This is a genomic window from Arthrobacter sp. 05L417, from assembly GCF_056397865.1.
This window is the reverse complement of record NZ_JBFTOG010000019.1, coordinates 1-57,671: the sequence shown is the minus strand read 5'-3', so window position 1 is coordinate 57,671 and position 57,671 is coordinate 1. Positions and strand designations below refer to the sequence as shown.

Below are 57,671 nucleotides of genomic sequence, written 5' to 3'. Positions count from 1 at the left end.
CAGCCGTTCTTCTTGGCCTGCTTCATGGCCTTCTTGGCGTAGCGGTCAACCAGGCGGTTCACGTAGAGCTTGCCGTCAAGGTGGTCGAATTCGTGCTGCATGACCCTCGCGAACCAGCCTGTCGCAACGAAATCCACTGGCTTGCCGTAGCCGTCGAAGCCCTGGACGCGAGCCCATTCGGCCCGCTGCAGCGGGTAGTGTTCCCCAGGGAATGACAGGCAGCCTTCGACGTCTTCTTCGGGATCCGGAAGTGCTCCGGGGATCTTGGAGAGGGTGAGAACCGGGTTGACCAGGACGCCTTCGTCGGGTGCGTCGTCGTCGTTCGCGTATTTGAAGATGAAGATCCGTTTACCGACGCCCACCTGGGGTGCCGCCAGCCCGACGCCGTTGGCGGCTTCGTTGGTCTCGAACATGTCCGCAATCAAGGTGCGCAGTTCGTCGTCGAACTCATCCACCTCGCTCGCCCGGCGGTGAAGCACGGGCTCGCCCCAGATGGTGACTGGCAGGACGGTCATGTCAGGTGTTCCTCTGGTTCTCGGGTCTGGAATGGCCAAAATCGGCCGGGACAAAGCAAAGGCCGCACTGGATAACCAGTACGGCCTTTGGCTGCGATCGATAATTGCTACCGACCTCATGAGGGTGAGCGACGGGGGTTGAACCCGCGACCTCCTGGACCACAACCAGGCGCTCTGCCAACTGAGCTACGCCCACCATGCGCCTTTTACGCTTTCGGAATGACCCGTTCGCTGCGAAGGCAACGACAAAAACTATACCCCGTCTTGAGGGGTGGTTTTGCCACTTTTGACCGTTTGGCTGAAATTTCCCGAAAAGGTGCCTCAGATCACGTGCTTGCCGGGGCCTCCGGGCCAGGTGCAATCTGCTTGGAAATCTTCTGGGCCGTTGCTGTATCGGGTCCAGGAGCCGGGACGAACACGGCCTCGCGATAGTAGCGCAGCTCGTCGATGGAGTCCCTGATGTCTCCGAGCGCGCGGTGGCCGCCATGTTTGGCGGGCGACTGGAAATAGGCGCGGGGGAACCATCGGCGGGAGAGCTCCTTGATAGTGCTGACATCGATGACCCGGTAGTGGAGGTGTTCGACGATGTTGGGCATGTCCCGCGCGAGGAACATCCGGTCTGTGCCGACTGAGTTGCCACCCAGCGGTGCCTTCTTCGGATCGGGTACCCATTTCTCGATGTACTCCAGGACGATCGCTTCGGCCTCGGCCATGGTCTTGCCGTGCGGGAGCTCGTCCAGGAGTTTCGAACGGGTGTGCATGTCGCGGACGAAGTCGTTCATCTGTTCAAGCGCAGCGTCTTCAGGCTTGATGACGACGTCTACGCCATCACCCAGGATGTTCAGCTCCGAATCGGTGATCAAGGCCGCGACCTCGATCAGGGCGTCGTTTTCCAGGTCGAGACCGGTCATCTCACAGTCGATCCAGACGATGCGTTCATTAGTAATAGGCACCCGTCAAGCCTACCTTTCGGGCGCACGGGAAGGGTGTCGGGGCGCTCCATTCCGCGCCCGCGGCATACTGCGGCTGGTAAACTGGGCCGTTGTCGAGCGGTTGTTGCCTGCATCGATGAGCTGGACCAATGTAGGTAGGGACTGGAATATCATGACGGCAGGCGGAACGGGCGTGGGCACCTCAAATAGCCGGGACGAGGCAAAGGAACCCTCGGCGCCGTCGGAGAAGGCCGTCGCCCGTCTCGATTCCCCGGATGCCCCGCTCCTCGGGGCCGCCACTCCCGGCCAGATCAAGGCCTTTGTGGCCATCTGGCAAGGATTTTTTGGATCCCTGATGATCTTCGCCGGTTCGATCGGCGCCGGCTGGATCGCCAACGGCTCGCCCATGTTCAGGCACCCCCTTGTCATCGCCCTGCGCACTGAGGGCTGGGGCGTCACGACCTCCACCATCCTGCTGACGGCGGGGGCCATGCTTTTGGTCAGGTCATGGTTGAGGCTCGGGCAAAGGCTCAAGGACTGGGGGCCAGGCTCGCTCAGATCCGTGGTTGTCGCCGTAGCGGCGTGGGCAGCGCCCCTGATGTTTGCCGTGCCCATCTATTCACGCGACGTGTACGCCTATACCGGCCAAGGCAGGCTGGTACTGGAAGGCCAGAACCCATACACCGCAGGGATTTCTTCGCTCAGCAACTGGTTTTCCCTGGGCGCCGACCCTGCCTGGGCTGAAGCCAAGACGCCGTACGGACCCTACTTCCTGTGGCTTGCCAGGTGGGTTGTGGGCATCACCGACGCCCAGCCCGATTTTTCCGTTTTGCTCTTTCGCGTTCTGGCGACTGTCGGAGTGCTGCTCTGCGTGATGTATGTTCCCAGGCTCGCTGAACTGCACGGGATCAATCCCGGCCGTGCGCTGTGGATCGCGGTGGCCAACCCGCTCTTTCTCATCAGCTTCGTCGCAAGCGCCCACAACGATGCCCTCATGGTGGGCCTGGCGGTGGCTGGGATGTATTTTGCAGCCACCGGGCGCCATATCACCGGGCTTCTGCTGGTCACGGCGTCCATAGGCATCAAGCCGATCACGGTACTTCTCTTGCCTTTCATAGGCCTCATGTGGGCAGGTCCTGCTGCCAGTTGGGCGCGCAAGTTCCTGTTCTGGGGCGCGACGGCAGGCATCAGCTTTGCAGTCCTGGCAGTGAGCGGGATTCCTTACAACCTTGGCTTTGGGTGGGTCTGGGCCATCCTCGATCCGACACCGGGCTACACGGGATACTCGCCTTCGGGCTTCCTGGGCCAGCAGGTCGAGGTGATCGCCAATCTCCTGGGACTGCCTGGGTCCACTGTGGCCACGGGGCTGCGCACCCTCATGAAGTGGGCCGGAATCGGGTTGGTGGTTGTCCTGATGTTCCGCGGCGACTATTCACGGCTGGTGAGACGCGCGGCCCTGGCGTTTGCCGCCGTCGTCATGCTTTCTCCGATTATCCAGCCGTGGTACATCCTGTGGTTCATCCCGCTGCTCGCGGTCACAGGCATCAGGGACGACTGGCAGATCAAGTCCCTCTATGTCGCCGTGACGTTCTTCGTGGCCTTCGGCGCACAGGATCAGATTTCGGTGCTGTCCTTCGTGGAACTGAACGTCAAAGTGTCCTCCCTGTCCTTCCTGGTGGCCGCGGGATTCACTGTCTACCTGATGGTGTTGGACGTTCACACGCGAAGGCTGCTGATCCGTTCGACCCCTGCGCAACTGCTCCGCAGGCTTGAGCAGCGGCTCAGGCGCTCCGAATAGCAGTTCTTGCGCTGGACTTGCGTCCCAGTTCCACGGTCCGCTGCACGGACCACCAGAGCAGGACAACCAAAAGCACGTTTCGTGCAGTGAGCACCGCTGCCATCACGGGGTTGGCGTGGATCAGCGGCGTGTAGAACAGCGGGTAGATCACAAAAGTCGTCATGGCGATCCCCATCAGGAGGGCGGCAGGAACCCGCCAACGGTTCCAGTCGTGGGTCAGCCCGGCGATAACCACCGGCGCAAGCCAGATGATGAATTGCGGCGACCCCACCTTGTTGAACACGATGAACGCGGTGGTCATCATGAGGGCGCCCTCGAGAAACAGCTCTTCCGGTTCGGCGCCCCGACGAAGCGCCCAAAGCAAGAGGGCAGAGCCCGCGACGGCGGCAAGCACCAAGAGCGGCTGCATCATGAACGCCGCCACATTGGCTCCCGGCCCGTACACCTCGGTGGAATTGATGGCGACGTTGTCGGCGATTTTGGAGCCGCCGATGTTGAACACGCTCAACCAGACCCAGGGCGTTGAGAACGTGGCTTCCAGTTGCATGCCGCGTTCACCCTGGTTGGTCAAAAAGTCCAGGATGTGCGGGAGGCCGCCTGAAAGGTAGGTGCCCAGTGCGACGGCTGCGGTGACGGCCGCGCCGCACGCGATGATCCTCAGCCTGCGGTGGCTCGCGATGACGATGGGTACCAGGACGGCGGCTGGCCAGACTTTGATCCACGTGGCGATGCTGAGGAGCATGCCCGCCGCCACGGGCCGCGTGGCGGCGTACAGCAGGGCGACCAGCACGATGGGTGCCGTGATGCCCTCCACCCGGGCGAAGCTGAGGTAGCCCATGAACGCGGTAAAGAACAGCCACCACCAAGCGGGTGCAATACCGCTTGCCTTGCGCGGGCCGCGGGTCAAGATGAACAAACCGGCCGCATTGAGCGCGGTGATGATCAACGTCCACACCAGCAGGTATGGACCAGGGCCCGCGATGTTGGCCAGGAAGATCGGAATCTGGGCGAGCACCGGGTAAACCCAAGGGCTGATGGCTCCGTGGAGATCCGCGGGGTTGTAGCCGGCCATCGCCCACTGACGGTACTGCTCGGTGTCGCTGAACGTGTTTCCGGACAGGAAGAAACTTGCCATCCAGCCGAGGAAATACACATGGATGGCGGCGAAACCCCACCAAACGCTGGAGGGACGGCTGAACCAGTCGACGGCGGCAGGCGGCAGGGCGGCGTCGCGCACGCGGGCCAGCCCGTCGAAGAATCGAACGGAAATCTCAGGACTCCTTGGCAGCGGCGGCAGGTTCGTTGGCCGGGATCTTCTTGCCCAAAAGGTACAGGCGGCGTACGGACCAGCAGAACAGGACCACCAGCAGGACGTTGCGCACCGTCAGGACCAAGGCCATCAAAGGGTTGTTGTGGCTGAGTGCGTCATAGAAGAGGGGGTAGATGAAGTATGTGGCCACCCCAATGGCGATGAGCATCGCCGCGGGCACCCGCCATTCCTTCCAGCTGTGGGCAAGCCCGACGGCGACGGCAGGCGCCAGCCACACCATGAACTGGGGTGACCCGACCTTGTTGAACACGACGAAGGCCGTGGCCATGGTCAGGGATCCAGCCAGTAATAGTTCGGTGCGGTCCGCTCCGCCACTTCGCTTGCCGTTGTGGAGTGCCCAGAAGGTCAGGGCAGCCACCAGGATCGCGGCGAGGGCAAGGAGGGGCTGCATGAGGAAGGACATGAAGGCCGTGCCCGGCCCATCCACCTGCATCGAGTTGATGTCCGTGTTCATGTACATCCTGGAGTCACCCACATGGAGGACCGAGAGCCACAGCCAAGGAGTGGTGAAGGTCGCTTCCAACTGCATGCCACGATCGCCTTGCTGGGTCAGGAAGTTAAGGAGCTTCGGCAGTTGACCTACGGCAGCCGTCAGGGCGATCACTAAGACGCTGGTCAGAATACCGGCAGCCACCACTTTGGTTCTCTGCTTGACCACGGTGAACAACGAAAGCATGACGGCGGCCGGCCAAACCTTCATCCAGGTGGCAACGCTCAGGAGGGTGGAGGCAATGAACGGGTGCGACACCCCGTACGCCAAGGCGATCAGGACGATGGGGGCAGTCAATCCGTCCACCCGGGCGAATCCCAGCCAACCCATGATAAAGACGAAGACCAGCCACCACCATCCCGCCGGGATGGCCTCGCGACGGCGGCCCCGTCCCGTGAGCTTGGCGAGGGCGACGCCGTTGAGCAGGGTGATCATGAGCACCCAGAGAAAGAAGAACGGACCGGGTCCGGCCAAGCCTGCGATGGCCATCGGTACCAAGGCGAGGACGGGGTAGACCCACGGGCTGGGCCCGCCGCTGAGGTTCTCATCCCGGAAACCGGCAGAGGTCCAGTCCCGGTAGATAAAGGTGTCGCTGAAGGCTTCGCCGCGCAGGGAAAGGATCAGCGCGAACACGAGGAAGACCAAGTGCACGACGCAGAAGCCTGCAAGCAGGCCCTTGGGAGAATTGAGCCTTGCCTCCACCGAAGAGGGAAGAACGCGATGACGGAACCGTGTGAGCGCGCTGAAGAATGAGTCCGTGGAAATGGGAGGATCCTTGTCAGGTAGTTATCGTCACAGGGTGCCGTAAGGCGCAGCGGCCGGAGCCGCTCCAGACAACATCGGTTCCATTGAATTTCGAGCGGAACCAGCGTGGCTGTGGGTCTGCGGCATCAAACCAGAGCCCCATCCATCCTATCTCAGGCCACTTTCGCGGGCCGACCGATGGTCCGGCTGGCCCCGGGAAGCCAGGGGTGGCGATGCTACAGTTGCAATAATCCATGGCAACCGGCAGTGCCACTTTGGCCCGGATGCGGCAGGAAACCGGACAGGATTTTGTTTGATGGTGACGTCGAAGTTTCGTGAGCGTGAGGTGGGGAGTTCGTTGGCTCATCCAGAGGCGCTTGGCGATTCCACCGTCCCGCCACACGGCACTGTCATAGCCAAAGCGGCAAGGACAGCGGTCCTCCAAGGGTTCGTCGGGTCGTTGCTCATGGTGGCAGGATCGGTCGGCGTCGGCTGGCTGGCCAGCAGCAGTGCCTTGATCCGGACGCCCCTCTTCATCATGGCCAGGACATCGCCGGTTGGTGTGATCCTGTGCACCGTGATGCTCTGCCTTGGTGCACTCCTGCTCCTGCGCTCGTGGCTGCGCATTGCCCAGCGGATCGGCGGATGGAACCCTTCCTCGCGGCCTGTCCTTCGGCGGGCATTGTGGATGTGGGCAGTCCCGATGATGTTCAGCTTGCCGTTGTTCAGCAGGGATGCTTACGCCTACATCGGCCAGGGCCGGCTCATGGAGCAGGGCCTGAACCCATATACCAACGGCATCTCGGCCCTGAGCAACTACTTTTCGCTCGGACCCGACAAATTGTGGACGGAAGCACCGACGCCTTACGGTCCGCTGTGGCTTTGGATTGAACAGGGTGCCGTATGGGTGAGCGCAAGCGTCCCCGAGCTTGCGCTGATTCCCTTCCGTCTGGCTGCCCTCGCCGGGGTCGTACTGCTCGCTGTCTACGTTCCCCGCCTCGCTGCGCTCCACGGCGTCAATCCGGAGCGGGCGCTGTGGCTTGGGGTCCTCAACCCGGTTCTCCTGATCAACTTCATCGCCAGCGCGCACAACGACTCCTTGATGTTGGGACTGGTTGTTGCCGGGCTGTACTTCGCCTCGGTCAAACGACCCGTGCTGGGAATCGTGCTGATCACGGCCTCGATCGCCATCAAGCCGATTACTTTGATTGCCTTGCCTTTTGCCGGACTGCTGTGGGCTGGTGCCCGTGCCGGCTGGGGCCGCAGGATGATCTGTTGGGCGGCCACGTTGGGCTTGTCCCTGGGGCTCCTGGCGGCCGCCGGATTGGTGAACGGCCTGGGATTCGGTTGGCTTGGCGCCCTGCAGACTCCCGGCGCCGTCTGGATCTGGTACGCGCCGGTGGGCTTGCTGGCCCACACGGTGGGGCTCGCCGTCGGACTTTTCGGTGGCCCCGGCGTTCCCGTAACGGACGTCATCCAGACCGCCGGAACGGCGGTTTCGGCGCTTGCCATCGTCTGGCTAGCCGTACGGACGCCTGGCCGCGGATTCGGACTGCCCGCGCCCCTCGAGGACGAATCGGAGTTCAACAAGACCGTGCTTCGCCGGATGGCCTGGGCCTTCGCAGCCGTCGTCGTCTTGGCGCCGGTGATCCAGCCTTGGTACATGGTGTGGCTACTGGTGTTCTTTACGGTGACAGGCATCGCAGACGGCCCCCAGCTCCGGACGGTCTTCTATCTGACAGCGTTCTTCACCCTCATTGCGCTCACAGACCAATTGAGTGTCTTCCAGTGGATCCCCATTGAGGTGGTGCGCGGAGTGGCCATCGCCATCGCGGTCTCCTTCATCGCCTACCTCGTGTTCTTTGACAAGAAGACGCATGTGCTGTTCCGCCCGCGTCGCGGGATTTTGAAGCTCAAGCTCAAACCGAAGTCCTGAACCCGGATTCAGCCGAGGTGTTTCGTCGCTTCACGTAGGGACAAAGGGCTCAGCCTGGCCCGTCGGGTTTCCACGTAGCTCCGTACCCATTGAGGATCGGTCTTGGCATACTCCCGCAGCGTCCAGCCGATTGCTTTCCTGATGAAGAACTCCGTGTCGGCCAGGTTGGCGTCGAGTGCCGCGGCCAGGAGTTCCTGGTCGGTGGCCGACTTTGCCTTGAGCTGGGAGGTGATGGCGGCGCGACGGATCCAGGGGTCCTCGTCGCGTGCCCATGTCCGCAAGAGCGGGGTCAGTGTGCTCCGATGGTGTTGCAGAAGGACGCAAATACGGTCGGAGACACCGTCAACGAAGTCCCACCATGCGCCTGTCCGGATGATTTCTTCGTACAGAGGCAACATCTCCAGATCCTTGGCCACGGACTTGGTGGAGGTCAGGTCGATGGCCGCATAGCGCTCTTCCCGCCATGCAGCTTCCCGCCACAGCAGCCGGACATCGTCCCGAAGTTCGGCGGCGGACCCGAAGGGGAGTTCCTTCGCGGTCGCGAGGACTACGCGACGGACTGCAGGGACCCTGACGCCGAGCGAAGGCATGGATGACTTCATGTACGCCTGCGCCGCCTTCGCACGGTCCGGGTCCGCCTCTGCCTGCAGGCGTTCCCGGATGACGGCGATTCTTCGGTGTTCCATACCGCGACTCTAGGACACCCGAAGGCGGCTCGGACGCGCCACCCGGTTGACTGGGATGATGACGCCCATAGAGTGGATGGAAGAGTTAGTCCGGTGGCCGATCCGGCCCCTTGTTCCTCATGCTTGGAGGCCCTCATGTCCACGGTGAAGACGCCGGAAGAGATTGCGCTCATGCGCGAAGCCGGAAGAGTGGTTGCCAACACGCTTTCGGCGGTTCGTTCGCACGCCGGAGTCGGGGTGTCGCTCAAGGAGCTGGACGAGGTTGCTGCCGCTTTCATGGAGGCCGCCGGAGCCAAGCCGGCGTTCCTGAATTACCGTCCGCGGTGGGCGTCCACGCCCTTTTCAGGCGTCATTTGCACGAGCGTCAACGACGCCGTGGTGCACGGCATCCCGGACTGATATGTTTTGCAGGACGGTGATCTGTTGAGCGTCGATTGCGGGGCATTCGTGGAGGGATGGTGCGGGGACGCAGCAGTCAGCTTCATTGTGGGCACTGCGGATCCGGTGGACCAGGAATTGATCGACGCCACGGACGCCGCCCTCGCCCGCGGAATCGAGGCTGCCCGGATCGGAAACAAGATGGGCGATCTTGCGTACGCCATCGGCGGGGAAGCCAAGCGCAGCGGCTACGGGATACTTGCCGATCACGGCGGGCACGGGATTGGCCGGACCATGCATGCAGAGCCGAACGTGCCGAACATCGGGCGGCCAGGCCGTGGCGTGAAGCTTGTGGAGGGCCTGGTGATCGCTATCGAGCCGATGTTGATCCTGGGTGGCAGCGACGACTACTACCACGACGACGACCAGTGGACCCTGCGCTCGGCCAACGGCCGCCGTGCGGCGCACAGCGAACACACCGTGGCGATCACCGCAGACGGCCCGGTTGTGCTGACACTGCCTTAGCTGGGTTGTTTCGGCCTGCGGGGCCCGGAAAATCAGCGCCGCAGGCGCATGACCGCCCTTCCGGGCACTGCTGTGGAAACCGTGAAGAAGCCAGCCGCCCCGAACAACTTCACCGTTCCCTGGTAGAGATCGGCCGAACCGGCTTTGGGCCGCAGCGAGGGATCGACGGGGTAGCCTTCCACGATCTCGGCGCCATGCGCGAAGGCATGCCCGACGGCGGCGTCCAGCAATGCCGCAGCCACCCCGCTCCTGCGGTGGCCGGGAGAAACCACGAAACAACTCACCGACCAGACTCCCGTTCCTTGCGGGGCGCCCCCTCCTGCGGCCTTGAGGACTTGGGATTGTTCGATGCGCGGATAGCACTGGCGCGGTTCGACCGCGCACCAGCCCACTGCTTCGCCGCCTCGGAACGCGAGGACTCCAGGTTCGGGGCCGTCGTCGAATTTGGCCTTGAGCTGTTCCTTCCGCGTCTTTGGGGGAGTGGCCTTCCAATCCTGACCGGTGAGGGCGAACCATCGGCACCAACAGCGGGAAGGTTCGCCACGGACGCCGAAGAGCTTTTCGACATCGGGCCAGGTTGCGGGGCCCGTGGTGGTGGCTGCGGAAACGAAGTTCAGGACCATGGGAACAGCCTAGAACCAGCGAGTGCCAAGGCCTGGGTTGCGGCGCCGCCGGCTATCCCTGACGTCACCTAGTGCTGCGTGGGGTCGGTGACAAAGTTAACCCCGTCCGGATCGACTGGTCCGGGCTCATTTGGCCGGCTGCGCGATCCCGCCGTCGGTCTAGCCGCCCGCCTGATTCCGGCGTGGTGTTCGCGGTGTTTGGCAAGTGGCTTCTGATTTTTGGGCGCCGCGGATCGCCCAAAGACCGGAATTAGAGCGACCAACGCCGCGCCCGCCAGCACCGCAATGACCCAGATCCATTGTTCTCCGTCCATGTTCTTCACCAGTCTCAGGTCGTCGGTTGTCTGCGTTCGGTCGTTGAAGTCCGGTCTATGCGGCTCGGCATGGATCCTCAGCGAAACACTAGATTGGCTCGTAAACACCGTCGCGAGTGGTCCTTACTCGACTTTCGGGGCTCTTGCGCAGCTGACGTTAACCAAGCAGCCGATGCTGGACGAGCTCAAGAGGCGGCACATCTTGGCGAACGAACATGGGCGCCGTCGGATTCTGCTGGATCATTCTCTTCGCCCAAGTTGCCGGCCCTGTGATTCCGTGGGCCCGGAACTGTCCATTCGAGTGATTGAGCAGAATCCGACATCCCAGCGAAAGAGGATTCCCGGACGGACATGACGCGCCCGGGATTTACACACGTTTTGTCCTATAACCCGAGAAGAGCGGCCCTGAACTACGTCTCCGCAGGTCAGAGCCGCTCTCTGTGTGCCCCGGGAGGGAATCGAACCCCCGACCAAGAGATTAGAAGGCTCCTGCTCTATCCTCTGAGCTACCGAGGCATGCGACGCACGCACAGCCGTGGCTGAGGCGCCACAAAGAGTTTACATTGCGGCGGCTGCCTGTGCAGTCAGCCCACCCTCAACCCGTGACTCTTCCCCCACAGGCGGCCATTCGGGCTGGCTATCCACATACGCGAAGTCCATACTGCCGCGGATCTGCGCGGCCCGTGAAGCTGAAAGAGCCAGACAGGCAACTCAACTCACGTTAGGACTACACCATGAACGACATCATCACTGTCCGGGGATTCGTCGCCACGGAACCCAAAAGTTCGACGACCCCGGGCGGAACGGGAACGGCCTCGTTCCGGTTGGGTTCCACGGAGCGCAGGTTCGACCGCGCCAACGATGTCTGGGTGGATGGCAACACCAATTGGTTCAGCGTCCAGGCGTTCAGGCATCTCGCGGGAAACATAGGATGCAGCGTCAAGAAGGGCCAGCGGGTCATCGTCGTCGGGAAACTGAAGTTGAGGCAATGGGAACACGACGGCAAGATCTACCACGTCGCCGAAATCGTCGCCGAGTCGGTGGGTCACGACCTCATGTGGGGCTCGGCGAACTTCATCCGGACCACCGGTAACACCAGCCCGCAGGGCATGCCTGCGGCCCCTGAGGTGGAGCCGGAGAACCCGTGGCCTTCTGCGGAGGACGATGGGGAGGACGGACCCGATGACGACGAGGATGGCAGTACCGCAGCCGAGCGGGGAGTCATTGTTTCGGCCGGAGAAGGTGATGAGTCGGTCCTCGTTGATACTGAGACGGGAGAACTTGTGGACGCCAAGGTTTGAAATGACGCCAAGGTTTGAAATGACGCCACGGCCTGAAAGGACGCGAGGCCTGAAATGACGCCGGCGCCCCAAACAGGGAACGTCGCGGGCATCCGCGGACGCCGTGCGGCGCAGCAGGGGGCGCGCCGCATGGCAGAATGGCCGGGTGATGAGCAGGGGAACGCCGCGAAAACCATCAGGACGCCGCCACGCGGCCGGAAGCCCAGGTTTGCTGCTTGCAGTGCCGTTACTCCTGGCCGGAATGATGGCCGGCTGCACGGCGCCTGCTCCTGTGGTGTCAGGAAGCGCGCCGGTTTCATCGCCTGCCCCATCGGGTACAGCCAGCGCCACTGCCGCTGTTCCACCCAGTGCCGGGAACCCATCGGCATCGGCTTCGCTCAGCCCGGGCACTGCCGCCCTGAAGCAGACCATGGAGACCGTACTCAAAACCATTGCGGCGGCAACCCCCAAACCGGCACAAGATGCACTGCGATCGCAGCTCGTTTCGGCCGGCATCCCAGCCTCCGCTGTGGAAGTATCCGCGAGCAAGACGCCGACCGGACTGGATGTCGACGCCATCGAGGCCGCGGCCAAACTGGACAAGGACTGTGTCATGGGCGAGATCAGGGACGGTCAGGTTTCAGTGTCCGTCCTGCCCGTGTTGGCCAGCGGCAAATGCTTCGTCGGGGATTCCCGCTAGCAGGGCCGAATGTGAGTTATGCCTTGCCACCCATTAGATTTAACGGCATGGCGGAATTCATTTACACGATGACCAAGGCTCGCAAGGCCGTTGGCGAAAAACTAATCCTGGACGATGTCAGCATGTCGTTCTTCCCTGGCGCGAAGATCGGCGTCGTTGGCCCGAACGGAGCCGGCAAATCCACGATCCTGAAGATCATGGCTGGCATCGACACACCGTCGAACGGCGAAGCCCGCCTCAGCCCCGGCTACTCCGTGGGCATCCTCCTGCAGGAGCCGCCCCTGAACGAGGAAAAGACAGTCCTGGGCAACGTCCAGGAAGGCGTGGGCGAGATCTACTCGAAGATCCAGCGCTTTAACGAGATCTCCGAGGAAATGGCCAACCCGGACGCCGACTACGACACGCTGCTGGAGGAAATGGGCCACCTCCAGGAAGCGATCGACGCCGCAGATGCGTGGGACATCGATTCCCAGCTCGAGCAGGCCATGGACGCACTCCGCTGCCCGCCGGGCGACTCCGACGTGACGGTCCTGTCAGGTGGTGAGCGCCGCCGCGTGGCGCTCTGCAAGCTCCTGCTGCAGAAGCCTGACCTCCTGCTCCTTGACGAGCCCACCAACCACTTGGACGCCGAAAGTGTACTGTGGCTCGAGCAGCACCTCTCTTCCTACCCCGGTGCCGTCCTCGCCATCACCCACGACCGCTACTTCCTCGACCACGTCGCCGAGTGGATCTGTGAAGTGGACCGCGGCCGTCTTTACCCCTATGAAGGCAACTACTCCACGTACTTGGAGAAGAAGCGCGCCCGACTCGAAATCCAGGGCAAGAAAGACGCCAAGCAGGCCAAGCGCCTCACCGAGGAACTCGAATGGGTCCGCTCCAACGCCAAGGGCCGCCAGACCAAGTCGAAGGCCCGTCTGGCCCGGTACGAGGAAATGGCAGCCGAGGCTGACCGCACCAGGAAGCTCGACTTCGAGGAAATCCAGATTCCGCCGGGACCGCGCCTGGGTGGCCTGGTCCTGGAAGCCAAGAACCTGCAGAAGGGCTTCGAAGACCGGACCCTGATCGACGGGCTTTCGTTCACGCTGCCCCGCAACGGCATCGTCGGCGTCATCGGTCCTAACGGTGTCGGCAAGACCACGCTGTTCAAGACCATCGTCGGGCTGGAACCGCTCGACGGTGGCGACCTCAAGATCGGTGACTCGGTCAAGATCTCCTACGCCGACCAGAGCCGTGGCGGCATCGACCCCAACAAGACCCTGTGGGAGGTCGTTTCAGACGGCCTGGACTTCATCCAGGTCGGCCATGTTGAAATGCCGTCCCGCGCCTATGTCGCGGCCTTCGGCTTCAAGGGACCGGACCAGCAGAAGAAGGCCGGGGTGCTCTCCGGTGGTGAGCGTAACCGCCTGAACCTGGCCCTGACCCTCAAGCAGGGCGGAAACCTCCTGCTTCTTGACGAGCCCACCAACGACCTGGACGTCGAAACCCTCAGCAGTCTTGAGAACGCCTTGCTTGAGTTCCCCGGCTGCGCCGTCGTGGTCTCGCACGACCGGTGGTTCCTCGACCGGGTTGCCACCCACATCCTGGCCTACGAAGGCGACGAGGAGAACCCGTCGAAGTGGTACTGGTTCGAGGGTAACTTCGAGTCTTACGAGGAGAACAAGGTGGAGCGCCTCGGTCCAGACGCTGCCAAGCCGCACCGTGTCACGCACCGCAAGCTGACCCGCGACTAAGCGGATTGCTCCAAAGAGGGCCGGCGCCCTGGATATTCTCCCGTGGCGCCGGCCTTCTTTGCTGCGCAGAATCTCGGCCGAGTTGTGGTAGCTACTCGAGTAGCGACTACGGGATCCGGAGCATGCCCTCTTGCGCCACCGTGGCGACATGTTGGCCATCACGGCTGAAGATCCTGCCGGTGGCCAGTCCGCGGGCGCCTTGGGCGCTGGGGGACTCCTGCACGTAGAGCAACCACTCGTCCACGCGGACGGGACGATGCCACCACATGGCATGGTCAAGGCTCGCCACGCTCATGCCGGGCGTCATCCAGCTCAATCCGTTCTTGCGCAGCACCGATTCCAGGATGGTGTAGTCGCTCGCGTAGGCCAGGGCGGCCAGATGGAGGTTGGGATCGTCCGGCATCGGGCCAAAGGTCTTCATCCACACGGCATTGCTGGCTACCCGGTCCTTGGGCGCTTCGACGTAGAGCGCGGGGTCTACGTGGCGGACATCGAAGGGCCGCTCGAACGACATGTGGCGGGCGAGTGGATGGTCGTACTTCTGGAGGAGTTCGGCGGTGCTCGGCAGTGTTTCGGGGTCCGGGATTCCGGCCGGCATGGAGGATTGGTGTTCCACGCCTTCCGCTTCGGTCTGGAAGGAAGCGATCATCGACAGGATCGGTTGGCCTTCTTGATAAGCGTGCACCCGACGCGCGGAGAATGAGCGTCCATCACGAAGCCGTTCAACACTGAAAGTGATCGGCTGGTTGGCGTCCCCCGGACGAAGGAAATAGCCGTGCATTGAATGGACGGTCCGGTCTTCCTCTACGGTGCGCATACCGGCTACGAGCGACTGGGCGAGCACCTGCCCGCCGAATACCCGGTGGCGCGGCTGTTTCTGGGACGGCCCAAGGAAGATGTCCTCGGCTGTCCTCGCGCCGTCGAAGTCGGCCAGGGACAGCAACTCGATGAGGGTGGATGTGGGGTCCTCCAGGGCAACCTGATGTTCCAGGCCGGCGTGCGCGTCAGTCATGGTTCGACTCTAGACGCCACCCTGACCCCTCTCAACCGCGGACATGCCGGTAGAGTCGATGATGTGTCCGATGTATTGACCCAGTCCTTCCATTTCGTCGATCCCCGTGATCTGGCGGATCTCCGCACTTATGTCACGCGTGCCAAGAGCATCGACGATGGCGCCATCCGGCTGCAAGCCTCCGGCCGCGTCCTGGCTGCATATGTGTGCGTCCTGAGGCCCCGCCTCCTGGGCGAAGCGACGCCGACCATTCTCGGGCTACGGACCATCGCCCTCGCCGATGACGCGCATGCGGACGTCACCGTGACCCTGTCCTCGGTCCTGGACCGCTTGGCGCGTTCCGGTGCCGACGACGTCGAACTTCCGATCCCGCCGTCGACCGTTTCCGAATCCTGGGCTGGAGTCGGGGCTCCCCGCAGCGGCTGGGAGCCGCTGGGTTCAGTGCCCGACGCCGAACTCAAGGCCGTCGCGAATGCCGGCATTGCCGAGGTGGCCGGGATTGTTCCGGAACAGCCTGGCGCCTTGATCGTCAACAATGCCAGGGCCGCGGTGTGGGGCCGGGAGATTCCGGGACTCGACGGCGTGCCCGCAGGGGCGGCGTTCGCGGCCTTGGCGCTCGGCTTCCTTGGTGACGGCGAACACCGGCTCTTCCGCAACGGACGTTGGTTCCGGCTCAGCGGGAGCCGGGGCCACATCCTGGCACGATCCGGATCAGGCCTGGCCTTCCAAGCCCGCTGAACCTGAGCCAGGACTGGCCCAATCCCGGGCCAGTCCCATGGCTACGCAGCCGCTCGCCAACAAGCCTCAGGGCTGCTGGACCGACGGGCTGTTGACCATCGTGAGCGCAGCCCGTTCCATGTAGTCCCACAGCGTGCCTTCATGAAGCGGCGACAATTCGAGGGAATCCACTGCCGCGCGCATGTGGAAGAGCCAGCGGTCCTTGGCTTCGGGTGTCACCTGGAACGGCATGTGCCGCATTCTCAAGCGGGGGTGCCCGCGTTCCTCGCTGTACGTGCCCGGGCCGCCCCAATACTGCTCAAGGAACATGAGGAACCGCCGCTTTGCCGGGGCGAGGTCTTGTTCCGGGTACATGGGCCGGAGCAACGGATCTCCGGCGACGCCGTCGTAGAAGACATCGATGAGTTTCACGAAAGTCTCGTGGCCGCCGATGGCGTCATAGAAGCTGTCGGTGTAGGCAGGCTGGCTGAACGGATCGTTTTGCATCAACTGCCGCCGTTCGGCCGGTTGCGGTGGTGCGGATTCCGGCTGGCTGCTCATGTCACTCACCTGCTTTCTGCTCTCGAATCTTGAGGGATTCTTTTGAAGTCTGGGGCGCACCGGATGCAGCGGTTTCGGCAGGGGCGGTACCCGGCGGTGCAGGCGGAACGTCGTCCGGGACGGCTGAGTCCTCCGGCACGTAATCGCCTTGCGAGCGGTTGCCCACCCTCAGGATTTCTCCATTGCGCAGATACCAGATGGCGCCGTCTTCGGCCCGGAGCCGTGTGATCCGGAGGCCCACGGATTCAACCGTGCCAATCACTTCAGTGGTCACGATCACATCGCCGATCCCGAACTGGTCCTCGATGGTGATGAAGATGCCGGACAGGAAATCGCGGATGAGCTGTTGGGCGCCGAAGCCAATGGCCACACCCAAAATACCGACGCTCGTGAGCAGCGGGGCAATATCCACATTCAGGTATTTGAGGACGTAGATGATGACGATGACCACCACCACGACGCTCAGCACGCTTGTTAGCAGTGATCCGATGGTGTGGGCGCGCTGGGCGCGCCGTTCATGGTCGAGCGCCCGGAAGGCCGGCTGGACCCACCTGAAATGCGGTTTCTTGAAGAAGCTGGTGCCCTCTGCCACTCGGCGGGTAATACGCAGAATGATGAACCGGGCCACAACCCAGACCACCAACCCAATGCCCAGCGTCACGAAGATGGACGCGAAATCGATCTTGGCTGCATCGGCCACGATGTTGTCGGTCGACGAGGCGACGTTCATGTGCGGGAATGCTCCTCACGGATCCAATTGTTCGCCGGGCCCTTTATTGCCGGGCGCTGAACACTCTGTCCACGCTCAACCCTATCGCCGTAACGTGGCCGCATGCGCATCGTGGTTCCTCACGGAACAGCCTTCCTGTCATCTGGCTAGCTGGCGGCGACCGTCGTGCTTGGCTCATGCAGAACGGGAAAATTGACGCTCCGGGCGATAAAGCACACCTGGTTGGCCTCATGGTGCAATTCGTCCATGAGGGAAATATGCGCCGGGTCGGCAACCGTGACCTGGGGCTTCAGGGTGACGTTTTCGAACTGGCCGCTGCCATCGCGATTGAGCCTCATCATGCCCTCGGCGTGGTCCACGTAGTCGGTCACCACCACCCCGTGTTTGACCGCGACATGCAGGAAGGACAGCATGTGGCACTGGGAAAGGGCGGTGAGGAGCAGTTGTTCCGGGTTGTACCGGCTACGGTCGCCGTGGAAGGTGGGGTCCGAGGATCCCCTCAGGACGGGCAGTCCGGGGATTTCGACGTCGTGATCCCTGGCGTAGCCGCGGTAGGTGGACGTCCCGGTGCCCAGATTTCCGGTCCAGCGCACGGTCAGGGAGTAGTGGTGTTCGTCCAGGCTCATGCGGAAAGTCTATCGGCGGTGCTTTCGCGGGCGGCACACGAACAGGCCCCGGCTCCATTGAATCGGAACCGGGGCCTGACCGTGATTTACCTGAAGGTTTTTAGACGTCTGCCGCCCGGGCCTTGAGGGCACGGGCAACGCCGTCGCGGTTTTCGAGCATCATGCGCCGCAGGGCGCTGCTGTCCGCCGGCAGTTCGGCGAGGAACTTGTCCGTGCGGTCAACCGTGGCCTGCGTGGTCAGCTGCGCCGGGTAGAGCCCGACGACGATTTGCTGGGCCAGCGCATGGGTGCGGTTGGCAACAATCTCCGGGACCGCCTCGAAGTACCCTTCGGCGTATGGCTCCAACAGGGAGGTGTCCAGCACCCGCGTGAAGCCGGTGACGGCGGAGCTTTGAATGGCGTTGGAAAGCTCGCCCGTGACGACGATCTTCTTCCATGCGGCGGCCTTGGCCTCGGGAGTGGGAAGGGCCGCCGTGGCCAAGGCGGCTGCGTTCTGGCCATTGGCCGTGTGGTCGCGCTCGAGTTCGGCGTCGATCCGGTCCTGGCCCTCGCGCCCGCCAACCACCAGCGACGTGAGGAGTTCCCAGCGCAAGTCCTGGTCAACCGTCAGGCCATCCAGGACGGTGCTGCCGTCCAGGACCGCCTGGATTGTGTCCAGTTGGGAGCTGCTCGCGGCGAGCAAGGCAAACGACTTCACGAATTGGAGCTGGGCGTCCGATCCGGCAGCTGCGGTCCTCGAGAGTTCCCACAGTGTGTCCGCCGCGGCCACCGTGGCGGCATCCTTGTGCTCCGCTGCGACGTAGTAGCTCAGGGTGGTGGCCAGTTGGCGGAGCTGGGTCTGGATCACCGAGGAGTCGGTCTCGGATGCGATGTTCGCCAGGATCAGCTCGGCGTAGCCCCGGGCGGGGGTTTCGCCGTCGCGGGCCGCGTCCCAGGCCGAGCCCCACACCAGGGTGCGGGGCAGGCTGCCGGCGAAGTCCTTCAGGTGGGCCTTCGCGGTGGCCAAGGATGCGGGGTCGAGGCGCACCTTCGCGTAGGCGAGGTCGTCGTCGTTGAGCAGGACAAGGTCCGGGCGCGCCATTCCGGCAAGGGCCGGGACGTCGGTCCGGGGCCCGTCGACGTCGAGCTCCTCCCGGTGGGTCCTCTCAAGTTTGCCTTCGCCCGAGAGATCGTAGAATCCGACGGCGAGGCGGTGCGGTCGCAGCGTGGGCTGCTCGTCGATAGCCGTCTGCACGATCGCAAAAGACCTGATGGTTCCGTCCGCGTCGACCTCGAGCTCGGGGGAGAGGGTGTTGACGCCGGCGGTCTCGAGCCAGAGCTTTCCCCACTGGTCCAGGTCGCGGCCGCTGGCAGCTTCGAGTTCCTTCATCAGGTCCACGAGCTCGGTGTTCTGCCACGCATGCTTCTGGAAATATTCGCGGACGCCGGCCATGAACTGTTCCGGCCCAACCCAGGCAACCAACTGCCGCAGGACGGAAGCTCCCTTGGCATAGGTGATGCCGTCGAAGTTGACCTCGACGTCCTGGAGATCGTTGATCTCGGCGAAAATCGGGTGCGTCGTGGGCAATTGGTCCTGCCGGTACGCCCAGGACTTCTCCACCGAGGCAAAGGTGGTCCAGGCCCGGTCGAATTCGGTGTTTTCGACGGCGGCCAGGTGGGACATGTACTCGGCAAACGACTCGTTGAGCCAGAGGTCGTTCCACCAGCGCATCGTGACGAGGTCTCCGAACCACATGTGGGCCAACTCGTGCAGCACGGTGATGGCGCGGCGTTCAACCTGGGCGTCAGTGACCTTGCCGCGGAAGACGTAGCCCTCGAGGATGGTCACCGCGCCGGCGTTTTCCATCGCGCCGGCATTGAACTCGGGAACGAACAGTTGGTCGTACTTCTCGAAGGGATACGGGAATCCGAACTGGGCCTCGAAGAACTCAAAACCCTGGCGGGTCAGTTCGAAGATGTTGTCGGCGTCCAAGTACTGCATGAGGGACTTGCGGGCGAACACCCCGAGCGGGATGACGCGGCCATCGGAGCTGGTGACCTTGCTGCGGACCGATTGGTACGGCCCTGCGACCAAGGCAGTGACGTAGGAAGAGATGCGGGGAGTGGGGGCGAAATGCCAGACGGAGCGCGCGCTGCCGTCGTCCCCGGGAGTGGTTTCCACCGGTACCGGAGTAGGCGAGTTGGAGATCAGGTCCCAGTGCGAGGGCGCCGTGACCGTGAACGTGAATGCGGCCTTGAGGTCCGGCTGTTCGAACACGGCGAACATGCGGCGGGAATCGGGCACCTCGAACTGTGTGTACAGGTAGACCTCGTTGTCAACGGGGTCCACGAAACGGTGCAGGCCCTCACCGGTATTCATGTAGGGGGCATCGGCGACTACCCTGAGTTCGTTCTCGGCGGCGAGCCCGGCCAGTTGGATGCGGACGCCGTCGGACACCGCTGCCGGATCGAGTTCGGTGCCGTTGAGCGTCACGCTGTGCACGGTCTCCGTGATGGCGTCGATAAAGCTCGAGGAGCCCTCGACGGCGGAAAACTTCACCACCGTGGTGGAGCCGAAGACCGTGGCGCCCTTCGTCAAGTCGAGGGTGACGTCGTACGAGGTCACGGTGAGCAATTCTGCGCGCTGTCCGGCTTCGGCGCGCGTCAGGTTCAGGCCTGGCAAGGTTTGCCTCCAAGAGGGTTTCGAGAAGCCGGTTGGTTTCAGCCAGCGCCGGCGCTGTGAAGTCATTCTTTCACTTGATCCCGGCTTGGCAAGGAAGCTCGATCACAGTGTCGTCGGCGCGGGGTAGCGTTGGAATATGGGAAAGATGCGCGACTCGTTGGACCTCCGGGCACTCCGCTTTGCGGTGGCTTTTCCGCTGCTGCTGGCTGGCGCATTTGGCGTATGCGCACTCATGTTGCGCAACAACCTTCCGGATCCTGTCGCCATCGCTTGGAACGCCGACGGCGGAGTCAGCTTTGCGCCGTTCCTCGCCTACGTTCTCGGCGGAGGAGGGTTTCTTGTCGTGGCTGGCTGGCTGGTGTTCATCCAGGCGGTTCCCCTTGCCCGGCCCGTGATTATGCGCAGGGTCATGATGGGCATGGGCCTCATGGTGACCCTCTTCATCACCGCTGTACTTGCCGCCGGGCTCGTGGGGCAAACGGGCCTCGCCGACGCCCGCAGCTCGCACGTTGATGCCACGGTCCTCGCGTTGGGAGCGGGTGCGGCGTTGCCCCTGGGCGTCGTCATGATGATGGCTTTCAAGCCTGACCCGCATTGGACACCTGAGGACGACGCCGCCCTCGAGGCCGAACGAATCCGGACGGAAGATCCCGGCCTGGCGGAGGATTCCATGTTGCTGTGGGTCCATGCGCGGAGTTCGGTGTTCGTGATGATTTGCGTCGCCACTTTGTTCCCCGCCATGTTGATCGCGATTGCGCTCCCGTGGTTGGGCGCATTGTTGGCAATGGTCGCCGTCATCGGAGCGTGTTTCCTGTTCGTCCGCGTCCGGGCGGACAGGGGAGGAGTGCAGGTCTTTGTCGCGGGCGTTCTGCGGGTCCTCAGGGTGCCGGCCGTTGATATCGCAGGCGCGGCCGCGCAGGAAGTCAGGGCGGCCGACTTTGGCGGCTGGGGACTCCGGCACCACGGAGGAGCCACGGCCATGCTCGTGAGCAGCGGTCCCGCCGTCGTCGTCCGTCAGGTCAGCGGCCGCAGGGTGGCGTTCAGCGCCGGGACCTCGGCCACGGCGGACCGGCTCGCGGGAATCCTGAACCGCGTCGCGGCGCGTGCCCAGCGAGGTGAACAGCCTCCGGCCAGTTGAGCGCCGGAAGGCATCCGGCGCGGGGGCTTCGTCTTAAGAGGTGAGCCAGGGGCCGGTCCTAGTAACCTAGGAACCGCATCCCTCACCGCCGCGCCCGGCTTTGCCGCGTTCGCGCGCCAGACTGAATGGACTTCCTGTGACCACACCCCGCGTCCACATTGCCACGGACCACGCCGGCATGGAGCTCAGCGCCCACCTCGTAAGCCACCTCACGGCCAAGGGCTACGACGTCGTTGACCACGGCCCCAAGGAGTACGACGCCCTTGATGACTACCCGTCGTTCTGCATCAATGCTGCCGCTGCCGTGGTCGCCGACCAAGAGGCCGGCGTTCACGCATTGGGCATCGTCCTGGGCGGATCGGGCAACGGCGAACAAATTGCCGCGAACAAGGTCAAGGGTGTCCGGGCCGCGCTCGCCTGGAACCTCTCCACTGCGAAACTGGCCCGAGAGCACAACGACGCCAACGTGGTCGCCGTCGGCGGCCGCCAGCACACCGTTGAGGAAGCCACAGAACTGATCGAGGCTTTCCTGGAAGAACCGTTCAGCAACGACGAACGCCACGTGCGCCGCATCGGAAAAATCGCCACTTACGAGAACACCGGCGAAATCGTTGCCTAATGCCTGAAGGGCATTCCATCCATCGCCTGGCACGCCAGTTCCAGGATGTTTTTGCCGGCCGAATGCTGGAGGTCTCCAGCCCCCAAGGCCGTTTCACTGCGGGTGCGGCGCTATTGGACCGCCACGAGCTGCTTGAAGCCACGGCGCACGGCAAGCAGCTCTTCCTCCGTTTTGACCACGGGATTCTCCTGCATGTCCATCTGGGTCTCTACGGTGCGTGGAATTTCGGTGGCGATGAATCCTTCCGCGGGGCCTCGAGCATCGGGGCGCCGCGGCGGATCGGCGAACGCGAGACCTTCTCACATGATGCGGGCGCAGGGAGCCCCGGAAGCAGCTATGCGGGTCCGCCCGAGCCGGTGGGCGCCGTCCGAGTGCGACTCGTTTCTGAGAACGGCTGGGCGGACCTGAGGGGCGCCACGACGTGCGCGGCAATCACCGAGGCAGAGGCCGCGGCTGTCCTGGCACGCTTAGGTCCCGATCCGCTGCACAATCGCCCTGGCGACCGCGAGGAGTTCATCCGCCGCTTGCTGCGCCGCAAGACCGCCGTCGGGCTCCTCCTCATGGACCAGTCGATCGTGGCCGGTATCGGCAACATTTACCGTGCGGAGGTGCTCTTCCGCCAAGGCGTTGATCCTTGGACTCCCGGCAGCTCGCTGAACGCCGAAACCGGCGGACGGCTGTGGGATGACACCGTGGCGGCTATGTCCGACGGCGTCCGTGACGGGCGGATTGTTACGACACCATCGGCTTTGTGGAGCGGCGGGAACGCGGAAGCGCTCGACGGCGACGCGCACTTTGTCTACAAGCGGCAGGGACAGCCGTGCCGGCGATGCGGAGAGGCAGTGGGGATGGCAGAGATCGGTGCGCGCAAACTCTATTGGTGCCCCGGCTGCCAGGACTGACGCCAGGCGCGGGCGGGCGCAAACACCAGGAAAGCACGAAGGGCCCCTCGCCGAGGGGCCCTTCGTTCCTGGAGGGGACGACGGGAATCGAACCCGCGTAATCAGTTTGGAAGACTGAGGCTTTACCATTAAGCTACGTCCCCGGGCAAGACTGCATGGATCTCTATGAACATCACAGAGTGTTCCGCACATCTTTCCGGTGGCTGTTGAAGCCGGATATAACTAAACCTAATTCAGGGGCCAAGTGTCAAATGTGCATTCTCCGCCGAGATGCCCGTAGACTGTCCTGTGCATTCACGGGGTGTAGCTCAGCTTGGCTAGAGCGCCTGCTTTGGGAGCAGGAAGTCGCAGGTTCAAATCCTGTCACCCCGACTCTGTGTGCCTGTCCCGATCCGGGACGCGGCAGAACCCCATCCCACAAAACCAGGAGTACTTAGACTGTGAAGAGCGCTGTCGAGAACCTCACCGCCACGCGGGTCAAGCTCAACGTTGAGGTTCCCTTTGAGGAACTGAAGCCGAGCATCGATGCCGCTTACAAGACCGTTGCTTCGCAGATCCAGGTTCCCGGGTTCCGCAAGGGCAAGGTTCCCTCCAAGCTGGTTGACCAGCGCGTTGGCCGTGGCTACGTCTTGGAGACCGCCATCAACGATGGCCTCAACGGCTGGTACCAGGCTGCCGTCCAGGAAGCCGGCCTCCGCCCGCTGAGCCGCCCCGAAGTTGAGATCACCGAGGTTCCGGACCCGTCCTCGACCGACGGTGAACTGAAGTTCCAGGTCGAGATCGACGTCCGTCCCGAGGTTGAGCTGCCCGACTACGCCGGCATCAAGGTCGAGGTTGCCGCAGCGGATTCCTCCGACGCCGACGTCGACAAGGCCCTGGATGAGCTCCGCGGCCGCTTCGGCACGCTGAAGTCCGTTGACCGCCCGGCCGCCGATGGTGACTTCCTGACCATCGACATCACCGCCACCATCGACGGTGCCGAGATCGACTCCGCCACGGGCCTGTCCTACCAGGTTGGCGCAGGCACCATGCTTGAGGGCCTCGACGAGGCAGTCACCGGCCTTTCGGCCGAAGAAGAAGCAATCTTCGACACGACTCTGGTTGGCGGCGAGCACGCCGGCGAGGCAGCCCAGGTCAAGGTTGTCGTCAAGACCGTCAAGGAGCGCGAGCTTCCCGAGGCCAACGACGACTTCGCCCAGTTGGCATCGGAGTTCGACACCCTTGCCGAACTGCGTGAAGACCTTGCCAAGCAGGCCGCCGAGTCCAAGGTCGTCGGCCAGGGTGTCGAAGCCCGCGACAAGGTCCTGGACAAGCTCGTCGAGCTCATCGAGGTTCCGGTTCCGGACTCTGTCGTTGAAGAGCAGCTCGAAGCACACTTCAACCCGGAGAACGCCCACGGTGAAGGCGAGCACGACACCGAGGAGCACCGCGCCGAGGTCAAGGCCAACACGGCCCGCGCCTTCCAGAACGAAATCATCCTTGACGCCATTGCCGACAAGGAAGAAGTGAGCGTCAGCCAGAACGAGCTGATCGACTACATCGTCAGCACGGCAAGCCAGTACGGCATGGACCCGAACCAGTTCGCCCAGATCATCGATCAGAGCGGCCAGGTTCCCATGATGGTTTCCGAGGTGCGTCGCCGTAAGGCCCTCGCAGTTGTCCTCGGCCAGGCCGAGGTTGTCGACTCCGAAGGCAACAAGGTGGACCTCAGCGACTTCGTGCGCCCCGCTGGTGAAGAGGCCTCCGTCGAGGAAGCCGAAGAAGCAGCTGTTGTTCCGAGCGACGACCCCGCTGCAGTGAAGTTCTAGTTTCAACTCTCGCCGCCCCCGGATCCTTGATCCGGGGGCGGCTTGGTTTAAGCCCGGGGAGCACGGAAAGCGCCCCCTTCCGCAATCGTGCGCCGTCAGCGAACAGTGCGATTTGGGAGAACAAATCGCCGTGGAAAACGGTTAGTGTCCAAGTAGTGAAGATCAGGGATGGCAAGTTCAGCAATGGCCCTGTCACCAGCGAGAGGTAAGTACTAATGTCACAGCACGCAGAGGCGCCCAGGATGGCAACCGTCGATCCAGCGGCCCAGGACAACTACATCTACAACCGCCTGCTGAAAGAGCGCATCATCTGGCTCGGATCCGAAGTCCGTGATGAAAACGCCAACGCGATCTGCTCCCAGCTCCTCCTCCTCTCCGCTGAAGACCCGGAGAAGGACATCTACCTGTACATCAACTCTCCTGGCGGCTCCGTGACCGCCGGCATGGCCATTTACGACACGATGCAGTTCATCCCGAACGACGTCGTGACGGTTGCCACCGGGCTGGCGGCCTCCATGGGTCAGTTCCTCCTTTCCTCGGGCACCAAGGGCAAGCGCTACGCCACGCCCAACGCCCGCATCCTGATGCACCAGCCCTCCGGCGGCATCGGTGGCACGGCGTCGGATATCAAGATCCAGGCGGAGCTGATCCTTCACATGAAGAAGGTCATGGCCGAGCTGACAGCCGAACAGACCGGACAGACCGTTGAGACCATCCTCAAGGACAACGACCGCGACAAGTGGTTCACGGCCACCGAGGCCCTCGCCTACGGCTTCTTCGACAAGATCTCTGCCCACGCGGGATCGGTCGCCGGCGGCGGCGGTACGGCCAATTCCTCGAATTCCGAGGCCTCCTCGAACTCCGAGAAGTAAACCGGCACCAAGAAACATTCAGATCAGGAGCAATAAAATGAACTACAACTTTGGATGGTCTGCCGGTAATCTCCCGTCCAGCCGCTACGTCCTCCCGCAATTCGAGGAGCGCACGCCCTACGGCTTCAAGCGCCAGGACCCGTACACGAAGCTCTTCGAGGACCGCATCATCTTCCTCGGTGTGCAGGTTGACGACGCTTCCGCAGACGACATCATGGCCCAGCTGCTGGTGCTCGAGTCCACGGACCCGGACCGCGACATCACGTTGTACATCAACTCCCCGGGCGGTTCGTTCACGGCCATGACGGCTATTTACGACACCATGCAGTACATCCGCCCTGAGATCCAGACCGTTTGCCTGGGCCAGGCCGCAAGCGCCGCAGCCGTGCTGCTCGCCGCCGGCACTCCCGGCAAGCGCCTCGCATTGCCGAACGCCCGCGTCCTGATCCACCAGCCGGCGCTTTCCGGCGGCCAGGGCGGACAGGCCTCGGACCTTGAGATCCAGGCTGCTGAAGTCATGCGCATGCGCACGTGGCTCGAGGACACGCTTGCCCACCACTCGGGCCGTACCTCGGAGCAGGTCAACAATGACATCGAGCGCGACAAGATCCTCACCGCTGCCGAGGCGATGGACTATGGATTGATCGACCAGGTGCTCGATTCCCGCAAGATCAAGCCCCAGGCGATCGCAAGGTAACTGGCCAAAACTCGACGCCGGTGCGGTTCAGGAAATATGGACCGCATCGGCGTTCTGTTTCAACCCAAGCAGCCCATTGTGTCCTACAGTGGAAGTTGTCATGGTGGCGCCCCCGCTGCGATCTTCCGATCTTGGCAGATAGGTACGGGGCTGCACCACCCGCATGAAACGAAGGGATTCCCACATGGCTCGGATTGGCGAGAGCACGGATCTGCTGAAGTGTTCTTTCTGCGGAAAGAGCCAGAAGCAGGTTCGGAAGCTGATTGCCGGGCCCGGCGTGTACATCTGCGACGAGTGCATCGAGCTCTGCAACGAGATCATCGAAGAGGAGCTCGCGGAAGTATCGGATCTTGGCAGCTTCGAGTTGCCCAAGCCGCGGGAGATCTTCGATTTCCTCCAGGAGTACGTCATTGGCCAGGAGCCCGCGAAACGCTCCCTCGCCGTCGCGGTGTACAACCACTACAAGCGCATCCAGGCGGGCCACGCACCGAAGACCGGCCTTGGTGAAGGCGGACACCACGAAGACGTGGAGATCGCCAAATCCAACATCCTGCTGATTGGCCCCACCGGCTGCGGCAAGACCTACCTGGCACAAACCCTGGCCCGCCGCTTGAACGTACCCTTCGCCGTCGCTGACGCCACGGCCCTGACTGAGGCCGGGTACGTCGGCGAAGACGTCGAAAACATCCTGCTGAAGCTCATCCAGGCCGCCGACTACGACGTCAAGAAGGCCGAACAAGGCATCATCTATATCGATGAGATCGACAAGATTTCGCGCAAGAGCGAGAACCCGTCCATCACGCGCGATGTGTCCGGCGAAGGCGTGCAGCAGGCACTGCTGAAGATCCTCGAAGGCACGGTGGCTTCGGTTCCGCCGCAGGGCGGCCGCAAACACCCGCATCAGGAATTCATCCAGATCGACACCACCAACGTGTTGTTCATCGTGGCCGGCGCTTTTGCCGGGCTGGAGGACATCATTGGATCGCGGTCGGGCCGGAAAGGCATCGGCTTCGGGGCGCCGCTCAACGAGGTCAAGGACAACGCGGACAGCTACGGCGAGGTGATGCCGGAGGATCTGCTCAAGTTCGGGCTGATTCCTGAATTCATTGGACGCCTGCCTGTGATCACCACCGTGTCCAACCTTGACCGTTCCGCGCTCATCCAGATTCTCTCCAAGCCCAAGAACGCCCTGATCAAGCAGTACCAGAAGATGTTCCAGCTGGACGGCGTGGAGCTCTTGTTTGACGATGACGCCCTTGACTCGATTGCGGACCAAGCACTGGAACGCGGCACCGGAGCCCGCGGCCTGCGCGCCATCATGGAGGAAGTGCTGCTCCCGGTCATGTTCGACCTGCCAAGCAGGGACGACATCGCGAGCGTTGTCATCACCGCCGACGCCGTGACCAAGAAGGGCCAGCCCACCATGATCGCGCACGAGGTCGTTGCGAAGCGTCGGAATAAGTCCGCTTAGCCTGGGGTTTGCATGATTGGTGCCGGACACCCTTTCGTCCGGTTGGCCGTGCCCCCCTTACGCCTACACGAGGAGTTCCCTGTGCCCGAGCAGACCGCCAACAAGGTTGATTTCTGGTTCGATCCCATGTGCCCTTTCGCCTGGGTGACATCCCGCTGGATCGGTGAAGTGGAAGACGTCCGCGGCATCGAGACCAACTGGAACGTCATGAGCCTCTCCGTCCTCAACGAAGGCCGCGAGCTGCCTGCTGAATACACCGAGAAAATGAAGCTGGGCTGGGGACCTGTCCGTGTCATCATCGCCGCCCGCGAGCTGCACGGAAACGAGTACATCAAGCCGCTGTACGACGCGATGGGTTCCCTCATCCACCACGAAGGCATCAAGGATTTCGCCGAGGTCATCTCCAAGGCACTGGCGGAAACCGGGCTGCCGGCCGAGTTGGCCCGCTTCGCTGATTCCGAGGAATACGATGTCCAGCTGCGTGCCAGCCACGAATCGGGGATCTCCCTGGTAGGCCAGGACGTGGGCACCCCGGTAGTCGCCGTCAACGGCACGGCCTTCTTCGGCCCTGTCCTCACCCGGATCCCCCGAGGGGAAGAAGCCGGGCGGATCTGGGATGCCACTGTCACATTGGCCGGCTACCCGCATTTCTTCGAGCTCAAGCGCAGCCGCACGGAAAGCCCGGAATTCAACTAGCCTTGAATTCAAATAGCCCGGGCCGTCGCGGCCGTTAGGGCCGCAGGCCCGGCTATTTCAGGAATCGCGACGTTCTACGGTCCGCCAGGATCTTTCCGTTTGTCTGGCAGCCGGGGCAATACTGCAGCGCGGTGTCGGCAAAGGACACCTCGCGGATGGTGGTCCCGCACACGGGGCAGGGCTGTCCCGCCCGGCCGTGCACCCGCATGGTGTTCCGCTTGGTGTCCTTGAGTTCGCTTGAGGCTTTCCCGACGGCGACGGCTACGGCCGCACCCAGGACACTTTCGATGGACTCGTAGAGGACACGGGTTGTGTCCTTGTCCAACGACTTGGCGATCGCGAACGGTGAAATCCTGGCGGCGTGAAGGATCTCGTCGCTGTAGGCGTTGCCGATGCCCGCGATGACGCTTTGGCTCCGTAGGAGTCCCTTGATCTGGTGCGCGCTTGTGGCAAGGATTCCGGCCAGGGTTTCCTCCGTGAAGGCAGGGCTCAGCGGGTCCGGGCCGAGTGTCGCGATCCCGGGAACGTCCAAGGGGCTGCGCACCACGTATATGGCCAGGCTTTTCTTTGTTCCGGCCTCCGTCAGGTCCACGCCGACGTGCGTTGAGCCGTCGCCCTTGGTGAAGCCGAGCCTCGCGGCAATATTACTGCCGCCCATCCGGAGCTGGCTCTGCGACGGCTGCTCCGTGTAGCGGAGCCACCCGGCCTTGGCGAGGTGGAAGATGAAATGGATTCCCTCGGCGTCTAGACTGACGAACTTGCCGAAGCGTTCCACCCCGACGATTTTGCGGCCCTCCAGGGCCGAGTAGGGCGGATCGGCTGTCTTCAACACGGCAAAAGAAGTGATCTGGATCTTCGTCAGTTCGGCACCGAGAAGATTCCTGCCCAGGAAGGCAGTCAGCCCGGCCACTTCGGGAAGTTCTGGCATAGCAACACTGTGCCACAAAGCGCCTACCCCCAGAACCCCGGAGGCCCGCAGCGACGCCCGCGAATTACATGCCAGTAGTTCCCGGAGGGGGCTTGTGCTGGCCGGTGAGCGGGTCAAGAATAGAACTTACCCACTTCGAAAGAAGAGGGACACGGAAACCAGAGATTCAGTGATATGCATCTGACGCAGCCTTCGGCAAAGTTGGATGCAAGCTACCAGTGACGAGGTAGGAAGACCTGAAAGTCCGAGGATTCCGCCAGACTGTCAAGACGTCACCAGGCAGCCGAAAAGTCGAAGCCCCACCAACGGCTAAACGCTGATGGGGCTTCCCCTTTGCCCGGAAACTCTCGGGCGGCGCCGGAAACTTCCGGGCTCTTCGAAACTACGCCTGGGCGGGCTCCTCGGCAGGCGCGAGGACCACGTTGCTCACCGTGAGTTCGCCCTCCGCGGCTACCAGTGAGATCTCCTGCGCGTTGGCCGCGGCCTTCAGGTCTCCCAGTCCGGCTTCCAGCTGTGCAACAAACGACTCAGTAGCGGTGATTGTGCCGGAGAGGACCTCTGTGCGCTGTTTGACCTTGGCCTCGGACTTGGCCTTGCGGATGCCGCTCAGCGCGATGCCGACGGTGCCCAGCATGGTGGTGTCGCCGTCGACGATCTCCACGGCTGCCGGCCACGCCGCGCGGTGGACTGAACCCGTGCGCCACCAGCTCCAGACCTCTTCGGTGGCGAAGGGCAGGAACGGCGCGAACAGGCGCAACAGCGAGTCCAGCGTGGTGGCAAGGGCGGCAAGCACGGATGCCTGCTCAGTCTCGCCGGCCGCACCGTAGGCGCGGTCCTTGATGAGCTCCACGTAGTCGTCCGTGAACTGCCAGAAGAACGATTCCGTGATCTGCAGGGCGCGGGCGTAGTCGTAGTTGTCGAACGCCTTGGTGGACTGCGCCACGACGTCGGCCAACTGTGCCAAAAGTGCCCGGTCCAGGGCGTTGCTCAGAACGGAGAGGTCCGCGCCGACAACCGAGTTCTCCGTAGCGCCCAGGTTCAACACGAACTTGGAGGCGTTGAGCAGCTTGATGGCCAGGCGGCGGCCGATCTTCATCTGGGCGATCTCGTAGGCGGTGTCAGCACCGAGCTTGGCGGACGCGGCCCAGTAACGGACGGCGTCGGAGCCGAATTCGTTCAGGACGTCGGTGGGGACAACCACGTTGCCCTTGGACTTGGACATCTTCTTGCGGTCCGGGTCCAGGATCCAGCCCGAGATGGCTGCGTGCTTCCACGGAGCGCTGTTCTGCAGGGAATCCGCCCGGACAGCCGAGGAGAAAAGCCAGGTGCGGATGATGTCGTGGCCCTGCGGGCGGAGGTCGAAGGGGTAGACCTTGCCGAACAGTTCCTCGTCACGGCTCCAGCCGCCCACGATCTGCGGAGTCAGCGAAGACGTGGCCCAGGTGTCCAGGACGTCGGCGTCTCCGATGAAACCGTTGGGCTGCTCGCGCTGGGACTCGTCGAAACCTGGGGCTGCGTCGGCCGCGGGGTCCACGGGAAGGGACTCGTCGGACGGCAGGATCGGGTTCTCGTAGTCCGGGTTGCCCTGGGCATCCAGCGGGTACCAGACGGGGATCGGCACGCCGAAGAAGCGCTGGCGTGAAACGAGCCAGTCGCCGTTCAGCCCGGAGATCCAGTTCTCGTAGCGGGAACGCATGAAGGACGGGTGGAAGTCGATCTCGTGTCCGCGCGCGATCAACCGTTCGCGGCGGTCCTCGTCGCGGCCGCCATTGCGGATGTACCACTGGCGCGACGTGACAACTTCAAGGGGCTTGTCGCCCTTCTCGAAGAAGTTCACGGGGTGGGTGATCTTCTTGGGCTCGCCATCCAGCAGATCGGCGGCAACGAGAAGCTCAACAACCGTCTCCTTGGCAGAGAACGCCGTCTTGCCGGCAATCGCCGCGTAGGCTTCCTTGCCGGCGTCGGTGGTGATCCACTCGGGTGTCTCGGCGATGATGCGGCCGTCGCGGCCCATGATGGCGCGTGTGGGCAGCTGCAGTTCGCGCCACCAGGTGACGTCAGTCAGGTCGCCGAAGGTACAGACCATCGCGATGCCGGAGCCCTTGTCCGCCTTGGCAAGCGGGTGGGCCTTGACCTCGAGTTCGACGTCGAACAGGGGGGACGTGACGGTCTTGCCGAACAGCGGCTGGTAGCGCTCGTCGTCGGGGTTCGCCACCAACGCGGCGCACGCGGCGAGGAGTTCCGGACGCGTTGTCTCGATATAGATCTTCTCGCCGTCAGCGGTGAAGAAGGGGTAGCGGTAGTACGCGCCGGCAACCTCGCGGTCCTCCAGCTCGGCCTGCGCGACGGCGGTGCGGAACGTCACATCCCACAGGGTGGGGGCCTCGGCCATGTAGGCGTCACCGGCGTTCAGGTTGGCGAGGAAGGCACGCTGGGACACCGCACGGGAGGTGTCGTCGATGGTGCGGTACGTCAGGTCCCAGTCAACGGACAGTCCGAGTGTCTGGAACAGGTTCTCGAAGACCTTCTCGTCCTCGACGGCGAGTTCCTCACAGAGTTCGATGAAGTTCTGGCGCGAGACGACGTCGAAGTCGCGCTGGTTCTTCGCCGGCTGCGCCGGTGGGCGGTAGTCCGCGTTGTAGGGAATGGCGGGATCGCAGCGGACACCGTAGTAGTTCTGGACGCGGCGCTCGGTGGGCAGCCCGTTATCGTCCCAGCCCATCGGGTAGAAGACGTTCTTGCCGGTCATGCGCATGTAGCGGGCCTGGACATCCGTCTGCGTGAACGAGAACATGTGGCCCACGTGGAGCGAACCGGATGCGGTGGGCGGGGGAGTGTCGATCGAGTAGACCTGCTCCCGGGTGGTGTCCGGGTTGAACTTGTAGGTTCCTTCGTCCAGCCAGCGCTGCGTCAAGGCAGCCTCAAGGCCTTCAAGGGCCGGCTTGTCGGGAACGTTGATGGGGGCGGTGGCGGGCGTGTCTGTACCCTGCGTTGATTCAGCCATGGGCCAATTGTTTCATGGCGCCCTTTGTTCCGTGGCACCCGGACGTGCAGTAGCATGCGGCTCATGGCGGAACTCAAGGACGTTCTGGTGATAAAGCGCATCTATGATGAAGCAGCCGACGACGACGGCTACCGGGTTCTGGTGGACCGGCTCTGGCCGCGAGGGGTATCCAAAGAACGCGCCCGATTGGATCTGTGGCTCAAGGAGATCGCTCCCTCGCCGCCGCTGCGCACCGAATTTGCCCATATGCAGGAGCGATTCGAGGACTTCCGCCGCGCTTACCTGGCCGAGCTGGAACAGAATCCTGCCGTGGAGCAGGTGCTGGAGCTGGCCGCCGCGGAAAAGCGTGTGACGCTGCTCTACGGCGCCAGGGATCCTGAAGTCAACCACGCCCGCGTGCTGCGGGAGTTCCTGCTGCGTACCGGGGCGGCGGACACATGACGCCGCAGCATCCGCGCTTTGCGCGGGCCTACGCCCGGGCGGTTCCCGCGATAAACATGCGCGGCGGCAACGAGCACCGGCGCAGCTTGCTGTCCGACATCCGGGGCCGCGTCGTCGAGGTCGGCGCCGGCGAGGGCTCGTCGTTCGGCCTGTACCCGGCCACCGTGGAAAGCGTCCTCGCGGTTGAGCCCGATGACTACCTCAGGGGGCTTGCTCGAGCTAAGGCCCGGCTCGCGGCTGTACCGGTCACGGTTGTTCCAGGAACCGCCGAGAACATTCCGGCGGCCGACGGTGAGGCGGACGCCGTCGTGGTCAGTCTTGTCCTCTGCAGCGTCGCGGACCAAGCGGCCGCGTTGGCGGAAATCCGCCGCGTGCTTCGGCCCGGCGGAACCTTGGCGTTCTACGAGCATGTCCGCTCGGACAAGAGGCTTCTCGCAGCCGTCGAGGATCTGCTCACTCCGGTCTGGCAGCACGTGGCCGGAGGCTGCCATCCCAACCGCAATACCCTTCAGGCGATCGGCGACGCTGGCTTCCAGGTGCTGCAGAGCGATCGTTTCGGCTTCTCTGCCGGACCGCTGTCCCCGCCGATCGCCCACATTCTTGGCCGTGCGGTTTCTCCCGGTGAACCACGTTAGGGTGGTGCCATGACTGAGGAAGTACAGACGAAGACCGCAGTAGTGACCGGCGCCAGCACGGGAATCGGCGAAGCCACAGTGCGGGCCCTCACCGCAGATGGATGGAAGGTATTCGCCGTCGCCCGCCGTGCGGAACGGCTCGAGGCACTCGGCGCCGAGAGCGGCGCCGTGCCGTTCGCCGCGGATATCACCAATGACGACGACGTCGCGGCCTTGCTCTCGGCCGTCACCGAGGCGGGCGGAGCAGACACGCTCATCAACATTGCCGGCGGCGCACGGGGCGCAGACACCCTGGCCAATGCGCAGACCGAAGACTGGGACTGGATGTACCAAGTCAACGTGCTCGGCACCTTGAAGCTGACCCGGGCCTTCCTGCCGATGCTGCGGGCGAACGGCGAGGGCACCGTTTTGAACCTGACGTCGACGGCGGGATTCACGGCCTACGAAGGAGGCGGCGGGTACAACGCGGCCAAGTTCGCCCAGCACGCCATGACCGGCGCCCTGCGCCTGGAGGAAGCCGAGAACAACATCCGCGTCATCGAGGTGGCACCCGGGCTCGTCCGCACGGAGGAATTCGCGCTCAACCGTCTCGGCGATGCCACAGCGGCAGCCAAGGTGTACGCCGGCGTCGAGAAGCCGCTCACCCCGGAGGACGTCGCCGACGTCGTCAAGTACGCGGTCTCATTGCCGCACCACATCAACCTGGACGAGATTATCGTCCGCCCGGTGGCGCAGGCCGCCACCCACAAGTTGATCCGCAAGGGCTAGGGTCCCGGCGTCGCGCGCCCCGTCCCCCAAGTGGAGCTCGCGGCGCCGCTGCCGCTAGACTTGTGGCACAAGCTTTGACCCGGACATCACCGGTGAGCTTCCGGAAGAACGCCCCCGCCACTACGGGAGTCAGTAGAACCGGACGGGTAAGCCCGTCACAGCAGCAATGAGCGGCCGACGCCGGATCTGCTCCTTTCCAAAAGGAGCAGAGTTGGCGCCGGTAAGTGAGGTGGTACCGCGGTACCGGCGCTGTTGGAAACAACGCAGCTGGCGCCGTCCTCGCATCCTGAATGAAACTTTGTGTTCACCGGCTCAACCCAGGATGAAGAGATGACGTATTACCCCAAGGCCTCCACAACTCCGTCCGGCACCTCAACAGGCGTGTCCGCCTCCGTGAAGTTCCCGGAGATCGAAGAGCGCATCCTCAAGTACTGGGATGAAGACGGCACCTTCCAAGCCAGCATCGACAACCGCAGCGCTGATCTGCCCGGCGGGCACCCCGGCAGCAACGAGTTCGTCTTCTACGACGGTCCTCCCTTCGCCAACGGACTGCCCCACTACGGCCACCTCCTGACCGGCTACGCCAAGGACCTGGTAGGCCGTTACCAGACCCAGCGCGGCAAGCGCGTCGAACGGCGCTTCGGCTGGGATACCCACGGCCTGCCCGCTGAACTCGAAGCCATGAAGCAACTGGGCATGACGGACAAGACCCAGATCGAGGCGATGGGCATCGACAAGTTCAACGACGCCTGCCGTGCCTCCGTCATGAAGTACGCAGACGAATGGAAGAGCTACGTCACGCGCCAGGCACGCTGGGTGGACTTCGACAACGACTACAAGACCCTCAACGTCGAGTACATGGAGTCTGTCCTTTGGGCCTTCAAGCAGCTCCACGAGAAGGGCCTCACCTACAACGGGTACCGCGTCCTGCCGTACTGCTGGAAGGACGAGACGCCGCTGTCCAACCATGAGTTGCGCATGGATGACGATGTCTACAAGAACCGCCAGGACCAGACCGTCACCGTGACCTTCCCCATCAAGGCAGGGGAGTCTGAACTCTCCAAGTCCCTTGAAGGCGTGCAGGCGCTCGCGTGGACCACGACCCCCTGGACGCTGCCCACCAACCTGGCGCTCGCCGTCGGGCCCGACATTTCTTACGCGGTGGTTCCGGCCGGTCCCAACGGGATCAAGGCCGCCTCCGCGGAGGCTCCGGTGACGGGCAGCTTCCTGCTGGCCGCCGATCTTCTCGGTACCTACGCCAAGGATCTGGGGTACGGTGATGGTGCCGATGGCGGTGCTGCCGCCACCGCCGCCGTCACGGCAAGCTACACGGGCACCGAGTTGGCCGGACTGGAATACGAGCCGCTCTGGGACTACTTCTCCGACACCGAGAAATACGGCACGCAGAACGGCTGGCGCTTCCTCGTGGCGGACTACGTCACTACCACCGACGGTACGGGCATCGTTCACCAGGCCCCGGCCTACGGTGAAGACGACCAGAAAGTCTGTGAGGACGCGGGTATCCCCGTGGTGCTCTCCGTCGACGAAGGCGCCAAGTTCCTCCACCTGTTCGCACACGGACCGCTCGCCGAAATCTCCGGGCTGCAGGTATTCGATGCCAACAAGCCGATCACACAGGCACTGCGTTCCGGCGGCCGCCTGGTCCGACAGGCCAGCTACGAGCACAGCTACCCGCACTGCTGGCGCTGCCGCAACCCCCTGATCTACCGCGCAGTGTCCTCCTGGTACGTGGAGGTCACCAAGTTCAAGGACCGCATGTCCGAACTGAACCAGGAGATCAACTGGATCCCGGGCAACGTCAAGGACGGACAGTTCGGCAAATGGCTGGCCAACGCCCGCGACTGGTCCATCAGCCGCAACCGTTACTGGGGCTCGCCCATCCCGGTGTGGCAGTCCGACGACCCCGAATATCCGCGCACCGACGTCTACGGCTCGCTCGCCGAGATGGAAGCCGATTTTGGCCGCCTTCCGATGAACAACGACGGCCAGGTTGACCTGCACCGCCCGTTCATCGACGAACTCACCCGGCCCAACCCGGACGACCCGCGCTCGCCGGAAGAGGGCCAGTCCACCATGCGCCGGGTCGAGGACGTCCTGGATGTCTGGTTCGACTCGGGCTCCATGCCCTACGGCCAGGTGCACTATCCGTTCCAGAACGAGGAATGGTTCGACACCCACAACCCGGCAGACTTCATCGTCGAGTACATCGGGCAGACCCGCGGCTGGTTCTACATGCTGCACATCCTGTCCACGGCACTCTTCGACCGGCCGGCCTTCCGCAATGTGATCAGCCATGGCATCGTCCTGGGCTCCGACGGGCAGAAGATGTCCAAGAGCCTGCGCAACTACCCGGATGTCTCCGAGGTCCTGGACCGCGACGGTTCCGACGCCATGCGCTGGTTCCTGATGTCCAGCCCCATCCTGCGTGGCGGCAACCTCGTAGTCACCGAACAGGGAATCCGCGACGGCGTCCGCCAGGTCATCCTGCCGCTGTGGAATGTCTACAGCTTCTTCACGCTGTACACGAACGCCTCCAATGGAGGCGCCGGCTATGACGCCAAACTGCGCTACGACGGCTACACGGACACGCTGGACCAGTACTTGCTGGCAAATACCGGCGACCTCGTCCGCAACATCACTTCCAGCTTGGACGAGTACGACATTTCAGGAGCCTGCGATGAATTGCGCAGCTACCTGGACATGCTTACCAACTGGTACGTCCGCCGCAGCCGTCAGCGTTTCTTCGACGAGAACACCGACGCCTTCGACGCCCTCTACACGGCACTCGAGGCCGTCTGCCGTGTCTCGGCATCACTGCTTCCCCTCGTTTCCGAGGAGATCTGGCGCGGCCTGACCGGCGGGCGCTCCGTGCATTTGGCTGACTGGCCCGAGGCCTCGCTGTTCCCGGCAAACCCCGGACTCGTCGAGGCAATGGACCGTGTCCAGCAGATCTGCTCCACGGGTTCCAGCCTGCGCAAGGCCGCCAACCTTCGCGTCCGCCTGCCGCTGCAGGAGCTCACGGTGGTGGCACCCGGTGCTGATGCGCTGGAAGGCTTCGCCGCCGTCGTCGCGGATGAGCTGAACCTGCGTTCCGTCCGCCTCCTCGACGCCGCCACGGCGTCGCCGGAGGAATTCGGCATCGAACAGAAACTCGTGGTCAATGCCCGCGCGGCAGGTCCGCGACTGGGCAAGAACGTCCAGCAGGCCATCAAGGGTTCCAAGTCCGGCGACTGGTCTGTTTCCGATGCAGGGGTTGTCACGGCAGGCGGCCTTGAGCTGGAACCGCAGGAGTACACGCTTGAGACCGTCGTCGCGGAATCTGCTGACGGTTCGTCCGCGGCCGTCGCTGTCCTTCCGGGCGGTGGCTTCGTGGTCCTGAACACCGAAGTCACTCCGGAACTGGCTGCCGAAGGCCTGGCGCGGGACATGGTCCGTGCCATCCAGCAGGCCCGCAAGGACGCAGGACTCAACGTCAGCGACCGCATCCACACCACAGTCCTGGCAGTCCACGACGTTGTTGACGCCTTGCGCGCCAACGAAGAGCTGGTCAAGACCGAAACCCTGTCCCTCAAGCTCGACCCCGTCGTCTCCGGCGACGCCGTCGAGCCGCAGATCACCGTTACCAAGATCGAGGCCTAGAACATGAGCGACGAATTCTCCGTAGAAAGCGTCTACGCCGAACTCCTGGGCCGCGCCCCGGAAAACAAAATGGAGCCGCGGCTGGCGCCCCTTTACCGGGCCATGGACGTGCTGGGGGAGCCCAACAAGGCGTTCCCGATCATCCACATCACGGGCACCAACGGCAAGACATCCACCGCCCGCATGATCGAGGCGGGGCTTCGTGCCCACGGCTTGAGCACGGGCCGTTACACGAGTCCGCACCTGTCGAAGGTCACCGAGCGCATCAGCATCGACGGTGAGCCGGTTTCCGATGAGACCTTTGTCCGGATCTGGGACGAGATCCGTCCGTACCTCGAGATCGTGGACAAGGAACTCGAAGCCGATGGCCAGCCCAGGCTCACGTACTTCGAGTGCCTCACCATTCTGGGCTTCGCGATCTTCGCGGACCAACCCGTCAATGTCGCCGTGATTGAAGTCGGACTGGGCGGCATCACCGATGCCACGAATGTGGGTGACGGACAGGTTTCCGTTGTGACTCCGATTTCCCTCGACCACACTGATCTCCTCGGCGACACCACCGAGGATATCGCCCGCGAGAAGGCCGGAATCATCAAGCCGGGCGGCTTCCTGATCAGCGCTGCCCAGCCCGTGGACGCCGCGCAAGTGCTGCTTGAGAAGGCGCGCGAGGCCGGCGTGCCATTCCGCTTCGAGGGTGTCGAATTCGGCGTCGAGTCCCGCAGCGTTGCCGTCGGGGGCCAAGTGCTGACCATCCAGGGGCTCGCAGGCCGTTATGAGGACCTGTTGCTTCCTTTGCACGGCGCACACCAGGCCGAGAACGCCGCAGTCGCCGTCGCTGCCCTGGAGGCATTCCTTGGTGGAGGCGAGAAGGAACTCGACGGCGACGTGCTGCGGGAAGCTTTCGGCAACGTCAGCTCGCCGGGCCGTCTCGAGGTGGTGCGCACCGCTCCCACGATCATCGTGGATGCCGCCCACAACCCGGATGGCATCCGCGTCTCGGCAGAGGCAATTGAAGAGGCTTTCAGCTTCAGCAAGCTGGTGGTTGTCCTCGGAATCCTGAAGGAAAAGGACGCGGAAGAAATCCTGAGGCAGCTCAAGGAATCCCTGGGTGGATTGGCAGAGGAGTTCTGTTTCACGCAGTCCAGCTCGCCGCGGGCCATCCCGGCCGCGCAACTGGCAGATCTCGCCGTCGACCTTGGCTTCGGTGCGGATAACGTCCACATTGCCGAGAAGCTGGATGACGCGATCGAGTGGGCCGTGGAGCGTGCCGAAGCAAACGATGACCTGGCTGGCGGCGTCCTCGTCACGGGCTCCATCACTGTGGTGGCCGAAGCCCGCATGCTCCTCGGGAAGGTTGGTTCCTGAGCGTGGCCAAACTCACCAAAGCCCAGCGCGAATGGCGGCCCGGGATGCCCAAGAAGCGCCGCTCCACCAAGGTGATGTTCGCTTCGACCGTGCTGCTCCTGGAGGCCTTCGTCGCGTTCTTCGCCACCTTGGCTGTCTTCGGACTGAAGCGTGGAGAGGTGCAGCCAGCCCTGATCCTGACATTCGGCATTACGCTGAGCGTTGTGCTGATCCTGGCCTGTGCCGTGCTCAGCAAGCCGTGGGGCATCGGTGTCGGCTGGGTATTGCAGCTGGTCTTGGTTCTTTCGGGCTTCGTCGAGCCCACGATGTTCGTGGTGGGCGTCCTGTTCGCGGCCTGCTGGTGGTACGGCATCCGTGCCGGCATGCGGATCGACCGCGAGAACGCCCAGCGTGATCGTGAGCAAGCCGAATGGAACGCCACCCATGGGGAAGACTCTGCCGGGCAGTCCGCCTGAGCGAAACCCCGTAAACTGGCTGGGAAACCCACACACTCAACATTGGAGCAACCGTGAGCATTGAGCGCACCCTTGTACTGATCAAGCCCGACGGCGTCGCCCGCAACTTGAGCGGCAGCATCCTCGCCCGCATCGAGTCCAAGGGGTATTCCTTGGCCGAATTGAAGAAGGTCAACGCCACCCGCGAACTGCTGGAGCAGCACTACGAAGAGCACCTGGGCAAGCCGTTCTACGAGCCGCTCGTCGAGTTCATGCTCAGCGGCCCGGTTGTCGCTGCTATCTTCGAGGGCCACCGCGTAATCGAAGGCTTCCGTTCCCTTGCCGGAACCACGGACCCGACGACGGCGGCGCCCGGAACCATCCGCGGCGACTTCGGCCGTGACTGGGGCCTGGCTGTGCAGCAGAACCTCGTCCACGGTTCCGATTCGGTGGATTCCGCGGAGCGCGAGATCAAGATCTGGTTCGGCGCGTAGCTTCCAGCCACGCCATACAGCCGAAGGGGCCCATGTTCACGCGAACATGGGCCCCTTCGGCTGTTAATGGCTCAAATGAGGGATACGTGCTCAGTATCCCGAGGTACCGATGAAGACATTGATGAAGGCGAAGAAAATGCTCGCGATCACGCCAACGTAGAGCAGCGCGGAGATGATCCAACCGGACTCGCTGAGGATCTTGGCCAGGCGTGCGGGCGCTGGAATGACGCCGTGCGCTACGTTCCTAATGGTCACGAAGACGAAGAGCGGGATCATGCAGGCCCACACCACCATGCAGAACGGGCACAGGATGTGAATGACATACAGTGCCTGGGACCATAGCCAGACGATGAAGATGAAGCCCAGTGTGATGCCGGTTTGCAGTCCGATCCAGTACCAACGCGCGAACTTGGCCCCGGCAAAGATCGCCATGGCGGTGGTGATGATCACGGCGAAGGCGACGATGCCGATGAACATGTTGGGGAAGCCGAAAACTGAACTCTGCGGTGTCTTCATGACGCTGCCGCAGGATACCCAGGGATTGAGGTCGCAGGCCGTTACATGGTTGGGATCGATCAGAACCTGCAGCTTTTCCAGCACGAGCGCCCCGGATGCAAGCCACGCGATGGCGCCGGTGGCGAGGAGAAGCCACGCAAAGGGACGGTCGCGGACCATGCGCGGCAAGGCTGCGTCGGCGGCGTCCTTCCCATCGGGGGTTTTCCCGGTCTTCTCCTGCCGGGAGCGGGCATCGTTGTTGGCCAGGTTCGGGCTGGCGGGGCTCGGCATGGTTGGCTGTCCTTTTCTGGAAGGCCCGGCGCACGGCCGGGGACTGCTCTTGGGAGGATTCTAGCCGCGGCGGCTGAAAGCTTCTGCCCAGGGAGGGCGGCGGCACGGAAGCTTTCAGGGTGTGCTTCCTGCCGGGAGTGCGGGCGTGTGAGAGAATGAACATGGCCGGAAGCCGATCCACATGCGGAATCCGGTCCGGTATCTTGTTCCCAAGACCGCCAGTCATATGCAGGGCATGCCCAGGATCCAATGATCCCCGGTAGGCCCGCAGTGACAATGGACGGCACCTGGTTGTGGCATTAGAACAACGGGTTTGGAGCGAAGCCGGCTTTCCGTGGATGCCGCACCCCCATGCTGGTGCGAACCGGAAAGACTACTACTGACTTCTGTCAACGCCTGCGGGTTTTGACAATATTGCCCCTCTGGGCGCCGGATGTGGCGGTTGCGCAAGGGCAGGAGTGTTGCCACATATGGATAACGAGCAAGTTGTAGCCGCCGCCGAAGATGCGGCGTCCACCGAGACCACTGAAACACCCAAGAAGGTCACCCGCACCCGGCGCAAGGCGGCACCGAAGACGGTCGCCGCGGACGAAACCCCCGACGCCGGAGCTGCCGCAGCCACCGTTGAGCCGCTCGCCGAGTCGGCGGACACCGAAGAGCCCAAGGCCCCTGTCCGGCGTAGCAGGGCTCGAAAGAAGGTAGAAACTCCGGAGCCGTTGCCAGGTTTCGCTGAGGAAGCTCCGACGGAAGCTGGCGAGGCGACGGAGGCTGCCGCCGCCGTCGTGCCTGACGTAGCAGCAGAGGCCGAAACCGCCCCCGAAAAGCCGGTCCGCCGCCGTCGCACGACGAGGGCAAAGAGCGCCGAGCCCGTTTCCGAAGAAGCAGCGGTCGAAGCGCCCGCTGCGGAGATTGCGCCCGAGGAAGCGCCCGCTGCGGAGACTGCGCCTGAAGAAGCTCCGGCTGCGGAGATTACGCCCGAGGAAACCACCGAGGCGCCGGCCGCCGAGGCGGAAGCTGCGAGCCCGATCGCGTCGCTGTTCCTGGAGCCTGCCTCCGTAACGTCCATGATCTTCCAGGCACCGGACCTGAGCGCAGTTGTCCGGCCGGCCGTCGTCGAAGAAGAACCGCGGGCCGAAGCTGAGGAAGTTTCCGAGGACAACGAACTGGACGAGGCCGGCAGCCGCCGTCGGCGTCGCAGCCGTGGCCGTCGCGGACGCCGGGGCACCGAGCGTGACGAAGCAGGAGAAGAAACCTCTGCGGAATCCGAGGACGAGGCAGAAGCCGGTACCGAGGAGGCGCTCGAAGAAGGCGTGACCTCCCGTCGCCGTCGGCGCCGGCGTCGTGGTGACCAGGACCTGGAGCTGACGGGCGGCGGAGACGACGATCCCCCCAACACTGTCACCCGTGTCCGCGCTCCCCGCGCACACGTTGAGACCACCAGCAGCTCCGACCGCGTCACGAGCGTCAAGGGCTCTACTCGCCTTGAAGCCAAGAAGCAGCGCCGCCGCGAGTCCCGCGAGACCGGCCGCCGCCGCCAGGTCATCACCGAGGCCGAATTCCTGGCTCGCCGTGAGTCCGTCGACCGCCAGATGATCGTTCGCCAGCGCGACGACAGGATCCAGATCGGTGTCCTGGAAGACGGCGTGCTCGCGGAGCACTTCGTGTCCAAGACACAGCAGGATTCCCTGATCGGCAACGTCTACCTGGGCAAGGTCCAGAACGTGCTGCCGTCGATGGAAGCCGCATTCGTCGACATCGGACGCGGCCGCAATGCCGTGCTGTACGCCGGTGAAGTCAACTGGGATACCGTCACCCTGGAAGGCAAGCCGCGCCGCATCGAAAACGCCCTGAAATCAGGCGACTCCGTGCTGGTCCAGGTCACCAAGGACCCCGTGGGCCACAAGGGCGCACGCCTGACGAGCCAGATTTCGCTTCCCGGCCGCTACCTTGTGTACGTGCCCGGCGGTTCCATGACCGGCATCTCCCGTAAGCTGCCCGACGTCGAGCGCAACCGTCTGAAGAAGATCCTCAAGGACCGCCTCCCCGAGAACGCGGGCGTCATTGTCCGCACCGCCGCCGAGGGTGCTTCCGAGGAAGAACTGACGCACGATATCAACCGCCTGCGGGCCCAGTGGGAAGGCATCGAAAGCCAGTCCACATCCACCAAGATCCTGGCCCCGGAACTGCTGTACGGCGAACCGGACCTCACCATCAAGGTTGTCCGCGACGTCTTCAACGAGGACTTCTCCAAGCTCATCGTTTCCGGCGATGAAGCCTGGGACACCATCGAGGCCTACGTCACCTATGTGGCGCCGGATCTGGTGGGACGTCTCGAAAAGTGGACGTCGGATCAGGACATCTTCTCGGCATGGCGCGTGGACGAACAGATCCACAAGGCATTGGAGCGCAAGGTCTTCCTGCCCTCCGGTGGTTCGCTCGTGATCGACCGCACCGAGGCCATGACGGTTGTTGACGTCAACACCGGAAAGTTCACCGGCAGCGGTGGCAACCTCGAAGAAACCGTCACCAAGAACAACCTTGAGGCCGCCGAGGAAGTGGTCCGCCAGCTGCGCTTGCGCGACATCGGCGGAATCATCGTCATCGACTTCATCGACATGGTCCTGGAATCCAACCGCGATCTCGTGTTGCGCCGCCTGGTCGAGTGCCTCGGCCGGGACCGCACCAAGCACCAGGTCGCGGAAGTGACGTCGCTTGGATTGGTCCAGATGACCCGCAAGCGCATGGGCACCGGCCTGCTTGAGGTCTTCGGCGAGCAGTGCGAAACGTGCGCAGGGCGCGGAATCGTCACGCATGACGAGCCCGTGGAGCATCGCCGGGCCAACGTGGTGGCCGCTGAACACCACCACCCGCGCACGGAGTCACTCCCGGCCGTCCGCCCGGAGCAGCGCAAGCGCCGCCGCGGCAGGGGGACAGGGCAGGGGACTTCCGAGCTCCCGATCACCCCTCCTGTGCCGGTCCACTCCGTGGAATCCACTGATCCGAACCGCCAGGCAGCCACCCGCGCAGCCCTTGCGACCATCGCGGCTGCGGCCCACGCTGCCCACCTGCACGACGACGAACTCCACCACGCGGCGGAATTGCTCGCCGACGGGCACGCAGCGGAAGCAACCCCTCTGCAGGCACCCGCGGCCCCGGTCTCGGCTCCTGCCGCTGCTTCGGGTAGCGAGGAACGCTCGAAGCCTGTGCTGCGATTCGGCGGCGAGGAAGTGGCGTTGCCTTTCGTCCACCACGAAGAAGAGCCGGCGAGTGGCGCTCCTGCCATGAGCCTGGATCTGTTGGCGCAGGCATTCGCGGGCCTCGGAGAAGCTCCGGACACCGCGACGGCCGCAACGGAGTCCCGGGAAGCGCCCGCAGAGGCTCCCGCGGCCGTTGCAAGCGGGGAATCCCTGGAGTCGGCTTCGCGTGGACGCCGGGGCCGCCGCAACCGTAGTGCCAGCCGTGCCCAGGGTGCCGCCAACGCCACCAACGTGGAGCACCACGAGGTTGCAGCCGCTGCCTCCGGTGGGGCCGCGCACGAGGCCAAGGCGCCCGACGCATCCCCGGTCAAGCCGACGGCGGCAGCAGAACCGATCATTCTCGGAGTCGGCGTGCCCAAGTCCGAACTCTAAACGCAGTACCCAGTCCGAAGCCCCGGCCGTTCCCGCTCTTGCGGAAACCGCCGGGGCTTCGGCGTTGCCGGCCCATTTGCCGGACCAGTTGCCGGACCTCACGACAGTGCGGTTACAAAGGGAGATTTCAGCGGGCGAGGTGTGATCCGGGTTAAGCTAGGGGACTGACACGGGGTGCCGCGCACCAAGCCGGCTGAGACCAGACCCGTTGAACCTGTCCGGTTAGCACCGGCGAAGGGATGTCTCGAATGACTGTTTCGGCACACTCGGCTGTCTACCCGCTCAAGGCCGTCCAGCGCCCTATCCCCAGGGTCCTCAGCATTGCCGGCTCGGATCCGTCGGGCGGTGCCGGGATCCAAGCTGACCTGAAGAGCATTGCCGCCAACGGCGGTTACGGCATGGCCGTCATCACGGCACTCACAGTACAAAACACGCAGGGAGTCACCGGCGTTCACGTGCCTCCCGTGGAGTTCCTGCAGCAGCAATTGGATGCCATTAGCGACGACATCACCGTTGATGCCGTCAAAATCGGCATGCTCGGGGACGCGGCCGTCATCCACGAAGTCCGCCGCTGGCTCGGCGAGGCGCGCCCCGCCGTCGTCGTACTGGATCCGGTGATGATCGCGACTAGTGGCGACCGGCTCCTCGCGGAGTCCGCTGAAACCGCACTGCGGGAACTTTTGCCCCTCGCCGACTTGGTGACCCCCAACCTTCCTGAATTGGCCATGCTGCTTGGCGAGCCTGTTGCCACCGACTGGGCATCGGCGTTGGAGCAAGGCAAACGTCTGGCCGCTGCCTGCGGAAACACCGTCCTGGTGAAGGGAGGCCATCTGCAAGGATCCGGCTGCCCCGATGCGCTGGTCAACACCGGGGGAGTCCTGAGCCAGGACGTGGTGGAATTCGCCGGCCAACGCGTGGAGACCCGCAACAGCCATGGCACGGGATGTTCCCTGTCGTCTGCGATGGCGACGGCAAAAGCGCGGCTCGGCGATTGGGAGTCTGCCCTGCGTGAAGTCAAGCCCTGGCTTCAGGAGGCGCTGACCCAATCCGAGAGGCTGGAGGTGGGGAAGGGCAACGGGCCCATCCATCATTTCCACACTCTCCAGCACTCCCTTCAGCCGGGGGACTTCGCGGTCCGGATGTGGGACGCCGCCCAATCGGAGCTTGCGGCCATTTATGGCCTGGACTTCATCCAGGACTTGCAAACCGGTGGGCTCAGCGAAGCGCAGTTCAGCTATTACCTGTCGCAGGATGCCATCTATCTCAACGGCTATTCCCGGGTCCTGGCGCGTGCAAGTGCGCTCGCCCCCAGCGAAAACGAACAGCTGTTCTGGGCCCGCGGCTCGCAGATGTGCCTCGAAGTCGAGTCCGAGCTGCATCGGAATTGGCTTAGCGGACGCCAGGCAAGCGGAGAACTGGGCCCCGTCACCAAGGCCTATGTGGACCACTTGCTGGCGGCGTCGGCGTCGGGCAGCTATGCCGTGCTGCTGGCTGCAGTACTGCCCTGCTACTGGTTGTACGCCGAGGTGGGACAGCAGCTCCACCGTGGCTATGTCCAGGCAGGAGCGTCGGACGAGCACCCTTACGCCGACTGGCTGCGCACCTACGCAGACGAGGCGTTCGCAGAGGCCACCCGCAAGGCGATCGACCTCACGGATGCCGCCGCGCAGGCTGCCTCACCGGCCGAGCGCGCGGCCATGATGGAGGCTTTCTCCCAATCCTGCCGCTATGAAACTGCATTCTTCGATGCTCCAAGGCTGCACAGCTGACCCCGGTTCCTGGCGCGGAGGGACGGGATGAAGGGCTGTTTCGGCAGGCGCCGCAGCGTGTCGGGGTGAGGATCCGAGCTTTTCCCGGCGGGCAGGGTAAGGTGGACGGGCACGGTACCGGATGGCGGCATAGCCAGTCTGTGGCAGCCATCACGTGGCAGCCTCCGGACCTTGGCCTCATTTGCAGCCGAAGGCGAAACTAGCGTAATCTAGATCTTCGGTGCTTACGCCAACACTTGGGTTATGCCCCTAGGGACCTTTCGTTTGGAATTGACATTTCATTTGGAACTGTTCAAGGGATGACTCATGGATTCCGTACCGGAGTCCACGGCGTTGAGGCACAGCGTGAACCAGGCCCGTTTTCGGATCGGGGTTCCGCACGCAAATTTAGTAATAAACGTCGAGAGAAGTGAGTGCCCAAGTGGTGTACGCGATTGTCCGCGCAGGCGGCCGCCAAGAAAAGGTTTCCGTTGGAGACTACGTAACCCTGAACCGCGTCCCCGGTGGAGCCGGCAGCACTCTTGAGCTGCCCGCACTGCTCCTGGTGGACGGTGACAAGGTCACCTCCGCTGCTGCGGATCTGGCCAAGGTCAAGGTTACGGCTGAGATCCTCGAAGACCTCCGTGGTCCGAAGATCGTCATCCAGAAGTTCAAGAACAAGACCGGCTACAAGAAGCGCCAGGGTCACCGTCAAGAACTGACCAAGATCAAGATCACCGGTATCAAGTAACCACTGGTTGCTGTTCAGGTTTTCAACAGATTCCCCAGAATTTAAAGGCAGGCATTTCAAATGGCACATAAAAAAGGCGCGAGCTCCACTCGCAACGGTCGTGACTCCAACGCCCAGTACCTCGGCGTAAAGCGCTTCGGTGGCCAGGTCGTTTCCGCAGGCGAGATCATCGTCCGCCAGCGCGGCACCCACTTCCACCCGGGCGCCGGTGTCGGCCGCGGTGGCGACGACACCCTGTTCGCCCTGCAGGCAGGTGCGGTTGAGTTCGGTACTCGCCGTGGCCGTCGCGTAGTGAACATCGTTGCTGCTGCAGCTGCAGAGTAATAACACGTTCTGAACGGGTGGAGCGGGCCGTATGGCCCGCTCCATCTGTCTTTTTAACCGCACTAGAATTTACTAGGGCGGGCGGCGGCGCATCAGCCGGCAAACGCATTTCAAGCAGTAATTTCCACATAGAGGAGAAACACGTGGCGACCTTCGTAGACCGGGTAGTACTTCACGTATCCGGCGGAACAGGCGGCCACGGCTGTGTCTCTGTTAAGCGCGAGAAGTTCAAGCCCCTCGGCGGACCCGACGGCGGCAACGGCGGCAATGGCGGCGACGTCATCCTGCGCGTCGATGCACAGACAACTACTTTGCTTGATTACCACCACGCACCGCACCGCCACGCAACCAACGGTGGCCCGGGCATGGGCGACTGGCGCGGCGGCAAGAACGGCGAAACCCTCGTGCTTCCCGTCCCGGACGGCACCGTGGTCAAGACCAAGGACGGCGTTGTCCTTGCTGACCTTGTCGGTGAAGGCACCGAGTTCATCGCCGCTGCAGGCGGCCAGGGCGGCCTTGGCAACTCTTCGTTGTCTTCGCAGAAGCGCCGGGCTCCCGGCTTCGCGCTCCTCGGTATTGAAGGCGACTCCAGCGACATCGTCCTGGAACTGAAGTCCATCGCAGACATCGCGCTGGTCGGCTTCCCCTCGGCAGGCAAGTCCAGCCTTGTCGCGGCGATGTCAGCGGCGCGGCCCAAGATCGCCGACTACCCGTTCACTACCTTGATCCCCAACCTCGGCGTGGTCCAGGCCGGCGACGTCCGGTTCACCATTGCCGACGTTCCCGGGCTGATCGAAGGCGCGAGCGAGGGCAAGGGCCTGGGCCACAACTTCCTGCGCCACGTTGAGCGTTGCGCCGCGCTGGTGCACGTGCTGGACTGCGGAACCTTGGAAGCGGACAGGGACCCGCTCTCGGATCTTGCGATTATCGAGCAGGAGCTGGACAAGTACGCCGTGGACATGAGCTACGCCGGTGTCGACGGCGAAGTGGTCCCCCTGAACGAACGCCCCAAGCTTGTGGTCCTGAACAAGGTGGACCTGCCTGATGGCCGGGATATGGCAGAGTTCGTCCGTCCCGAACTGGAACAGCGCGGCTACCGCGTCTTCGAAGTTTCCGCCACGAGCCATGAAGGCCTGCGCCAGCTGAGCTTCGCCATGGGCGAGATTGTCATGGCCGCCCGCAGGGCCGTGGCCATTGCGCCCCCCAAGGTCGCAGCCCCCGTCCTCCGCCCCCGTGCCGTCAACGAGTCCGGCTTCAAGATTCGCCGCGAAGAAAAGAACCTCGAGCCGCTCTTCCGCGTGCTGGGGGAGAAGCCGGTCCGCTGGGTCAAGCAGACCGACTTCACCAATGAGGAAGCCATTGGCTACCTGGCCGATCGCCTGGCCAAGCTCGGCATCGAAAACGAATTGTTCAAGATGGGTGCCGTTCCGGGCGACACCGTGGTGATCGGTGAAGAGGACGGCGTCGTGTTCGACTGGGAGCCCACCATGATGGCGGGCGCCGAACTCCTGGCGACGCCTCGAGGCACGGACATCCGTGTTGCCGACATCGGCGACCGTCCCACACGTTCGCAGAAGCGCGATGAGCAGATCGAGCGACGCGAGGCCAAGGCTGCCGCGCGGGCCGAGCTCGAAGCCGAGCGCAAGGCGGGCATCTGGACGGAGTCCGTCAGCCGCCGTCGTGCAGCCCAGCCCCTGAAGGAAAGCGGCCTGGAAGCCGAAAATGACGACTAGCACGGCCCGTATCGCTGAATTCACGGAAGGCGACGACGCCGCGGAACGCCAGGCGCTGGCCGGCGCCAAGCGGATCGTGGTCAAAGTAGGTTCGTCTTCGCTGACCAGCATCAAAGGCGGCATCTCGGAAAAAGCGCTGACTGCCCTCGTCCACGCCTTGGCCGAGAAGCGGAATTCCGGGACGGAGATCATCCTGGTCTCGTCCGGTGCGATCGCGGCGGGTCTAGCACCGCTCGGGCTCGCCAAGCGTCCCAAGGACCTCGCTACGCAGCAGGCTGCAGCCAGTGTGGGCCAAGGGCTTTTGATGGCGCGCTACTCGCAGGCTTTCGCGGCGCACGGGGTCACGGTCAGCCAGGTCCTGTTGACTGCGGATGACTTGATGCGGCGAACCCAGCACAGCAACGCATACCGGGCGCTTGACCGTCTGCTGAACCTCGGCGTCGTGCCTGTCGTGAACGAAAACGACACCGTGGCAACGCACGAAATCCGCTTTGGCGACAACGATCGCCTGGCCGCTTTGGTGGCGCACCTTGTGCGGGCGGATGCGTTGGTCCTGCTTTCCGACGTAGACGCCCTGTATGACGGTCCGCCGTCGTTGGGTGCCAAGCGCATTCCGCTCGTCACCGGTCCCGCCGACCTGGTCGGCGTGACCATCGGCAAGGCCGGCAAAGCCGGCGTCGGCACCGGCGGCATGACCACCAAGGTGGAGGCGGCGTCCATCGCAGCAGGCTCCGGCATCCACGCCCTCGTGACGTCCACGGCCAATGCCGCCGCCGCACTGGCCGGCGAGGACGTGGGCACGTGGTTCGCCATCAACGGCAACCGCAAGCCCGTGCGCCTGCTGTGGCTGGCCCACCTCGCTTCCGTCCGGGGCCGTTTGGTGCTCGATGACGGCGCCGTCAAAGCCGTGCGCGACCGCCACACATCGCTGCTGCCCGCCGGAATATCGTCGGTGCAGGGAGACTTCGAGCCGGGCGATCCCGTGGAGATGGTTTCTGCCGAGGGCACCGTCATTGCCAGGGGGCTGGTCAACTACTCCGCCGAAGAGCTTCCCCGCATGCTTGGCCGTTCAACCAAGGAACTCGCCAAGGACCTTGGCCGCGGATATGACCGCGTAGTTGTTCATGTTGACGACCTCGTACTGGTTCAGCCCTCCCGCTCCACTAAACTTGGAGAATGACTGAGGCCCTTACCCCTGATTCTCCTGTGATGACTGACGCCCTGACTTCCGGCAATGCCGCCCAGGTGCCGGAAACTCCGGAGCTGGGAACCGCGCCGCTCACCCCTGAGCAGGTGGAGGCGGCCGTGCACTCGATCGCGGACCGCTCTCGTCAGGCCGCGCGCCTTATGGCCCAGGCGAACCGTGCCTGGAAGGACCGCGCCCTGCACGCTATCGGCGCAGCCCTCGGGGAACAGCAGGAGTCAATCCTCGCCGCCAACGCGAAGGATGTTGAGTCTGGCCGCAACAACGGCACCTCCGCTGCCATGCTGGACCGACTGACCTTGACTCCTGCCCGCATCGACGGCCTCGTGGCTGCCCTTGAAAACCTGGCAGGCTTGCCGGATCCCGTCGGCAACGTCGTCCGGGGCCAAACCCTCCCCAACGGACTGCGCTTGCGCCAGATCAACGTGCCCATGGGAGTAGTCGCAGCGATCTACGAGGCCCGCCCCAACGTCACGGTCGACATCGCCGGGCTCGCCTTGAAGAGCGGCAATGCCGTGATCCTGCGCGGCGGATCGGCTGCCGCGCACACCAACGCAGCCCTTGTGACCATCCTCCGCGATGCGCTGGAATCCGTTGGGTTGCCGGCCGATGCCGTCCAGAGCGTGGACCAATTCGGACGCGAGGGCGCCAACGTCCTCATGCGTGCCCGCGGCCGGGTGGACGTGCTGATTCCCCGTGGTGGACGGGACCTGATTCAGACTGTGGTGAACAACTCTTCCGTGCCCGTCATTGAGACCGGCGAAGGCAATGTACACATCTTCATCGACGAATCCGCGAGTGAAGAGATGGCCGTCGACATCCTGCTTAACGCCAAGACCCAGCGTCCGAGCGTTTGCAACACCGTGGAGACTCTCCTGGTGCACTCGAAATCCACTGTGCTGCCCGCCGTCGCCACCGCCTTGCGCGCCGCCGGGGTCACCTTGCATGTCGATCCGCGGATTCAAGCGGCGCTGTCCGGTTCCGTGGAAACAGTCCCGGCCGACGACGTCGATTGGGCCACGGAATACATGGACCTTGACCTCGCGGTTGCGATGGTGGACAACCTCGACGAGGCAGTCGCGCACATCCGCAAGTGGTCGACCGGCCACACGGAAGCCATCCTGACGAACAACCTGGCGAACGCCGAGAAGTTCATTGCGGACATCGACTCCGCGGCGGTCATCGTGAACGCTTCCACGCGTTTCACCGACGGAGGCGAGCTCGGACTCGGTGCCGAGGTGGGAATCTCTACCCAGAAGCTGCACGCACGCGGTCCCATGGGCCTCACCGAGCTGACCACCACGAAGTGGATCGTCCAAGGTGAAGGCCAAGTCCGGGGCTAGCGACGCTGTAACATAGAACAGAAGTCCTGAACGGTGGGAGGATCCGCCGTCGAAATCCTTTGAACCGCTAGGGGAGAAAATGCAGTTTCAGCAGATCGCCATTTCCATTCTCGCTCAAGGGGGGGAAAGCGAGGCGCCGGCGCCGCTGTGGGTCCCTCCTTTCGTCTTCGGCATCTCCATGTTCTGCATCCTGCTGGTCCTGATGTTCGTGGCAGTCTCCTACACGAACCTCGGCAACCGTCACGACGCAGTCGACGAGCACTCAGACCCGCACCGGCAGCACCCGGCCAAGCACCCAGGGCTGGGTCACTAACATTTCCGCCGCAAAACCCTTCGAGGAAACGGGGCGCCGACTTCGCTTGGGCGTGATGGGTGGAACCTTCGATCCCATCCACCACGGCCACTTGGTTGCTGCCAGTGAGGTTGCTGCCAAGTTCCGCTTGGACGAGGTGGTCTTCGTGCCCACCGGACAGCCCTGGCAGAAGTCGCACAAGCAGGTCAGCGAAGCTGAGCACCGGTACTTGATGACGGTCATTGCCACGGCTTCCAACCCCAATTTCACGGTGAGCCGCGTGGACGTGGACCGCCCCGGTCCCACGTTCACCATCGACACCCTCAGGGATCTGCGGACCCAGAGGCCGGATGCGGACCTGTTCTTCATCACGGGCGCGGACGCCCTGGCGCAGATCCTGTCCTGGAAAGACGTCGACGAGCTTTGGTCCTTGGCGCACTTTGTCGGTGTCACCCGGCCTGGTCATGTCCTTGATGGCATGGGCAGGGAGGACGTCAGCCTGCTGGAAGTGCCCGCCATGGCGATCTCCTCGACGGATTGCCGCGCCCGCGTCGGTGCAGGCAATCCGGTCTGGTACCTCGTTCCTGATGGTGTGGTCCAGTACATCGCCAAATACAAGCTGTACTCGGGCAAACCCGGCATGGGGGAGCCCCTGCATGCTATGACCGGATCAGAACACCAAGCCCGTACCGAGTGAGTTTTGAATGAGCCAGGAACAGCCCCCCATCCCTAGCCGGCGCGAGCTTCGACGAGCCCGGGACGCACGTCTGGAAGAAACCGGCGCAAGTCCCGCAGTAGCCGAGGCCGTTACCACCGACGACGCCAACCACGCGTCCGGTGGAGCTTCGGCCAATCGGGTGCGCCGGGTGGCCGATGCTCCGCTGGACGCCAAACCCTCCGCGGAACGTTCTTCCCAGGCGCGTGCACGCGACCGTGCAGCCCTCCGCGCCATCAAGGAACTCGCGGACAAGGAGCAGCAGCTTTCCCGCGGCGGTCCACCCACGCGCCGTCAGTTGCGCCTGCAGCAATTGCAGGAGGAGGTTGCCCCCGGCACCTCGGCGATCCCCGTGGTGGCCGCACCAGGATCCGGGCCGAGGACATCCAGCAGCCTGGCGCAGACTCCCGGCAAGCAGCAGCCCGGCCCTGAACGCCCGGGCGTGTTGCCTGGCGGCGGTGTCCGCGTTACGGCAGGCCCTCCTCCCGGTGCACCGGAAATGACGGTGGAACAGGCCTTGATGGCCCGCGAGCTCTTGGCTGCCCAGGCGAACAATCAGTCCAACAAGCTTGAGCACATCGCGGCAATGGAATCAGCCGTGCAGAAAGTCCCGGCGGCTGAATCCGAGGTGTCCGGAACCGACCCTGAGCCGGCCGATCCGGTTGCTTTGGCTGAACAAATCGCCCAGGCTGAACGCGAGGCGATCCTCAACAAGAGGGCGATGGCCAAGCAGAAGCTCGCTGAGCAGAACAGCCGTCCTGCTGGTCCGGTCCGTGCTGAACCTTCTGTGGCCAGCAACCTGGCCATGGTGACGCCCCTGGAATTCGTGAAGGTTCCGGGACTCGAACGTCCCGTCATGAAGCCGCCCGGCACCACCTTTGTTCCCCTTGTGACGTCCCCCGCTCCGAAACTGAAGCCTGGGCAGTCGGCGTCGGGCAAGCCACGGAGCCTGCGCGGCCGGGCAGGAGTGCTGGCGCGCGCCGAGGCCGCTGCGAAAGCGGCTGGTCGACGCCCGGCGTCGGGCTCCGCATCGGACGGTGGGGCACTCGCGGAAGCGGCCGAACATCCGCCCGTTTCGGCAAGTTCGGCTTACGGACTTGAACCGCTCGACGCCGCGACGGCGGGACTTGGGCGCGCCAAGCGTACCCGGCTTCTGGTCCTTGGACTCGTTGGCATCGGAGCCATCGCCCTGATCGCGGGCATCATCATGATCACCAGCGGACTTTCCCGCTGACCATAACGGCTTTTGCCACCAAACAGGCTTCGTTCATTCTCGAAGCCGCATACAAGGAGTCCCGTGACTGCACATGAACAATCCGTCCTCTTGGCCCGCCACGCCGCCCGCGCGGCAGCGGACAAGCTGGCCGAGGACATCATCGCCTTGGACGTCAGCGAACGCCTGGCCCTGACTGACGTCTTCCTGATCGCCTCGGCCCCGACCGAACGCCAGGTCAACGCCATCGTCGACGGCATCGAGGAAGAACTGCTCAAGCAGGACCTCCGCCCGGTACGCCGCGAAGGGCGTTCCGAAGGCCGCTGGGTCCTGTTGGACTACGCCGACATCGTGGTGCACGTCCAGCACTCCGAGGACAGGGTCTTCTACGCGCTGGAACGCCTGTGGAAAGACTGCCCGGTTGTGGACCTGGAACTCGGTGACGACGCCTCGGCGAAGGCTCCTGCCGTCGAGGAATCCTAGGCGCCAAGCCGCAAACCAACTGAATATGCCCGATTTGGAATTTTCGGAAATGCTGTTCTAAGATATTTGAGTTGCTTCGGAGGAATCCGAACTGGAGGGGATTTTCCAGCCAGTTCACGGTCTCTGAAGCGGCGAAAATATGGGGCTGTGGCGCAGCTGGTAGCGCACCTGCATGGCATGCAGGGGGTCAGGGGTTCGAGTCCCCTCAGCTCCACCATTTACCAAAAGGGAACCACCAGATCTGGTGGTTCCCTTTTGTGTGTCCCGCCGCTGGCTGCTCCCGGGGCTAGCGCAACGCGGGGTCACTTACGGCCCGTCCCAGCGGACTTTATGGGCCGTAAGTGACCCCGCGTTGCTTTAAGCACGCGGTACTCGAGAGTGGCCGAGCGCACCCTCGCGTAGCCGCCGAGTGTATGCAACAGTGGGTTCAGCATGTCTGCGTCACTTTACCAACCGATTACGGTTTACTATTGGTGGGCATCGCCGCCTGGCGGACTGCGGCGATTCGCGGGCCCATCGCTGACCAGCCACCGACAATACAGGGGGATAGTCCTTGGTAACTATGGCCGATGTTGCGCGGGTAGCCGGCGTTTCCAGGAGCACCGTGTCCTATGCCCTCAGCGGTGTCCGGCCGATTGCGCCCGAAACGCGTGAGCGCATCCTGCAGGCCATGTCCGACCTTGGCTATACGCCGAACCTGCTCGCCCAGGGTCTGGCCGGCAAACGGACCGGAATTGTCTCCTTGATTTTCCCGGTCGGGGAGCAAGGCATGAACACCACGGAATTCGAATACGTCCAAGGTGCTGCCGAACAAGCGCGCGTTGACGGATACCATCTTCTTCTGTGGCCAATGGACCCCGACGACCTGGGCGAGATGCAGCGGATCGTGGCCCAAGGCCTGGTGGATGGAATCCTCCTTATGGAAGTCAGGTCATTCGACGAACGGATTCCAGTCCTTTTGGAAACGGGGGTTCCATTCGTCACGATCGGACGGCCCGCGGATGCCGCGGGCTTGACATTCGTGGACGCGGATTTTGAAGCCATGGGCGAGCTCGCAGTGTCGCACCTCGCCAGCCTGGGGCACACGGAAATCGGCCTCGTGACGCATTCGCGTGAGTCCTTAGAGAGCGGATACGGCCCGATGGTCCGATCCTGGGATGCCGTGGCAGCTGCCGCATCGCGGCACGGGATCACTGCTCGGCTGTTCCCGGCAACGAGCTCGCTTGCCGGCGGCCGCGAGGTGTTCGGACGGATTCTTGAGGCGTCCCCGGAAACAACCGGACTCGTGATGATCAACGAAGCGGCTACTGCAGGCCTTCTGGGTGCGGCGGCGGCCCACGGTTGGCGAGTCCCCGAGTCTCTCTCCATTGTCGCGATCAACACCAGTGCCGGCTCAGCGGAGCGCTTCATGCCAGCCCTGACGACGGCGTCCGCCGAACCCGGCGTCATGGGGCGCGAGGCAGCACAATTCCTCACCCGGCGCCTCAGGAGCGAGGGCGCAGATGCCCTGCAATGGCTCGCTGAACCGGTGCTGACGTTGCGCGGGAGCACCGCCGAGGCACGCGCCACCCAGCCATAGAATCACCGCGCCGCCGGGTGCAATCCGCGAATTCGAGGCATTCATTACGCGGTTCCATCACACGTGATTGTGACATTTGACACACCGTTGCGCCGCCAACTACTGTCGAGCCATCGACCCGCGTCGACAAGGCGCGTCGACGAACGGCGATGGGATTCCTCCTGATACAACATGGCGGATGGTCACCGATCAGTGTTCCCGGAGACTAAGGAAGTAAGTCGTGCTTGGAATCATTCGGTACCAAGACCCCGAGTTGAAATCGCGGTCGATGTCAGCCCGCCCGGAACGGGAATTCCTAAGCTTTCGCAACGGGTCCACGAGCAACCGCGTCCCCTTATTACAGGGCCGACAAGGCCCGGAATAGTGCGAGGACGGAAGTCGGCGACCACCATCTGCGTCTGAGTTTCAGGACGGGGCGCCGGAGGGGCCAATGTTGCCCGCTCTAAATATGTAAGCGCTTGCCCTGCGCTGGTGGTGCCCGTAGAAGCCTCCTCACCGAGCGCCCCACCCCTTAGCCAACATCCCCCAATCATCACAACAACCTCTTGGAGGTACCCGCATGGAAACGTTGACCACACCGGCTCTGTCCGCGTTCGAAGGTGGCCGGAAGTGAAAGCGATTCGACGGTTCACTGTACGAACGGTTCTGCCGGAAGCAATCGCCCCGTTGGCACGATTGGCGAAGAACCTGCGCTGGTCGTGGCATTTGCCGACACGTGAATTGTTCTCCGCGCTGAACGCCGAGGCCTGGGAACAAAGCAAATATGACCCGATGACCTTCCTGGGCTTGGTCAGCCGCGAGGAACTGCATGAGCTCGCAGCGGACGCCGCAGTCGTAGAGCGTGTGCAGCACGCGGCTGCGGATCTGGACCGGTACTTGGGCGAGCCGCGCTGGTACCAGGGCCTGGGTCCGGACGCTCCGGCGTGCATCGCGTATTTCTCGCCGGAATTCGGCATCACCGAGGTGCTTCCGCAGTATTCCGGCGGCTTGGGGATCCTGGCCGGGGACCACCTGAAGGCGGCTTCGGACCTGGGTGTGCCGTTGATCGGCGTCGGGCTGCTGTACCAGGCGGGCTATTTCAAGCAGTCCCTTTCCCGGGACGCCTGGCAGCAGGAGACCTACCCGGTCCTTGACCCCGACGGGTTGCCGCTGACACTGCTGCGCGAGGAAGACGGTTCGCCGGCCCTGATCACACTGCCGTTGCCCGGTGACCGGACGCTGCGGGCGCACATCTGGCGTGCCGACGTCGGGCGGGTGCCGCTGCTGCTGCTCGATTCGAACGTTCCGGCCAACGACGACGCCGCGCGCGGGATCACGGACCGCCTCTACGGCGGCGGCGGTGACCACCGCCTGCAGCAGGAGCTGCTGCTGGGCATGGGCGGGGTGAAGGCGCTGCGGGTCTACCAGCGGCTCACGGGCACCCCGGCCCCGGAGGTGTTCCACACCAACGAAGGCCACGCCGGGTTCCTGGGCATCGAACGGATCCAGGAGCTCATGTCCGCCGAGGCCCCGCTGAGCTGGTCCGAGGCCCTGGCCGCCGGACGCGCGTCCACGGTGTTCACCACCCACACCCCCGTGCCGGCCGGCATCGACCGCTTCGAGGCCGTGCAGATCAGGCACTTCTTCGACGCCGGCCTGGCCCCGGACGTG

At 63.6% G+C, this 57,671-nt stretch carries 48 protein-coding genes, 5 tRNA genes, 1 pseudogene and 1 riboswitch (1 of these 55 running past the window's edge); of the genes and pseudogenes, 37 read left to right on the top strand and 17 right to left on the bottom strand.

Features of this window, described 5'->3' with window-relative positions; translation table 11 throughout:
* The 3 genes from def to orn form a co-directional block, all read right to left on the bottom strand.
* Positions 1-515, bottom strand: the 5' portion of a protein-coding gene (gene def, locus AC1DJW_RS14865) for a peptide deformylase (RefSeq protein WP_284751961.1). It extends 58 nt beyond the left edge of the window; 515 of the gene's 573 nt are visible here — the first part of the coding sequence; its start codon is at positions 513-515; its stop codon lies off the left edge, out of view.
* A 123-nt stretch (positions 516-638) separates the two neighbouring features.
* Positions 639-711 (bottom strand) — tRNA-His (locus tag AC1DJW_RS14860).
* 130 nt (positions 712-841) lie between these two features.
* Entirely contained in the window at positions 842-1,468 is a 627-nt protein-coding gene (gene orn / locus AC1DJW_RS14855; RefSeq protein WP_476901761.1) for an oligoribonuclease, read from the bottom strand.
* A 151-nt stretch (positions 1,469-1,619) separates the two neighbouring features.
* Here orn and mptB (AC1DJW_RS14850) point away from each other — a divergent pair, with 151 nt between their 5' ends.
* Positions 1,620-3,245: a polyprenol phosphomannose-dependent alpha 1,6 mannosyltransferase MptB gene (gene mptB, locus AC1DJW_RS14850; protein WP_390277866.1), complete on the top strand. Its 1,626-nt coding sequence runs from the start codon at positions 1,620-1,622 to the stop codon at positions 3,243-3,245.
* Here the strand turns inward: mptB (AC1DJW_RS14850) and AC1DJW_RS14845 are convergent.
* Together AC1DJW_RS14845 and AC1DJW_RS14840 are read right to left on the bottom strand one after the other, a co-directional pair.
* Entirely contained in the window at positions 3,229-4,491 is a 1,263-nt protein-coding gene (locus AC1DJW_RS14845) for a glycosyltransferase 87 family protein (protein WP_476901768.1), read from the bottom strand. The genes mptB (AC1DJW_RS14850) and AC1DJW_RS14845 overlap by 17 nt on opposite strands.
* Before the next feature lie 25 nt (positions 4,492-4,516).
* Complete coding sequence (locus tag AC1DJW_RS14840; RefSeq protein WP_390277864.1) at positions 4,517-5,767, bottom strand: glycosyltransferase family 87 protein; 1,251 nt, start codon at positions 5,765-5,767, stop codon at positions 4,517-4,519.
* Positions 5,768-6,125: 358 nt separating this feature from the next.
* Here AC1DJW_RS14840 and mptB (AC1DJW_RS14835) point away from each other — a divergent pair, with 358 nt between their 5' ends.
* Positions 6,126-7,745, top strand: coding sequence for a polyprenol phosphomannose-dependent alpha 1,6 mannosyltransferase MptB (gene mptB, locus AC1DJW_RS14835; protein WP_284751958.1), 1,620 nt, complete (start codon positions 6,126-6,128; stop codon positions 7,743-7,745).
* A gap of 8 nt (positions 7,746-7,753) precedes the next feature.
* Here the strand turns inward: mptB (AC1DJW_RS14835) and AC1DJW_RS14830 are convergent, their stop codons facing one another.
* Positions 7,754-8,431: a DNA alkylation repair protein gene (locus AC1DJW_RS14830; RefSeq protein WP_476901760.1), complete on the bottom strand. Its 678-nt coding sequence runs from the start codon at positions 8,429-8,431 to the stop codon at positions 7,754-7,756.
* 135 nt (positions 8,432-8,566) lie between these two features.
* Between AC1DJW_RS14830 and map the strand changes: the two are divergent.
* Positions 8,567-9,334: pseudogene (gene map / locus AC1DJW_RS14825) on the top strand (type I methionyl aminopeptidase).
* A 32-nt stretch (positions 9,335-9,366) separates the two neighbouring features.
* On the opposite strand, the gene AC1DJW_RS14820 reads toward map, so the two are convergent.
* Positions 9,367-9,957 (bottom strand): GNAT family N-acetyltransferase, encoded by a 591-nt coding sequence (locus AC1DJW_RS14820; RefSeq protein WP_476901759.1) that lies wholly within the window; start codon positions 9,955-9,957, stop codon positions 9,367-9,369.
* Positions 9,958-10,714: 757 nt separating this feature from the next.
* Positions 10,715-10,787 (bottom strand) — tRNA-Arg (locus AC1DJW_RS14815).
* 218 nt (positions 10,788-11,005) lie between these two features.
* Between AC1DJW_RS14815 and AC1DJW_RS14810 the strand changes: the two genes are divergently transcribed.
* The 3 genes from AC1DJW_RS14810 to ettA all read left to right on the top strand — a co-directional run bounded on the left by AC1DJW_RS14810 (position 11,006) and on the right by ettA (position 13,981).
* Complete coding sequence (locus tag AC1DJW_RS14810) at positions 11,006-11,572, top strand: single-stranded DNA-binding protein (protein ID WP_284751954.1); 567 nt, start codon at positions 11,006-11,008, stop codon at positions 11,570-11,572.
* 409 nt (positions 11,573-11,981) lie between these two features.
* A complete protein-coding gene (locus tag AC1DJW_RS14805) occupies positions 11,982-12,251 on the top strand; it encodes a DUF6993 domain-containing protein (protein WP_460455417.1) in 270 nt (89 codons plus the stop codon).
* 47 nt (positions 12,252-12,298) lie between these two features.
* The gene (gene ettA / locus AC1DJW_RS14800) at positions 12,299-13,981 is read left to right on the top strand and encodes an energy-dependent translational throttle protein EttA (protein ID WP_284751952.1); all 1,683 of its coding nucleotides are present in this window, start codon (positions 12,299-12,301) and stop codon (positions 13,979-13,981) included.
* A 106-nt stretch (positions 13,982-14,087) separates the two neighbouring features.
* Here ettA and tesB read toward each other — a convergent pair whose 3' ends face one another.
* The gene (tesB, locus tag AC1DJW_RS14795; RefSeq protein ID WP_476901758.1) at positions 14,088-14,993 is read right to left on the bottom strand and encodes an acyl-CoA thioesterase II; all 906 of its coding nucleotides are present in this window, start codon (positions 14,991-14,993) and stop codon (positions 14,088-14,090) included.
* Between the two features lie 63 nt (positions 14,994-15,056).
* Here tesB and AC1DJW_RS14790 point away from each other — a divergent pair, with 63 nt between their 5' ends.
* Positions 15,057-15,731, top strand: a complete 675-nt coding sequence (locus tag AC1DJW_RS14790; RefSeq protein ID WP_390277850.1) for a DUF8185 domain-containing protein — start codon at positions 15,057-15,059, stop codon at positions 15,729-15,731.
* A gap of 66 nt (positions 15,732-15,797) precedes the next feature.
* Here the strand turns inward: AC1DJW_RS14790 and AC1DJW_RS14785 are convergent, their stop codons facing one another.
* From AC1DJW_RS14785 to pepN, 4 genes are all read right to left on the bottom strand, one after another.
* Complete coding sequence (locus AC1DJW_RS14785) at positions 15,798-16,271, bottom strand: globin (protein WP_390277848.1); 474 nt, start codon at positions 16,269-16,271, stop codon at positions 15,798-15,800.
* 1 nt (position 16,272) lies between these two features.
* Positions 16,273-17,001 carry a mechanosensitive ion channel family protein gene (locus AC1DJW_RS14780; RefSeq protein ID WP_390277846.1) on the bottom strand — a complete coding sequence of 243 codons (729 nt, stop codon included), beginning with the start codon at positions 16,999-17,001 and terminating at the stop codon, positions 16,273-16,275.
* Between the two features lie 146 nt (positions 17,002-17,147).
* Positions 17,148-17,627, bottom strand: a complete 480-nt coding sequence (locus AC1DJW_RS14775; protein ID WP_390277844.1) for an OsmC family protein — start codon at positions 17,625-17,627, stop codon at positions 17,148-17,150.
* 100 nt (positions 17,628-17,727) lie between these two features.
* A complete protein-coding gene (gene pepN / locus AC1DJW_RS14770; protein WP_476901757.1) occupies positions 17,728-20,289 on the bottom strand; it encodes an aminopeptidase N in 2,562 nt (853 codons plus the stop codon).
* A gap of 136 nt (positions 20,290-20,425) precedes the next feature.
* On the opposite strand from pepN, the gene AC1DJW_RS14765 reads away from it, so the two are divergent.
* From AC1DJW_RS14765 to AC1DJW_RS14755, 3 genes are all read left to right on the top strand, one after another.
* The gene (locus AC1DJW_RS14765; RefSeq protein WP_476901756.1) at positions 20,426-21,427 is read left to right on the top strand and encodes a hypothetical protein; all 1,002 of its coding nucleotides are present in this window, start codon (positions 20,426-20,428) and stop codon (positions 21,425-21,427) included.
* A gap of 136 nt (positions 21,428-21,563) precedes the next feature.
* On the top strand, positions 21,564-22,046 hold the full coding sequence (locus AC1DJW_RS14760) for a ribose-5-phosphate isomerase (protein WP_284751944.1): 483 nt from the start codon (positions 21,564-21,566) through the stop codon (positions 22,044-22,046).
* Positions 22,046-22,948: an Fpg/Nei family DNA glycosylase gene (locus AC1DJW_RS14755; protein WP_476901755.1), complete on the top strand. Its 903-nt coding sequence runs from the start codon at positions 22,046-22,048 to the stop codon at positions 22,946-22,948. The genes AC1DJW_RS14760 and AC1DJW_RS14755 overlap by 1 nt, the downstream gene beginning before the upstream one ends.
* 69 nt (positions 22,949-23,017) lie before the next feature.
* Here the strand turns inward: AC1DJW_RS14755 and AC1DJW_RS14750 are convergent.
* Positions 23,018-23,091, bottom strand: a tRNA-Gly gene (locus tag AC1DJW_RS14750).
* Positions 23,092-23,245: 154 nt separating this feature from the next.
* Between AC1DJW_RS14750 and AC1DJW_RS14745 the strand changes: the two genes are divergently transcribed.
* The 6 genes from AC1DJW_RS14745 (at position 23,246) to AC1DJW_RS14720 (ending at position 28,492) form a co-directional block, all read left to right on the top strand.
* Positions 23,246-23,320, top strand: a tRNA-Pro gene (locus tag AC1DJW_RS14745).
* A gap of 68 nt (positions 23,321-23,388) precedes the next feature.
* Entirely contained in the window at positions 23,389-24,756 is a 1,368-nt protein-coding gene (gene tig, locus AC1DJW_RS14740) for a trigger factor (RefSeq protein WP_284751942.1), read from the top strand.
* A gap of 242 nt (positions 24,757-24,998) precedes the next feature.
* Complete coding sequence (locus tag AC1DJW_RS14735) at positions 24,999-25,628, top strand: ATP-dependent Clp protease proteolytic subunit (RefSeq protein ID WP_284751984.1); 630 nt, start codon at positions 24,999-25,001, stop codon at positions 25,626-25,628.
* Positions 25,629-25,665: 37 nt separating this feature from the next.
* Positions 25,666-26,325 (top strand): ATP-dependent Clp protease proteolytic subunit, encoded by a 660-nt coding sequence (locus AC1DJW_RS14730; RefSeq protein ID WP_078108671.1) that lies wholly within the window; start codon positions 25,666-25,668, stop codon positions 26,323-26,325.
* Between the two features lie 184 nt (positions 26,326-26,509).
* Positions 26,510-27,796, top strand: a complete 1,287-nt coding sequence (gene clpX / locus AC1DJW_RS14725) for an ATP-dependent Clp protease ATP-binding subunit ClpX (protein WP_390277832.1) — start codon at positions 26,510-26,512, stop codon at positions 27,794-27,796.
* Between the two features lie 126 nt (positions 27,797-27,922).
* Entirely contained in the window at positions 27,923-28,492 is a 570-nt protein-coding gene (locus AC1DJW_RS14720; RefSeq protein WP_234749993.1) for a mycothiol-dependent nitroreductase Rv2466c family protein, read from the top strand.
* A gap of 52 nt (positions 28,493-28,544) precedes the next feature.
* Here the strand turns inward: AC1DJW_RS14720 and AC1DJW_RS14715 are convergent, their stop codons facing one another.
* The gene (locus AC1DJW_RS14715) at positions 28,545-29,420 is read right to left on the bottom strand and encodes a DNA-formamidopyrimidine glycosylase family protein (RefSeq protein ID WP_476901754.1); all 876 of its coding nucleotides are present in this window, start codon (positions 29,418-29,420) and stop codon (positions 28,545-28,547) included.
* A 382-nt stretch (positions 29,421-29,802) separates the two neighbouring features.
* On the bottom strand, positions 29,803-32,424 hold the full coding sequence (valS, locus tag AC1DJW_RS14710; RefSeq protein ID WP_476901753.1) for a valine--tRNA ligase: 2,622 nt from the start codon (positions 32,422-32,424) through the stop codon (positions 29,803-29,805).
* Positions 32,425-32,487: 63 nt separating this feature from the next.
* On the opposite strand from valS, the gene AC1DJW_RS14705 reads away from it, so the two are divergent.
* The 7 genes from AC1DJW_RS14705 to ndk all read left to right on the top strand — a co-directional run bounded on the left by AC1DJW_RS14705 (position 32,488) and on the right by ndk (position 40,221).
* Positions 32,488-32,865, top strand: a complete 378-nt coding sequence (locus AC1DJW_RS14705; RefSeq protein WP_390277823.1) for a DUF488 domain-containing protein — start codon at positions 32,488-32,490, stop codon at positions 32,863-32,865.
* Positions 32,862-33,500: a class I SAM-dependent methyltransferase gene (locus tag AC1DJW_RS14700; protein WP_476901752.1), complete on the top strand. Its 639-nt coding sequence runs from the start codon at positions 32,862-32,864 to the stop codon at positions 33,498-33,500. Before AC1DJW_RS14705 ends, AC1DJW_RS14700 begins: the two co-directional genes overlap by 4 nt.
* Before the next feature lie 9 nt (positions 33,501-33,509).
* A complete protein-coding gene (locus AC1DJW_RS14695; protein ID WP_476901751.1) occupies positions 33,510-34,268 on the top strand; it encodes an SDR family oxidoreductase in 759 nt (252 codons plus the stop codon).
* Positions 34,269-34,598: 330 nt separating this feature from the next.
* A complete protein-coding gene (gene ileS, locus AC1DJW_RS14690; protein ID WP_476901750.1) occupies positions 34,599-37,928 on the top strand; it encodes an isoleucine--tRNA ligase in 3,330 nt (1,109 codons plus the stop codon).
* 3 nt (positions 37,929-37,931) lie between these two features.
* Positions 37,932-39,293: a bifunctional folylpolyglutamate synthase/dihydrofolate synthase gene (locus AC1DJW_RS14685; protein ID WP_390277821.1), complete on the top strand. Its 1,362-nt coding sequence runs from the start codon at positions 37,932-37,934 to the stop codon at positions 39,291-39,293.
* A gap of 2 nt (positions 39,294-39,295) precedes the next feature.
* The gene (locus AC1DJW_RS14680; RefSeq protein WP_284751932.1) at positions 39,296-39,748 is read left to right on the top strand and encodes a DUF4233 domain-containing protein; all 453 of its coding nucleotides are present in this window, start codon (positions 39,296-39,298) and stop codon (positions 39,746-39,748) included.
* 53 nt (positions 39,749-39,801) lie between these two features.
* Positions 39,802-40,221 carry a nucleoside-diphosphate kinase gene (gene ndk, locus AC1DJW_RS14675; protein WP_184741677.1) on the top strand — a complete coding sequence of 140 codons (420 nt, stop codon included), beginning with the start codon at positions 39,802-39,804 and terminating at the stop codon, positions 40,219-40,221.
* Between the two features lie 90 nt (positions 40,222-40,311).
* Here the strand turns inward: ndk and AC1DJW_RS14670 are convergent, their stop codons facing one another.
* Positions 40,312-41,007: a vitamin K epoxide reductase family protein gene (locus tag AC1DJW_RS14670; RefSeq protein WP_390277819.1), complete on the bottom strand. Its 696-nt coding sequence runs from the start codon at positions 41,005-41,007 to the stop codon at positions 40,312-40,314.
* Positions 41,008-41,477: 470 nt separating this feature from the next.
* On the opposite strand from AC1DJW_RS14670, the gene AC1DJW_RS14665 reads away from it, so the two are divergent.
* From AC1DJW_RS14665 to glgP, 14 genes are all read left to right on the top strand, one after another.
* A complete protein-coding gene (locus tag AC1DJW_RS14665; protein ID WP_476901749.1) occupies positions 41,478-44,636 on the top strand; it encodes an Rne/Rng family ribonuclease in 3,159 nt (1,052 codons plus the stop codon).
* Between the two features lie 160 nt (positions 44,637-44,796).
* Positions 44,797-44,893, top strand: a riboswitch (TPP riboswitch).
* The gene (thiD, locus tag AC1DJW_RS14660) at positions 44,885-46,405 is read left to right on the top strand and encodes a bifunctional hydroxymethylpyrimidine kinase/phosphomethylpyrimidine kinase (protein WP_476901748.1); all 1,521 of its coding nucleotides are present in this window, start codon (positions 44,885-44,887) and stop codon (positions 46,403-46,405) included. (Overlaps the previous riboswitch by 9 nt.)
* Positions 46,406-46,826: 421 nt before the next feature.
* Positions 46,827-47,135: a 50S ribosomal protein L21 gene (rplU, locus tag AC1DJW_RS14655; protein ID WP_028267456.1), complete on the top strand. Its 309-nt coding sequence runs from the start codon at positions 46,827-46,829 to the stop codon at positions 47,133-47,135.
* 60 nt (positions 47,136-47,195) lie between these two features.
* Complete coding sequence (gene rpmA / locus AC1DJW_RS14650) at positions 47,196-47,459, top strand: 50S ribosomal protein L27 (protein ID WP_003803426.1); 264 nt, start codon at positions 47,196-47,198, stop codon at positions 47,457-47,459.
* A gap of 143 nt (positions 47,460-47,602) precedes the next feature.
* Positions 47,603-49,192 (top strand): GTPase ObgE, encoded by a 1,590-nt coding sequence (obgE, locus tag AC1DJW_RS14645; RefSeq protein ID WP_284751928.1) that lies wholly within the window; start codon positions 47,603-47,605, stop codon positions 49,190-49,192.
* Positions 49,182-50,372 carry a glutamate 5-kinase gene (gene proB / locus AC1DJW_RS14640; RefSeq protein ID WP_284751927.1) on the top strand — a complete coding sequence of 397 codons (1,191 nt, stop codon included), beginning with the start codon at positions 49,182-49,184 and terminating at the stop codon, positions 50,370-50,372. Before obgE ends, proB begins: the two co-directional genes overlap by 11 nt.
* Positions 50,369-51,739, top strand: a complete 1,371-nt coding sequence (locus tag AC1DJW_RS14635) for a glutamate-5-semialdehyde dehydrogenase (RefSeq protein WP_476901747.1) — start codon at positions 50,369-50,371, stop codon at positions 51,737-51,739. The genes proB and AC1DJW_RS14635 overlap by 4 nt, the downstream gene beginning before the upstream one ends.
* Before the next feature lie 79 nt (positions 51,740-51,818).
* Positions 51,819-52,052 (top strand): hypothetical protein, encoded by a 234-nt coding sequence (locus tag AC1DJW_RS14630; RefSeq protein WP_284751925.1) that lies wholly within the window; start codon positions 51,819-51,821, stop codon positions 52,050-52,052.
* A gap of 55 nt (positions 52,053-52,107) precedes the next feature.
* A complete protein-coding gene (nadD, locus tag AC1DJW_RS14625; RefSeq protein WP_390277809.1) occupies positions 52,108-52,728 on the top strand; it encodes a nicotinate-nucleotide adenylyltransferase in 621 nt (206 codons plus the stop codon).
* A gap of 7 nt (positions 52,729-52,735) precedes the next feature.
* Positions 52,736-53,980: a hypothetical protein gene (locus AC1DJW_RS14620; RefSeq protein ID WP_390277807.1), complete on the top strand. Its 1,245-nt coding sequence runs from the start codon at positions 52,736-52,738 to the stop codon at positions 53,978-53,980.
* 63 nt (positions 53,981-54,043) lie between these two features.
* Entirely contained in the window at positions 54,044-54,442 is a 399-nt protein-coding gene (gene rsfS, locus AC1DJW_RS14615; RefSeq protein ID WP_059389355.1) for a ribosome silencing factor, read from the top strand.
* Positions 54,443-54,583: 141 nt separating this feature from the next.
* Positions 54,584-54,659: transfer RNA gene (locus AC1DJW_RS14610), tRNA-Ala, on the top strand.
* Between the two features lie 345 nt (positions 54,660-55,004).
* A complete protein-coding gene (locus tag AC1DJW_RS14605; RefSeq protein WP_459342326.1) occupies positions 55,005-56,021 on the top strand; it encodes a LacI family DNA-binding transcriptional regulator in 1,017 nt (338 codons plus the stop codon).
* Positions 56,022-56,630: 609 nt separating this feature from the next.
* Positions 56,631-57,671, top strand: a 1,041-nt coding sequence (glgP, locus tag AC1DJW_RS14600) for an alpha-glucan family phosphorylase (protein ID WP_476901746.1), incomplete at its 3' end; no start/stop codon positions are given.

Excerpts from the sequence above, each read along its gene's own strand:
- mptB (WP_390277866.1), top strand. The coding sequence starts at position 1,620 with ATGACGGCAGGCGGAACGGGCGTGGGCACCTCAAATAGCCGGGACGAG.
- mptB (WP_284751958.1), top strand. The coding sequence starts at position 6,126 with ATGGTGACGTCGAAGTTTCGTGAGCGTGAGGTGGGGAGTTCGTTGGCT.
- AC1DJW_RS14830 (WP_476901760.1), bottom strand. The coding sequence starts at position 8,431 with ATGGAACACCGAAGAATCGCCGTCATCCGGGAACGCCTGCAGGCAGAG.
- AC1DJW_RS14820 (WP_476901759.1), bottom strand. The coding sequence starts at position 9,957 with ATGGTCCTGAACTTCGTTTCCGCAGCCACCACCACGGGCCCCGCAACC.
- AC1DJW_RS14810 (WP_284751954.1), top strand. The coding sequence starts at position 11,006 with ATGAACGACATCATCACTGTCCGGGGATTCGTCGCCACGGAACCCAAA.
- AC1DJW_RS14805 (WP_460455417.1), top strand. The coding sequence starts at position 11,982 with ATGGAGACCGTACTCAAAACCATTGCGGCGGCAACCCCCAAACCGGCA.
- ettA (WP_284751952.1), top strand. The coding sequence starts at position 12,299 with ATGGCGGAATTCATTTACACGATGACCAAGGCTCGCAAGGCCGTTGGC.
- tesB (WP_476901758.1), bottom strand. The coding sequence starts at position 14,993 with ATGACTGACGCGCACGCCGGCCTGGAACATCAGGTTGCCCTGGAGGAC.
- AC1DJW_RS14785 (WP_390277848.1), bottom strand. The coding sequence starts at position 16,271 with ATGAGCAGCCAGCCGGAATCCGCACCACCGCAACCGGCCGAACGGCGG.
- AC1DJW_RS14780 (WP_390277846.1), bottom strand. The coding sequence starts at position 17,001 with ATGAACGTCGCCTCGTCGACCGACAACATCGTGGCCGATGCAGCCAAG.
- AC1DJW_RS14775 (WP_390277844.1), bottom strand. The coding sequence starts at position 17,627 with ATGAGCCTGGACGAACACCACTACTCCCTGACCGTGCGCTGGACCGGA.
- AC1DJW_RS14765 (WP_476901756.1), top strand. The coding sequence starts at position 20,426 with ATGGGAAAGATGCGCGACTCGTTGGACCTCCGGGCACTCCGCTTTGCG.
- AC1DJW_RS14755 (WP_476901755.1), top strand. The coding sequence starts at position 22,046 with ATGCCTGAAGGGCATTCCATCCATCGCCTGGCACGCCAGTTCCAGGAT.
- AC1DJW_RS14735 (WP_284751984.1), top strand. The coding sequence starts at position 24,999 with ATGGCAACCGTCGATCCAGCGGCCCAGGACAACTACATCTACAACCGC.
- AC1DJW_RS14730 (WP_078108671.1), top strand. The coding sequence starts at position 25,666 with ATGAACTACAACTTTGGATGGTCTGCCGGTAATCTCCCGTCCAGCCGC.
- clpX (WP_390277832.1), top strand. The coding sequence starts at position 26,510 with ATGGCTCGGATTGGCGAGAGCACGGATCTGCTGAAGTGTTCTTTCTGC.
- AC1DJW_RS14720 (WP_234749993.1), top strand. The coding sequence starts at position 27,923 with ATGTGCCCTTTCGCCTGGGTGACATCCCGCTGGATCGGTGAAGTGGAA.
- AC1DJW_RS14715 (WP_476901754.1), bottom strand. The coding sequence starts at position 29,420 with ATGCCAGAACTTCCCGAAGTGGCCGGGCTGACTGCCTTCCTGGGCAGG.
- valS (WP_476901753.1), bottom strand. The coding sequence starts at position 32,424 with ATGGCTGAATCAACGCAGGGTACAGACACGCCCGCCACCGCCCCCATC.
- AC1DJW_RS14705 (WP_390277823.1), top strand. The coding sequence starts at position 32,488 with ATGGCGGAACTCAAGGACGTTCTGGTGATAAAGCGCATCTATGATGAA.
- AC1DJW_RS14700 (WP_476901752.1), top strand. The coding sequence starts at position 32,862 with ATGACGCCGCAGCATCCGCGCTTTGCGCGGGCCTACGCCCGGGCGGTT.
- AC1DJW_RS14695 (WP_476901751.1), top strand. The coding sequence starts at position 33,510 with ATGACTGAGGAAGTACAGACGAAGACCGCAGTAGTGACCGGCGCCAGC.
- ileS (WP_476901750.1), top strand. The coding sequence starts at position 34,599 with ATGACGTATTACCCCAAGGCCTCCACAACTCCGTCCGGCACCTCAACA.
- AC1DJW_RS14685 (WP_390277821.1), top strand. The coding sequence starts at position 37,932 with ATGAGCGACGAATTCTCCGTAGAAAGCGTCTACGCCGAACTCCTGGGC.
- AC1DJW_RS14670 (WP_390277819.1), bottom strand. The coding sequence starts at position 41,007 with ATGCCGAGCCCCGCCAGCCCGAACCTGGCCAACAACGATGCCCGCTCC.
- AC1DJW_RS14665 (WP_476901749.1), top strand. The coding sequence starts at position 41,478 with ATGGATAACGAGCAAGTTGTAGCCGCCGCCGAAGATGCGGCGTCCACC.
- thiD (WP_476901748.1), top strand. The coding sequence starts at position 44,885 with ATGACTGTTTCGGCACACTCGGCTGTCTACCCGCTCAAGGCCGTCCAG.
- rpmA (WP_003803426.1), top strand. The coding sequence starts at position 47,196 with ATGGCACATAAAAAAGGCGCGAGCTCCACTCGCAACGGTCGTGACTCC.
- proB (WP_284751927.1), top strand. The coding sequence starts at position 49,182 with ATGACGACTAGCACGGCCCGTATCGCTGAATTCACGGAAGGCGACGAC.
- AC1DJW_RS14635 (WP_476901747.1), top strand. The coding sequence starts at position 50,369 with ATGACTGAGGCCCTTACCCCTGATTCTCCTGTGATGACTGACGCCCTG.
- AC1DJW_RS14630 (WP_284751925.1), top strand. The coding sequence starts at position 51,819 with ATGCAGTTTCAGCAGATCGCCATTTCCATTCTCGCTCAAGGGGGGGAA.
- nadD (WP_390277809.1), top strand. The coding sequence starts at position 52,108 with ATGGGTGGAACCTTCGATCCCATCCACCACGGCCACTTGGTTGCTGCC.
- AC1DJW_RS14620 (WP_390277807.1), top strand. The coding sequence starts at position 52,736 with ATGAGCCAGGAACAGCCCCCCATCCCTAGCCGGCGCGAGCTTCGACGA.
- AC1DJW_RS14605 (WP_459342326.1), top strand. The coding sequence starts at position 55,005 with ATGGCCGATGTTGCGCGGGTAGCCGGCGTTTCCAGGAGCACCGTGTCC.